This is a genomic window from Alloalcanivorax marinus (assembly GCF_016785095.1).
GTDB lineage: Bacteria > Pseudomonadota > Gammaproteobacteria > Pseudomonadales > Alcanivoracaceae > Alloalcanivorax > Alloalcanivorax marinus_A.
The window spans coordinates 342,454-398,915 of sequence record NZ_JAEKJB010000002.1; the positions used below are offsets into that span (position 1 = coordinate 342,454).

Consider the following 56,462-nt stretch of genomic DNA (forward strand, 5'->3'; position numbering starts at 1 on the left):
TCCCTGGTCGACACCCTGGCCCGCCAGGGCGACTCCACCGAGATCTTCCGCTATGCCGCCGGTGGCTTCCGGGATTTCACCCGCATCGCCGACTCCGATCCGGTGATGTGGCACGACATCTTCCGTGAGAACCGGGGCGCGGTGCTCGACGCCCTGGGGATGTTCCGCGATGGCATCGACCGCTTCCGGCGCGCCATCGAGGACAACGACAGCGATGCCCTGATGGGCATCATGACCCGGGCCAACAGCGCCCGGGCCCATTTCATGGCCATGAACGCGCGCACCTCCTACACTCAGGCGCGGCGTTCCGATGACGAGACAGGCATGACACAGCATTCCGACCCCACCTTCGTGGTGGCCCCGGGCGGCCGGCTTCACGGCCGGCTGCGGGTCCCGGGTGATAAATCCATGTCCCACCGCGCCATCATGCTGGCTTCCCTGGCGCGGGGCAGCACCGAGATCAGCGGCTTCCTGGAAGGCGAGGACGCCCTGGCCACCCTGCAGGCGTTCCGCGACATGGGAGTGGTGATCGAGGGCCCGCACAATGGCCGCGTGCTGGTGCACGGGGTCGGCCTGCATGGTCTCAAGGCCCCGGGCAAGCCGCTCTACATGGGCAACTCCGGTACTTCCATGCGCCTGCTCACCGGCCTGCTGGCGGGCCAGGCGTTCGACACCGAACTGACCGGTGACGCCTCCCTGTCGAAGCGGCCCATGGAACGGGTGGCCCGGCCATTGCGAGACATGGGCGCGGTGATCGAAACCGGGGAGGGCGGTCGGCCGCCGGTGCGCATCCGTGGCGGCGCCGCCCTGAAAGGCATCCATTACCACCTGCCGATGGCCTCCGCCCAGGTGAAATCGGCGGTGCTGCTGGCTGGTCTCTATGCCGAGGGCGAGACCTCGGTGACCGAGCCGGCGCCCACCCGGGACCACACCGAGCGCATGCTCAACGGCTTCGGCTACCCGGTGGCCCGGGACGGCGCCACCGCCTCCCTGAGCGGTGGTGGCGAGTTGCGCGGCGGCCAGTTGGACGTGCCGGCGGATATTTCCTCGGCGGCGTTCTTCCTGGTGGGCGCCAGCATCGCCGAGGGCGCCGAGGTGACCCTGCCGCATGTGGGCGTGAACCCCACCCGCACCGGCGTGATCGATATCCTGCGCCTGATGGGCGCGGACATTCGCCTGGAAAATCAACGGGATGCGGGCGGTGAGCCGGTGGCGGACCTGGTCGTGAAAAGCGCCCCGCTGAAGGGCATCGTGATCCCCGAGGAACTGGTGCCCCTGGCCATCGACGAGCTGCCGGCGGTGTTCATCGCCGCCGCCTGCGCCGAGGGCGAGACCGTGCTGCGTGGCGCCGAGGAGCTGCGCGTGAAGGAATCCGACCGCATCCAGGTGATGGCCGATGGCCTGGCCACCCTGGGCGTGGAACACGAAGTGTACGAGGACGGCATCCGCATCGTCGGTGGCGCCTATGGCGGCGGCGAGGTGGAATCCCACGGCGACCACCGCATCGCCATGAGTTTCGCCATGGCGGCGCTGCGCGCCTCGGCGCCGATCACCATTCACCATTGCGCCAACGTGGCCACCAGCTTCCCCGGCTTCGCCGAGCTGGCCCGGTCCGCCGGGCTGGCCCTGGACGTGCGCGCTCCTCAGGAGAGTCAATGATTCCAGTCATCACCATCGACGGCCCGGTATCCTCCGGCAAGGGCACCGTGGCGCGGCGGGTGGCCGCCCGCCTGGGCTGGCATCTGCTGGATTCCGGTGCCCTCTACCGGGTGCTGGGGCTGCACGCGGAGCGCCGTGGCGTGCCCCTGGACGACGAGATGCGCCTGATCGACCTGGCCGAACAGTTGCCGGTGGAGTTCCGGGAAGGCGAGGGCGATACCGCGGTGTTGCTGCAGGGCGAGGACGTCAGCCAACTGATTCGCGAGGAGCGGGTGGGCGAGCTGGCCAGCCAGGTGGCGGTGCTGCAGCCGGTGCGCGACGCTTTGTTCGCCCGCCAGCGGGCCTTCGCCCAGCGCCCGGGGCTGGTGGCCGACGGCCGTGACATGGGCACCGTGGTGTTTCGCGACGCCCCGCTCAAGGTGTTTCTCACCGCCAGCGCCGAGGAGCGCGCTCGGCGGCGCCACGCCCAGTTGAAGGAAAAGGGCTTTGGTGCTACCCTCGCCACCCTTATCGAGGACATCCGTACCCGGGACGAGCGCGATATGAAGCGCGCCGTGGCGCCGCTCAAGCCGGCCCCGGACGCGGTGGAAATCGATTCCACCGAGCTCAGTGTGGAGCAGGTGGTGGATCGTATTCTCGATGAAGCCGCTGCCCGGTCGCTGACCTGACGGCACCGGTGGTCCAGATTACCCCGTAGGAGCGGCTTCAGCCGCGATACCGTGCCCGCCGGCCGGTTTCGCGGCTGAAGCCGCTCCTACAATGGTGTTCTGATTTTATCAAAACAGGCTGCCCGGTTTCTGACAGTAAACCAGCTTGGAACCGCGGCCTTTTACGAATAACCCATGTCTGCTGGTTGGCATGTGTATCACGAGATTATCCATGACTGAATCTTTTGCCGAACTTTTCGAAGAAAGCCTCAAGGACCTGGACGTTGCCCGCGGCTCCATCATCAAAGGCACCGTGGTCTCCATCGACAGTGACTGGGTCACCGTCAACGCCGGTCTGAAGTCCGAGGGCATCATTTCCCGCAACGAGTTCATCAGCGAGAGCGGTGAACTGGAAATCGTCGAAGGCGACGAAGTGGAAGTGGCCGTCGACGCCATTGACGATGGCATGGGCTTCACCCGCCTGTCCCGCGAAAAAGCCAAGCGCGCCGAAGTATGGGCGGAGCTGGAAGTGGCATTCGACAAGGACGAAATCGTCAAAGGTCAGATCTCCGGCAAGGTCAAGGGTGGCTTTACCGTCGATATCGGCCCGATCCGCGCGTTCCTGCCCGGCTCCCTGGTGGACATCCGTCCGGTACGCGACGTTACCCACCTGGAAGGCAAGGACCTGGACTTCAAGGTCATCAAGCTGGATCCGAAGCGCAACAACGTGGTGGTTTCCCGCCGCGCAGTCATGGAAGCCGAACACTCCGCCGAGCGCGAAGCGCTGCTGGAGTCCCTGCAGGAAGGCATGGTGGTCAAGGGGATCGTCAAGAACCTCACCGACTACGGTGCGTTCGTGGATCTGGGCGGCATCGACGGCCTGCTGCACATCACCGACATGGCCTGGAAGCGCATCAAGCATCCCAGCGAAATCGTCGAAGTGGGCCAGGAAATCGAGATCAAGGTTCTCAAGTTCGACCGCGAGAAAATGCGCGTGTCCCTGGGCCTCAAGCAGCTGGGCGAGGATCCGTGGCACGACATCGTGCAGAAGTACCCGGAAGGCTCCAAGGTCCGTGCCCGCGTCACCAACCTGACCGATTACGGCTGCTTCGCCGAGATCGAGGAAGGCGTGGAAGGCCTGGTTCACGTGTCCGAGATGGACTGGACCAACAAGAACATCCATCCGTCCAAAGTGGTCGAGATCGGCGACGAAGTGGAAGTGATGATCCTCGATATCGACGAGGACCGCCGCCGTATTTCCCTGGGTATCAAGCAGTGCATGTCCAACCCGTGGGAATCCTTCGCCGAGAACTACCAGAAGGGCGACCGCATCAGCGGCAAGATCAAGTCCATCACCGACTTCGGCATCTTCATCGGCCTGGAAGGTGGTATCGACGGTCTGGTGCATCTGTCCGACATCTCCTGGGAAGAGCAGGGCGAGGAAGCCGTGCGCAACTTCAACAAGGGCGATGAACTGGAAACCGTGGTTCTGTCCATCGATGCCGAGCGGGAAAGAATTTCCCTTGGAATCAAGCAGTTGACAGACGATCCGTTTGCTCAGTATGTTGCTGCCAATGAGAAGGGCAGCATCGTGAAGGGCACGGTGACGGAAGTGGACGCCAAGGGCGCCACCGTGGAGCTGGCCGAGAACGTGGAAGGCACCCTGCGTGCCAGCGAGATCAGCCGCGACCGCGTCAGCGATGCGACCCAGGTTCTCAACGTGGGCGATGAAGTGGAAGCGCGTATCACCAACGTCGACCGCAAGAACCGGGCTATCAACCTGTCCGTGCGTGCCAAGGACCAGGCACAGGATCGTGAAGCCATGGACAACCTGCAGAATCAGGACGCCAATGCACCCAAGACCATTGGTGATCTGATCAAGCAGCAAATGGAAAACAGCAACGAGTCATAATGGCTCCTCCCGGGGGCCGGCCACTGGCCGGCCCCGCTGGGCAGGGAGCCCAGGGGAGTAGGTTGCAATGGCGTCAGCGTTAACCAAGTCGAAACTGATTGCCCGTATTGCCAAAAGAAATGAGCATCTGTCTCCCAGGGACGTGGAGCTGGCCGTTAAACACCTCATCGAAGTCATGGCCGATACCCTCTCCGAGGGAGGTCGTATAGAAGTTCGCGGCTTCGGCAGTTTTTCCCTTCATTTCCGTGCCCCGCGCCTGGGTCGCAACCCCAAGACCGGCGCCAGCGTGAACCTGCACGGGAAATACGTTCCGCATTTCAAGTCCGGCAAGGAATTGCGTGAACGGGTCAATGAATCCATGCTTGATCATCCCTCCGGTAGCGATCAGGACGACCGGGATCATCCCCGTGGTGAAGCGGCCAACGGCTGATCCATCCGGGCAGGACGAAGTGTGATGCGAAATCTCTACCGTATTTTTCTGATTCTGGTCTTGCTGGCGGTGTTCGGCCTGGCCTTTCTGTTCGTGACCGTGAATACCCAGCCCGTTACCCTGTCGCTGCCGGTTTCCGGCCTGCAATGGCAGGTGACCCTGGGCGCGCTGGTGGTGCTGTTGCTGGCCGCCGGTCTGCTGCTTGGGCTGGTGACCGGACTGGGCCTGCGGGGTATGCGTGGTCTGTTCGGGTCCCGTTCATGAGTGAACCGCTTTGGCTCATTCCGCTGTTCTTCTTCGCCATCGCCACCGGCTTCTACCTGGGGCGGCGGGAAGGTAAACGCCGCCAGCGCCGGCGTATGGAATCGCTTTCCCAGGAGTACGTGGCCGGCCTCAACTTCCTGCTCAACGAAGAGCCGGACAAGGCGGTGGAAGCCCTGCTCAACAGCCTGGAAGTATCCGACCAGACCCTGGAAACCCACCTCAGCATGGCGCGGCTGTTCCGCAAACGCGGTGAGTTCGACCGCGCCACCCTGATTCACTCCCACCTGTTGGAGCAGGGCGAACTGCCGCGCCCCACCCAGGAGCAGATCCAGCTGGAGCTGGCCGAGGACTATCTCGCCGGCGGTCTGTTCGACCGCGCCGAGGAGGTGCTGCTGGAGATGCTGGATCAGGATTGCGAAAAGCGCGAGCCGGTGGTGCGCCAGCTCACCCACCTCTACGAACAGGAGCGGGACTGGAGCAGCGCTATCTCCATGGGCGAGCAACTGGTCAAGAGCGACCCCAAGATCGCTCCGATCCTGGCCCATTACTGCTGCGAGGAAGCCGACGCGCAGATCGCCCGTGGCGAGTTCACCCCGGCGCGCCGCATGCTGCGCCGGGCCCTGGGCTTCGACAAGCAGTGCGTGCGCGCCAGCGTCGTTCAGGGGCGCCTGGAAATGCGCGAGGAGCAATGGAACGAGGCCATCGACGCGTTCAAGCGCATTTGGAAACAGGACCCGGATTTCTTCGACGAAGTGCTCGACGAGCTGCGCCAGTGCTACCAGCACCTGGAAAAGGAAGAGGATTTCATCAAGCTGCTCGCCGACATCAGCGCCGAACGGCCCTCCACCGCCCGGGTGCTGCTGCTGTCCGAGCAACTGCGTGAACGCTACGGCGACCGCGAGGCGGCGGATTTCATCGCCGACTACATGAAGGCCAACCCCTCGGTGCGCGGTCTGCACCGCATCATCGACATGAACCTGCAGGGTTCCGCCCAGGGCGAGGCCCGCGAGCACCTGGGCATGCTCAAGGAACTTACCGAGCGGCTCACCTCGGACAAAACCGTTTATCAATGCCGCCGCTGCGGCTTCCAGACCCCGCTGCTGCAATGGCGCTGCCCGAGCTGTCGCCGTTGGGGCACCATCAAACCCCGCTCCGAAGGAGGCAGCCAATCGTGACCGCCGACAGCCCCATCATCGTCGCCCTGGACTACGCCGAGCCCGAGGCCGCTCTGGCCATGGCCGACCGGCTGGACCCGGCCCGGGTCCGGGTCAAGGTGGGCAAGGAGCTGTTCACGCGGGGTGGCCCGGCGGTGGTGGAGGCGCTGCGTGAGCGCGGCTTTCAGGTGTTTCTGGACCTGAAATTCCACGATATTCCCAACACCGTGGCCGGCGCCATCCGCGCCGCCGCCGATCTCGGCGTGTGGATGGTCAATGTGCACGCCAGCGGCGGCGGGCGCATGCTGGACGCGGCCCGCGAGGCGCTGGCCGGCCTGGCCACGCCACCGCGTCTGATCGCGGTCACCGTGCTGACCAGCCAGACCGACGAAGACCTCAGGGAAATCGGCCTGACCGACAGCGCCGAGGCGCAGGTGCGCCGGCTGGCGACGCTGACCCGCGACCATGGCCTGGACGGCGTGGTGTGCTCGGCCCGGGAGGCCGCCATGCTGCGAGAGCTGTGCGGGCCGGACTTCGACCTGGTGACGCCGGGCATCCGCCCGGCGGGCAGCGCCGGCGACGATCAGCGCCGCGTGGTGACGCCCCGGGAAGCCCGGGACCTGGGCGTAAGCCACATGGTGATCGGTCGTCCCATCACCCGTGCGCAAAATCCTACGGCGGTGGTGGACGAGATCCTACACAGTCTTTCCTGAAACACGCGCAAAAACTCACAGCATTCGCTGACAGCCAGTCTCCGTCTTCTTTCCTACAGTGAAGTGGCTTTTACGCAAACCCACTTTTCAAGGAAATGGAAAAGGAAGAAAGGAGAATCATGATGCGATTTCTGATCAATGGATTGACCCTGCGCGGCGCCGCGCCCATGCGACGGCTGGCCTTCACCCTGATGCTGGGCATGCTGCTGGTGACCGGCGCGCCGTTGGCCCAGGCTGCTCCGGAGGCCCCCGCCGCCAGCGCCGGTGCCGCCGCCAGCGCGCCGGTGAACCTCAATACCGCCAGCGCCGAGGAGCTTCAGGCCCTGCGTGGCGTGGGCCCCAAGACCGCCGAGCTGATCGTGCGCTGGCGGGAGGAGGAGGGCCCGTTCCAGTCCGTGGAGCAGTTGCTGGCGATCAAGGGCATTGGCGAGAAGACCCTGGCGCGCCTGCGCGACCAGATCACGCTCTGATCGGCGACACCCCGCTTTAGCGCGGAAACGCCCTCCCTGCGAGCTCTCCGACGATTTCCGCGTGTCCGGCCTCCCTGCCCCGGGGTGGCCGGCTTTTTCGTTGGCGTGGGCCGGCACGCGGTGGAAGCGGCTTCAGCCGCGATCATTGGCTTAAGCCGGGCGTTGGGAAAGGGGGAACTCGCACAGGTCGGCGATGATGCATTCCCCGCATTTGGGTTTGCGCGCGGTGCAGGTGTAGCGACCGTGCAGGATCAACCAGTGGTGACAGTCGCGCTTGAACTCCTCGGGCACCACCCGCAGCAGGCGCTGTTCCACCTCCTGCACGTTCTTGCCCGGGGCGATGCGGGTGCGGTTGCTGACCCGGAAGATGTGGGTGTCCACGGCGATGGTGGGTTCGCCGAAGGCGGTGTTGAGCACTACGTTGGCGGTCTTGCGCCCGACCCCGGGCAGGGCCTCCAGGGCGGCCCGGGAGCGCGGCACCTGACCATCGTGCTGGTCCAGTAACTGGTCGCACAGCTTGATGATGTTCTCGGCCTTGGAATTGAACAGGCCGATGGTCTTGATGTACTCCTTGAGCCCGTCCACGCCCAGGGCGCGGATCGCCGCCGGGGTGTTGGCCACCGGGAACAGGCGCGCGGTGGCTTTGTTCACGCCCACGTCGGTGGCCTGGGCGGACAGCACCACCGCCACCAACAGTTCGAAGGCGGAGTCGTAGTGCAGCTCGGTGGTGGGTTCCGGACGCTGGTCGCGCAGCCGGCGGAAAATCTCGGTGCGTTTCTCGCGGTTCATAATGACGTTTGGCGCCTGGGGCGGGTCGGCGAAAACGCGCAGTATAACCGGGAAGGGCAGGGGCGGCGATGCCGCCCCGGGGGTGGGGCGTCGTTCAGTCGGTGATCACCTGGCCGTTTTCCACCGGCAGACGGTCGCCGGGTTCGTCGTCCATGCGCACGGTATGGGTCTGGCCGTCCAGGCGATAGGTGACGTTGTAGCCGTTTTTCTCGGTGCGGGTGTTCATCACCGTCTCGCAGCGCTCCTCGGTGGTGGTGTAGGTGTTGCCTTGCTGCATCCGCTCCTGGGTTTTGTTGCCGGCGTAGCCGCCGGCGATGGCGCCCGCCGCGGTGGCCGCGTCCTTGCCGCTGCCGCCGCCGAACTGATGGCCGATGACGCCGCCCACCACCGCGCCGATCACGCTGCCGGCGACCTGGTGCTCATCCTTGACCGGCTTCTGGCGCTGCACCGTGACCTGCTGGCAGCGTTGCTCCGGCTCCTGATAGCTCTTGGTGGCCGGTTCCACCTTGACCACTTCCGCGTAGCGATCAGCGTCACCGCTGATCGCCTGGTAACCGCCGTAGCCGACGCCGACCACCGCCAGGGTTCCGACCACGGCCAGTGCCACGGTTGCTGGTGTATTCATCGCAGCCTCCTTTTTTCTTCATGGCTTGGCGGATGTTTTAACCGAAACCGGGCGTGAAGGTTGTATAAGGTCGTTAAAAAAGGCGCGCGCCATCGCGGCTCAAGCGGAACGCGGTCGTGGTAGGAGCGACTTCAGTCGCGATAAGGCCGGCGACAAGCTCACCTACACCTTTCCGGTGGTGCGTACCCGGCGGCTGGCTTTAGGCGCCTCCGCTTGCCGGGCCTTGCGGGCTTCCTTGAGGCGGCGGTCGATGACGTTCTTGCCGGCGATGATCAGTCCCAGGCCCAGGAAGGCCCCGGGCGGCAGCACGGCAAGCAGGAAGCCGGGGTAGTCGGGCACCACCTCCAGGCGCCAGCCGGCGGCGGCGGGGCCGAACAGAAGCTGCATGTTGTCGAACAGGGTGCCCTGGCCGAGCACCTCGCGCAGGGCGCCCAGGATCACCAGGATCACCAGGAAGCCGGCGCCCATCATGAAGCCGTCCACCAGGCTGGGCAGCACCGGGTGCTTGCTGGCGAAGGCGTCGGCGCGGCCCAGCACGGTGCAGTTGGTGACGATCAGCGGGATGAAGATGCCGAGGATTTCGTAAAGCTCGAAGGTGAAGGCGCGCATCAGCATCTCGATGATGGTCACCAGGGCGGCGATGATCATCACGAAGGCGGGCAGCCGCACGGCGTCGGTGACGTAGCCGCGAATCATCGACACCGCGCCGTTGGAGCCCATCAGCACCACCAGGGTGGCCAGCCCCAGGCCCAGGGCATTGACCACGGTGCCGGTGACCGCCAGCAGCGGGCACAGACCGAGAATCTGCACGGTGGCGGGGTTGTTGGTCCACAGGCCGTCCCGGGTGATTTTCTTGTAGTCCACGTCAGCCATCACAGGTCTCCGTGTCGTGGGGCAGGGCGGGGGCGGCGAACAGCTCGTCGCGGTGGGTATGGAAATAGCGCAGCGCCCGGTGCACGGCGCCGACCACGGCGCGCGGCGTGATGGTGGCGCCGGTGAAGCTGTCGAAGTGGCCGCCGTCCTTTTTCACCGCCCAGCCGTCCTGGTCCGGATTGTCCAGGGAGGTGCCGTTGAACGACAGTATCCAGTCCGACTTGCGGCGTTCGATTTTGTCGCCCAGGCCCGGGGTTTCATTGTGCGGTGGTACCGCGCGCACGCCCAGGATGCGACCGTCCATGTCCACGCCGACGATCAGGTTGATGGCGCCGCCGTAGCCGTCCGGGGCGGTGGCTTCCAGCACCGCGCCGCTGGGGGCGCCGTCGCGGCGGGCCCGGTAGAGGCTCTTGTCGCCGCGCCCGAGCAGTGGGTCGCGGGCCGCCACCCGGTCGTCGAGCAGCACGTTGTCGTGGTGGTCGGCGGGCATCACCTGGGCCAGGGAGCCGATCAGCGCCTGCTGGCGGTTGCATTCCACCCGTGCCAGGGTGGCCTGGTTGGTGAGCGCCAGGGCGGCGGCGGTGCCGATGGCGAACAGCCCCAGGATCACGGCGTTGCGGGTCACGGCCTGGCGGATCATGAGCGGGCTCCCTTGTGCCCGTAGGCCCGTGGCCGGGTGTAGTAATCGATGAAGGGCGCCGCCAGGTTGAGCAGCAGCACCGCGAAGGCCACCGCGTCCGGGTAGCCGCCGAAGGTGCGGATTACCCAGATCAGCACGCCGATCAGCAGGGCTTGGACGAAGCGGCCCAGGCGGCTGGTGGCGGCGCTCACCGGGTCGGTGGCGATGAAGAAGGCACCTAGCATGGCGCCGCCGGAAAACAGGTGGAACAGGGGGCCGGCGAACCGCGCCGCGTCGATCTGGTGGGCGATCAGTGCCGGCACGCCGAGGCCGGCCAGGAACGCCACCGGAATGTGCCAGCCGATCACCCGGCGCGCCAGCAGATAGAGACCGCCGATCAGGAACGCCAGGTTCACCCATTGCCAGCCGCGACCGGCCAGCACGCCCTGGAGGATGCCGTGCTCCGCCAGGGCGCCGGCGTCGCCGGCCCAGGTGCGGAAGGTGTCCAGCGGGGTGGCGCCGCTGAAGGCGTCCGCCGGTGTCTGGCCGAGGAACAGGGCGAGGCTGTCCGCCAGGGTCGGCGCCTGGCCCGGGGCGATCCACTGGGTCATGGCCACCGGGAATGAAATCAGCAGCAGCACATAGCCGACCATGGCCGGGTTGAACGGGTTCATGCCGAGCCCGCCATAGAGCTGCTTGGCCACCACGATGGCGAAGGCCACGCCGATCAGCGTCAGCCACCAGGGTGCCGTGGGCGGCAGCGCCAGCCCCAGTAGCACGGCGGTAACCAGGGCGCTGCCGTCACGCAGATAGAAGCCCACCGGCTTGCCCCGGGCACGCAGGAACAGGGCCTCGGCGGCCAGCGCCACGGCGGCGGCCCAGAGTACGTTGAACAGCACTCCGGCGCCGAACTGCCAGACCAGCACCGCCAGACCGGGCAGGGTGGCCAGGATCACCCGGCGCATCACCGCGCCGGTGTCGGTGCGTTCCCGGGTGTGCGGGGAGGGGGCGTTGATCAGGCTCATTGGTCGTCCTCCACCAGCCCCTGTTCCTGCACCGCCTGTTTCAGGGCGCGACGGGCCACCTGGGCTTCTTCGTCCAGGGCGCGCAGTTCGCCGTCCAGGGTTTCCAGGGTGTCGGCGTCGGCGGTGTCGCGCAGCCGGGCCAGTTCGTCCGCTTTCTGGCGCAGCGCGGTTTCGGCGCGGGCCGCTTCCAGCTTGAGGGTCTTGAGGTCCTTGCCGGTGTGGGCGCGGATGTCCGCCTTGGCTTCCTCCACCAGGGCGTTGAGGGCGTCGCGGCAGTGGTCGGCCTTGGCCTTGAGCTTGTCCACCTTGGCGGCCAGGGCGTCCAGCCGCTCGCGGTCGTCGTCGCCGGCGTCGCGCTCGGTCCGCTCCAGAGCGGCGTGGGCTTCCTTGTACTGTTTGTGGGCCATGTTGTAGGCGGTCTTCAGGGCCTTGAGGCGTTTCTGGCGTTTGGCGGCGGCCTCCGGGTCCGCCTCCGGCGCCGAGGTGGTGGCGTCCCCGGTGGCCGGGGCGTTGTCCTGTGCCTTGCCAGTGGGCGCCAGTTTCACCACCGCGCCGGGGTTGGCCGCCTTGGCGTCGCGCAGCTCCGCCTTTAGGCGGTCCGCTTCCGCTTTGAGGGTGTCCGCCTTGGCGCGCAGATCGTGGGCGTTGTCGGTACCCTCAGCCTCGGCGGCCTTGGCCGCCTTCACCGCGGCCTTATAGGCACCGGAGGCCTCGCCCACGGCCTTCTTCAGGTCGGCCAGTAGATCCGTGGGCGCCGGTACCGGGGCGCCGGCAGCGGGGGCGCCGGCCTTGGCGTCGCGCAACTCCGCCTTGAGGCGGTCCGCCTCGGCCTTGAGCTGGTCGGCCCGGGCGCGCAGCTCGGCGGCGTTGTCCGTTTCCTGGGCCTCGGCGGTCTTGGCGGCTTTTACCGCCGCCTTGTAGGCGCTGGAGGCCTTGCCCACCGCTTTCTTGAGATCCGCCAGGCGGCGGTCGTCGCCGGCCGGGGCGGCGGCCTGCTTCTGGCGGTTGGCCTCCAGGCGCGCCCGGCGGCGGGCTTCCTTCTCTTCCCGTTCCTTCTCCAGGCGTGCCTGGCGGGCTTCGAAGCGCTCCCGGGCGCGGTCCGCCTTGAGCTGTTCGGCGGCCTGGTGGCGGATTTCGCCCTTGGCATAGCGGTAGTACTGCACCAGGGGGATGTGGCTGGGGCACACATAGGCGCAGGCGCCGCACTCGATGCAATCCATCAGGTCGTGCCGTTGGGCGCGCTCGAAGTCGTCGCTCTTGGCGTACCAGTACAGCTGCTGGGGCAGCAGGCTGGCCGGGCAGCTTTCCGCGCAGGCGCCGCAGCGGATGCAGGCCTGCTCCGGCGGTGGCTCGGGCAGCTCCTCCAGGGTGGCGGCGATCAGGCAGTTGCTGGTCTTGACCACCGGCACCGCCGGGTCGTGCAGGGTGAAGCCCATCATCGGGCCGCCCATCACCAGCCGGCCCAGGCGTTCGCCGTCCACGCCGGCGTGGCGCAGCAGGTCGCGCACCGGGGTGCCGAGCAGGGTCTCGTAGTTGCCGGGCCGGGCCACGGCGTCGCCGGTCACCGTTGTGACGCGGCGGATCAGCGGCTCGCCGTCGTGGACCGCCCGCTTGATCGCCCAGGCGGTGCCCACATTCTGGCACACCACGCCGCATTGGGCGGGGAGCGCGCCGCTGGGCACCTCCTTGCCGGTGAGCAGTTGGATCAGTTGTTTCTCGCCGCCGGAGGGGTACTTGGTGGGCACTACCCGCACTTCCATATCGGAGCCGGCGCAGGCGGCGCGCATGGCGGCGATGGCCTCGGGCTTGTTGTCCTCGATGCCGATCAGGGTGTGCTGGGGGTTGAGCAGGTACTGCAGCAGGCGGATGCCGCCGGCGATCTCATCGGCCCGTTCACGCATCAGGCGGTCATCGGCGGTGATGTAGGGTTCGCACTCCACCGCGTTGATGATCAGTTGCTCCACCCGCTGCTGGTCGCCCAGGGTCACTTTCACGGCGGTGGGAAAGCCGGCGCCGCCCAGGCCGGCCACGCCGGCCTCGCGCAGCAGCGCCACCAGGCCGTCCGGGCCCAGGGCCGCCGGGTCCGCCACCGGGCGGCGTTCGATCCAGCGGTCCTCGCCATCCGGTTCCATGACAATGCAGAGCGCGTCCATGCCGGAGGGGTGTTGGATCGGGCGCGGGCCGATTGCCACCACGGTGCCGGAGGTAGGGGCGTGCAGGGCGGCACTCACCGCGCCCACCGGCTCGGCGATTTTTTCGCCCTTGAGCACCCGGTCGCCTTCCGCCACGCAGGGTTTGGCCGGCGCGCCCAGGTGCATATTCAGCGGCAGCACCAGTTGCGCCGGCAGCGGGCCAGGCTGGATCGGGGTGCCGTTGGAACGGCCCTTGTGCTGTGGTGGGTGGACGCCGCCGGGGAAGTCGAATACCGGTGCGGGTGGGCGCGCTTTACCAAACAGACCGAACATCACAGGTTGACCACCTCGATACGCTCTTCCGGCCGCCGGCCGATGCCGGCGGGACGATCCCAGCTCCAGGTGGCCAGGGTGGTGGCCCGGGGCAGCATGTCGATGCAGTCCACCGGGCACGGCTCCACGCACAGGTCGCAGCCGGTGCATTCATCGGCGATCACGGTGTGCATCTGTTTGGCGGCGCCGACGATGGCGTCCACCGGGCAGGCCTGGATGCACTTGGTGCAGCCGATGCATTCGTCCTCGCGGATAAAGGCCACCCGATCCTCGCCGGCGTCCTCGGCGCCGTCGTCGTCCAGGGGCAGTACCTCGCGGCCGAGAAGGTCGGCGAGGGCCTCCACGGTGGTCTCGCCGCCCGGCGGGCAGCGGTTGTGCTCCTCGCCCTCGGCGATGGCCTCGGCGTAGGGGCGGCAGCCGGGGTGGCCGCACTGGCCGCACTGGGTCTGTGGCAGCAGGGCGTCGATCTGGTCGACGATCGGGTCGCCTTCCACCTTGAACTTTTCCGAGGCGAAGCCCAGGGCGGCGCCGAATACGGCGGCCAGGGCCAGCAGGGCGGCGATCGCGATCAGCACCGTGGTCATAACTTGATCAGCCCGGAAAAGCCCATGAACGCCAGGGACATAAGCCCGGCGGTGATCAGGCCGATGCTCGGGCCGCGAAATGCCTCGGGCACGTCGGCCACGGCGATGCGCTCGCGCAGGGCGGCGAACAGCACCAACACCAGGGAGAAGCCCAGGGCGGCGCCCAGCCCGTAGGTCAGCGAACTCATGAAGGTGGCGTCGGCCTGGCGCACGTTGAGCAGCGCCACGCCCAGCACCGCGCAGTTGGAGGTGATCAGCGGCAGGAACACGCCCAGCACCCGGTACAGCAGCGGGCTGGCTTTCTTGACGAACATCTCGGTGAACTGCACCGCCACCGCGATCACCAGGATAAAGCTGATGGTGCGCAGGTATTCCAGGTCGAAGGGCACCAGGATGTAGGCCCAGGTCAGGTAGGACAGCACCGAGGACAGGGTCAGCACGAAGGTGGTGGCCAGGGACATGCCCATGGCGGTTTCCACCTTGTTGGACACGCCCATGAAGGGGCACAGGCCCAGAAACTGGACCAGCACGAAATTGTTCACCAGCACCGCGCTGATCAGGATCAACAGGTATTCGGTCATGGGTGGCGTCGTTCTTGGGCTTCCGAGGGCGCGAGTTTAGCAAAATTTTCCGTTTCCGAGTGACCCCCGGGACACCGCGCCATGACTGGGGCGCACCGGTGAGTGGGTACTCCGGGAGCGGCCCGGGTCGGCAATTCGCGGGGAACGGGGGTGAAGAACCGTTGCCTGATCCGGTAGGGTGGTCCTCTCGCGGATCACGGATCCTGTAAAGACTGAATGGAGAACACTATGACGATCGTTAAGCGACTGAGCATCACGCTGCTGATGGCACTGGGTCTGGGGGGCATGGTCCACGCCCAGCAGGCGCCGTCCCAGGCGGATCGCGTTGATCAGCTCGACCAGATCGTGGGGCTGAGCGACGATCAGAAATCGGAGATGCGTGAATTCATGCAGGAGTCCGAGAGCAAGATCAACAGCAAGCGCATGGAAGCCCAGGAACTGCAGCAATCCCTGAGCGAACAGATCGGTCCCGGCTATGACGAAGGCGACATCCGTGATCAGGCGGAAGAGCTGGGCGACGTGACCGGCGACATCGCCGCCGAGACCGTGCTGCTCCAGGCCCGCATCCAGGACACCCTCACCGAGGAACAGCGTGCCACCCTGGAAGAGCGCGCCCGCCAGCAGCGTGAGCAGATGCGCCAGATGCAGCAGCAAATGCAGCAACAGCAGCAGGGCCAGCAAAAATAAACCCGACGCTGACACGCTGACCAAAGGAGCGGCCCCCGGGCCGCTTTTTTTATGGTCGCTTTTTATGCGCGCTTCAGACAGTCGGGGAGCCGGACTCTCCATCCGGGCCGCGTCTCGTCGTGGTCCCCCTTCCGGGAACGCCGCGAGTACGTCCCTGTAGGCTCTCGGTTTGACATCCTGTCAAACAGGGTCCCGGAAGGGGGACCACGACGAGGCGCTACGAGGTAGCGTCCCGCGTGGCTCCGTAGGTTGAATATCGCGGCAGGAGCTAGCGGACTTCCATGCCCGGTTCGGCGCCGCTGTCGGGAGACAGCAGGAAGATGTCGTCGCCGCCGGGGCCGGCGGCCAGCACCATGCCTTCGGAGAGACCGAACTTCATCTTGCGCGGCGCCAGGTTGGCGACCAGCACCACCATCTTGCCTTCCAGTTCCTCGGGCGCGTACTTGGCCTTGATGCCCGCGAACACATTGCGCTGGCCCAGCTCGCCCACGTCCAGGGTCAGTTGCAGCAGCTTATCGGCGCCTTCCACGTGTTGGGCCTGGACCACGCGGGCGGCGCGCAGCTTGACCTTGAGGAAGTCGTCGATGGTGATGGTGTCGTCCCCGGTGTCTTCTTCCTGGTTGGCGCCGTTGTCGGCCGGGGCCGCCGGGTTGGTGTCCCGGGAGTCCGCCAGCATGGCCTCGATGTGGCCCATGTCGACCCGCGCCATGAGTGGCTTGAACTTGTTGATCGGGTGCTCGAGCAGCAGCTTGTCGGCGTCCTGCCAGGTCAACGGCTCGATGTTGAGGAACGCCTCGGCCCGTTCCGCCAGGCCCGGCAGCACCGGCTTGAGGTAGAGCGCCAGCAGGCGGAATACGTTCAGAGCGGTGGTGCAGATTTCCAGCACCTCGCGGTCCTTGCCTTCTTCCTTGGCCAGGCTCCAGGGGGCCTTGTCGGCGATGTAGCCGTTGGCGTGGTCGGCCAGGGCCATGATCTCGCGCATCGCCTTGCCGAACTCGCGCTGCTCGTAGAAGGTCGCGATATGGGCGGCGGCTTGCTGCGCTTCCTGCACCAGCAGCGGGTTGTCCGGGTGGGCACTGAGGGTGCCGCCGAATTTCTTCACGAAGTTGCCGGTGCGGCTGGCGATGTTGACCACCTTGCCGACCAGGTCGGTGTTCACCCGCTGGGCGAAGTCTTCCAGGTTGAGGTCGAAGTCATCGACCCGGCTGTTGAGCTTGGCGGCGAAGTAATAACGCAGATATTCCGGGTCCAGATGGTCCAGGTAGGTGCGCGCCATGATGAAGGTGCCGCGTGACTTGGACATCTTGGCGCCGTTGACGGTGACGAAGCCGTGGCTGTAGATGGCGGTGGGTTTGCGCAGCCCGGCGCCTTCCAGCATGGCCGGCCAGAACAGGCCGTGGAAGTTGATGATGTCCTTGCCGATGAAGTGATACAGCTCGGCGCTGGAATCCGCTTTCCAGTATTCGTCGAAGTCCCAGCCTTCACGGTCGCACAGGTTCTTGAAGCTGGCCATGTAGCCGATCGGTGCGTCCAGCCAGACATAGAAGTACTTGCCCGGGTAGCCGGGAATCTCGAAACCGAAGTAGGGCGCTTCCCGGGAGATGTCCCAGGGCTGCAGGTCTTCCATCCATTCCTGCAGTTTGTTGGCGACCCCTTCCTGGAGCGAGCCGGAGCGGGTCCATTCGCGCAGCATGGGCTCGAACTGGGGCAGGTCGAAGAACAGCTGCGTGGTCTGTTTTTCCACCGGCGTGGCGCCGCTCACCGCGGAGTAGGGGGCGATCAGCTCCGACGGTGAATAGGTGGCGCCGCACACTTCGCAGTTGTCGCCGTACTGGTCCTCGGCGCCGCATTTCGGGCAGGTGCCGCGCACGAAGCGGTCGGACAGGAACATGCCCTTTTCCGGGTCGTAAAGCTGGGTGATCTCCTTTTCAATGATGTAGCCGGCGTCCTTGTTGCGCTGGAAGATCATCTCGGAGAACGCCCGGTTTTCCGGGCTGTGGGTGCTGTAGTAGTTGTCGAAACGGATCTGGAAATCGGCGAAGTCCCGTTCGTGGCTTGCCTTCACCTCGGCGATCTGCTGCTCCGGGCTGATGCCCTTTTCCTCCGCCTTGAGCATGATGGCGGTGCCGTGGGCGTCGTCGGCGCACACATAGGTGCATTGCTGTCCGCGCAGCTTCTGGAAGCGGACCCAGATGTCGGTCTGGATGTATTCCAGCAGGTGGCCCAGGTGAATCGGGCCGTTGGCGTAGGGCAGGGCGCTGGTGACCAGGATCTTGCGGGGTTGTTCGCTCATGGGGCCTTCAGTCTTCGACGGGAAATCAGGCCCGCTATGATACTGGCCCCGACGCGCGGTTGAAACTGCCAGGCCGGATCGTGGCTGAAGCCGCTCCTACCGAGTGTTGGGGCGGGTCAGCCGCCGCTCATGGCGCGGTTGCGCTGCAGCGCCTCCAGCACCTGGTTGCGCGATACCGGCTTGCTCAGGTAATCGTCCACGCCGGCGTCGCGGGCCTTTTGCACGTAGTCACCGGTGGCGTGGGCGGAAAGGGCGATGATCCAGCACGGGTCCACGTCCAGCCGGGTTTCCAGCAGGCGGATCTCGCGGGTGGCGGCGTAGCCGTCCAGCACCGGCATTTCGCAGTCCATGAAGATCACGTCCCAGTTGCCCGGGCTGGATTCCATGCGCCGTACCGCCTGGCCACCGTCGGTGAGCAGGGTGGCCTGGATGCCGATCGAGCGCAGGATGCTGTCGATCACCAGCTGGTTGACGGCGTTGTCCTCCACCACCATCACATTGAGCCGCGACAGGCTCGGGTGGCCACGGGGGGGAGGCGCCACCACCGGGTTGGTCGCTTCCTCGCGCTCGCGCAATTGGGTGCACAGGCTGTGCTTGAGGGCCCGGGACGACACCGGCGTTTCCACCAGCAGCAGGTCGCCGGGCAGCTCACCGGTGATCTCCGCGCCGGTGGCCTGCAGGATCAGCAGCGGTGGATTACCGAGCCGCTCGCGGATCACCTTGAGATCCTCGCGGCGGGCCAGGTTAGCTTCCGAGGCGAGCAGCAGGTCCGCCGACGCTTCCTCGGCGTCCAGGCCGGCCAGGGCCTGCTCGCAATCGGCGTATTCCTGCACCGTCAGGCCCCAGCGGGTCATCAGTTGCGACAGGCTCAGGGCCAGGGACGGATCGTTGTTGATCATCAGCACGCGGTGGCCGGTGAGGGCCTTCTCCGGTCGCGCCGGCTCCCGGGCCACGGTGGGCAGGGTTACCCAGAAGGTGGCGCCCCGGCCCAGCGAACTGGACACGCCGATCTCGCCGCCGAGCAGTTCGGTGAGCCGCTTGCAGATGGTCAGGCCCAGGCCGGCGCCCTGCTGGCGGTGGCGGCCGCCGCGGCTGGACTGGCCGAACACCTGGAACAGATTCTGTTGCTGGGCCTCGTCCAGGCCGATGCCGGTGTCCACCACCTCCAGCATGATCACGCAATGGCCCTGTTCGTCCGGTGGTTGGCGCACGCCCAGGTGCAGTGCCACCTGGCCCCGCTCGGTGAACTTGTAGGCGTTGCCAAGCAGGTTGGTGAGGATCTGCTTGACCCGGATCGGGTCGGTGCGGATGCGCCGGGGTACCCGGGAATCGATGTAGGTATACAGCGACACACCGCTTTGCGTGGCGCGCACCGCGAACAGCCGCACGCAGTCATCCAGCAACTGCTCCAGATCCACGTCCTGGTATTCCAGCTCCAGCTTGCCGGATTCGATGCGTGAGTAGTCGAGAATGTCGTTGATCACCGTGACCAGGGACTGGGTGGACTGGTGGATGGTGTCCACGTACTGGGCCTGCTGGCCGCTCAAATCGGTGCGCCGCAGCAGGTCGGTCATGCCGATGATGCCGTTCATCGGCGTGCGGATTTCGTGGCTCATGGTGGCCAGGAACTCGCTCTTGGCCTGGTTGCGGGCGCCGGCCTTGAAGGCGTCCATCTCGGCGATGGCCTTGTCGCGCACCGACAGCGCGTGGGCCTCCTTGAGCCGGTTGATACGGCGCGCCAGGGCCAGCGACAGCAGAATCACCTCCAGGAACACGCCGACTTGCAACAGGTTCTCGGTGAGGTCGGTGCGTGGCAGCACGCCGTACTTGTTTAGCGACATGGCCGCCGCGCCGACAATGAAGCACAGCCAGGCCAGGGTGAAGATACGCGCGTCCGGGTCGCCGGCGGCGCTGCGCAGCAACCCGGCCAGCAGGATGCTGAAGTCCATCGCCAGCACCGCCAGCACGGCCACCGGAATCAGCCACTGGCGGCTCACGAACGGCGCCGCCAGCAGCAGCACCACGCCGGTGGTCACCAGCCCCTTGAGCAGGCGCGCCAGTGGCGGCGCCCGGGCCGGCAGATCAAGGAAATGCAGGGTGAACAGCGACGGCAGGATCACCAGCACCGGCAACAGGTAGTGCAGCACGTACTGGCTGAGCAGCGCCGAACCGGGCCACAGGTACTTCTGCGCGTAGCCGTGCAGCACCGCCATGAACAGGGTGATGGCCAGGGACCAGAGCACGTACAGCAGATAGGCCCGTTCGCGGATCGAGAAGAACAGCGACAGGTTATAGAGGATCATCACCAGCATGCCGCCGAAGAACACGCCCTGGACCAGGGTGTGGCTGAGCAGCGACTGGTCGTAGGCGGACTTGCTCATCAGCCGCAGAGGCAGTTGAATGCTATGAGGCGACGATACCTTCATCAGCACGGTACGCTCGGCGCCGGGGGGCAGGTCCAGGGGAAACGCCGGCAGCGCTTCCGGTGCCGGGCGCACGTTGAAGGGGCGGTCCATGCCGCTGCGGTAGTCGGCCACCACCCGGTCGCCGTCGAGCACGTGCACGTCCAGCTCGCCGAGCATGGCATACTCCACCACCAGCCATTCCCGCAGCGGCTGGTCGGAGGCGTTGCGCACCGGCAGGCGGAACCAGCACTGGTCGGCGGTGAAGCCCAGGTTGGGCATGCCGGTGGCGCGCCGCCAGGGCCAGGCGTCCGGGTCGCTTTTCAGGGCTTCCAGAGCGGGGGACTGTTCCGGGGGCGAACAAAAATAACCGAGGGCCGCGTAAGGTCGCAGAGTGTCGGTCTGGCCGTCGATCACGGCGCTTTCCTGGCTCCACGCGGGGGCGGGAAGGAGCCCGATCAGGAGTGTCAGTACGGCGAACCGCAGAAGGTAAGAAACCGCGTCCTGCATCAAAATAAAGGGTATCCCGTCGTTGGCCTTTATGGATGCTAGCAGCGCGCATGCGGGGGCTCAATCAGCGATGGCCCGGGGAGGGAACCTTGACCACACCTGTCGCACCATTCGCGGTGGGGCCGATCGTCGGCACCGCCGGTCGCACCCATATCCGCATCCTCGGCGTGATGCCGTCCGCCGCCCTGCCGGCCGGCCGCAAAGCGCCCCATGGCCGCATCCGCTGGCGGGCGGTGGGCGAGCCGCACTGGCGCGGGCCCCGGCACTTCCGCATCAACGGTAATTTCGACAGCAGCGGCGTGGTGGTGCTGCGCGATCTTCGTCCCGGCACCCGCTATGAATACCAGGCCGGCTATGTGGACAAGGCGGACACCGTCGACACCCAGCTCGACTGGCACCGCCTGCCCCTCGGGCACTTTCGCACCGCGCCGGAGGACGACTGGGCGCCGGTGAGTTTCCTGTTCGGTTCCTGCTGCTATCGCTTCGTCGGCCTCGATCACGAGGTGGAGGACGATCGCGCCGACCGTATCTTCGACGTCATGGGCCGGCAGACCGCCGACCGGCATACCGACTTCGTCATGTACGCCGGCGACCAGGTCTACGCCGACGCCACCTGGAAGCTGGGCGCCGCCTCCTCCCAACAGCAATACTTCGACCTCTATCGGCAGAGCTTCGGCCAGCCCAATATCCGCCGGCTGATGGCCAATCACAACCACCATATGATCCTCGACGACCATGAGATCGAGAACAACTGGCCGGCGCGGGCCAACCCGGATCTGTGGACCAGCAAGTACCCGGCGGCCATGAAGGCCTACCAGATCTATCAGGCTTCCCATTCCCCGGCGGTGCCCCTGAACGCCGCGGGCAGCCGCCTGGACCGGGATCCGGAGCGGCTCTGGTATCGCTTCCGTTGGGGCTGTGCCGATTTCTTCCTGATGGATCTGCGCACCGAGCGCGCCCTGAGCCGCTGGCCCTGGCAGCGCGACATTATGTCCCGGGAGCAGGAGGAGGCGGTGCTGGCCTGGCTTAACGACAGCCCGGACCGGGTCAAATGCCTGGTCTCCTCGGTGCCGCTGTTTCCCGAACAGCGCTGGCCGTTTCGTGGCGAGGACAGTTGGGAGGGCTTCCGCGCCCAGCGCCAGCGGCTGCTGGACGGCATCCGCGCCAGTGGCGCGCGGCGGCTACTGGTGCTCAGCGGCGATGTACACGCGTCCCTGTACGCGCGCCTGGACGGCTTCGGCAAGGCGCCGCTGCACGCCTGGATCTGCTCCGGCCTGTTCTGGCCCACGGCGTTGATGGCGTTCCGCTGGTACCGGCCGATGATCCGCGATAACCACCGCCTGCGCGGCCTGTGGAAGCCGTCCCTGGGCAAGGTGCGGGTACCGGGGCCGGTGTACAGCCGTGACGCCTTCTCCCGGGTCAGCCTGGACGAGCGGGGCGCGCGGCTGGAGCTGTTCGACCGGGATGGCGACCTGGTCCCCGATGTCGGCGCGAACATACAGTGGGAATAGCTAATTTCCTACACGAATCAGAGCAAATGTCTGATCGATAACCGGCGTCGCCGCTCTTATAGTGGTTTTGCAAGGACGCGAAAGAACAAGGAAGTTCATTCGGCCCGGTACAGCCCCGCCCGCCCTCCCCAGGCGGGCGTTTCTTTTTGCGGCCCTGGTCCCCATAATGGCGCCCCCGCCAACCCCGGAGGACCCGCCATGGCCGACACCCGCGACACGGACATCCTCAAAGCCAAGCTCAACCAGGAAACCGCCCGCGCCCATTGGGCGGAATTGCAGCCGTTTTTTGCCCGGGGCCAGACCGTGGCCGTGGCCGGCGACCTGGACCTGATCGAGGTGGCGGTGGCGTTCGCCGAGGACCGGGCCGGGCAGCTCCAGCAGTGGCGTGCCCAGGGGCGCGTGGACGGCGTCCAGGACGAACAGGCGCGGGCCTGGTTCGAGGCCGGCCAGGAACTATGGACCGTGGTGGTGATGCCCTGGGTGCTGGTGCAGCCGGTGCGCCCGCACTGAGCACCGCCCCGACCAATCGCGACTGAAGTCGCTCCTACAGGGGAGCCCCCGTAGGAGCGACTTCAGTCGCGATCCCCACCGCTCCGGGTGGTAACACGTTGCAGTCCCGTCCGCCCTGGATATACTGTCCATAAGAACAGTATTCCGGAGCTTTCCCATGGCCACCAGCACGTCCAATCGTGGCACCCTGAACCGGCGCCCCGGCCGCTTCGCGGTGACTCACAGCGAGCATGACGAACCGGCGGCGGCGCGGCCCACCCGCTATCATCGGGAGATCGCCCGCTCGATTCTCACCCGCAACCAGAGCCCGGACCTGCATTTCGACACCAGCCTCAACCCCTACCGGGGCTGCGAGCACGGTTGCATCTACTGTTTCGCGCGTCCCAATCACGCCTATGTGGATCTATCCCCGGGGCAGGACTTCGAGAGCGAGATTTTCTGCAAGGACAACGCCGCCGAGGTGCTGCGCGATACCCTGCGCAAGCCCGGCTACCAGTGCCGTCCCCTGGTCATCGGCACCGCCACCGATCCCTACCAGCCGGTGGAGCGGGAGCGCCGCATCACCCGGGAGATCCTGCAGGTGCTCAGCGAATGCCGGCACCCGTTCAGCCTGATCACCAAGAGCGCCCTGGTGCTGCGCGACCTGGATCTGATCGGCCCCATGGCCCGGGAGGGGCGCGCCTCGGTGGCGGTGTCGGTGACCACCCTGGACAACCGCCTCAAGGGTCAGCTGGAGCCCCGCGCCAGCGGCGGCCGGGAGCGGCTGCGGGCGGTCCGTGAGCTGGCCCGTGCCGGGGTACCGGTGACGGTGCTGGTGGCGCCGCTGATTCCCTTCATCAACGACCATGAAATGGAGGACATCGTCGAGCAGGTGGCCGCCGCCGGCGCGCGCAGCGCCGGCTATGTGATCCTGCGTTTGCCCCACGAACTGGGCGGGCTCTGGGAGGAGTGGCTGGAAACCCACTATCCGGACCGGGCCGGCAAGGTGATGGCCACGGTGCGGGAGCTGCACGGCGGCGCCGTCTACGACAGCGCCTGGCATCATCGCCACCGGGGCCAGGGACCCTGGGCGCAATTGCTTTCGCGGCGTTTCCGCACCGCCTGCCAGCGCGCCGGTCTGGCGCCCCGGGAAGCCTTCACCCTGGACACCGGTGCTTTCCGGCCACCGGGGCTGGCCGGGCAACTGCATTTGTGGGACGGTTAGCGGCCCCGATTCACCACCCCCGGAGAGCCCCGATATGACCGATGTTTCCACGCCGCTGTGGAATCGACCCGAGGGCCCGATCCGGGCCACCCTGGTTCTGGCCCACGGCGCCGGCGCGCCCATGGACAGCCCTTTCATGGCGCGCATGGCGACGTTGCTGGCGGAGCGGGGCGTGGCGGTGGCGCGCTTTGAATTCGACTACATGGCACGGCGCCGGGAGGAAGGCGTGAAGGCGCCGCCGGACCGGGCGCCGAAACTGCTGGCTCGCTTCCGGGCGGTGCTGGAGGCGGTGGCGGCGGACACCAGCGGCTCGCTCTGGGTGGGAGGCAAGTCCATGGGCGGGCGCATGGCCACGCAATTGCTGGCGGCGCCGAGGGCGCCCGGGGACACGGTGGCGCCCGCCGGGGCGGTGGTGTTTGGCTATCCGTTCCATCCGCCGGGCAAGCCCGAGCGCACCCGGCTGGATCACTTCCCGGACCTGGCCGGGCCGGTGCTGATCTGCCAGGGGGAGCGGGACCCGTTCGGCAAGCGCGAGGAGGTGGCGGGCTATGCGCCGGCGGCGGCGGTGACCCTGCACTGGGTATTCGACGGCGACCACGACCTCAAGCCGCGCAAACGCAGCGGCGGCGACCATGACGCCAACCTGGCCGCCGCCGCCGACCGCGCCGCTGCCTTTATGAGCGGGCCGGCTTCTCGGTGACCCAGAGGTGGATGGTGCCTTCCACCACCGGGGTGCCATCGGCGCGCCGGGCGGTCACCGCCACCGGCACGTCCGGGCCGTTCTCCCAGGCACCGGCTTCCACCTCCGCCACGGCGCTGATGTCGCTGTCCGCCTTGGCGGTGTAGCGCACGTCCATGCCCTTGGGAATCCAGCGCAGGTGCTTGGGAATGGAGGCCTCCGCCATGGCGCCCATGGCCGCTTCCAGGGCGTTGCAGATGGCGATCACGTGCACGGTGCCGATGTGGTTCTGCACCGCCTTGCGTTTCTTGAAGGTGACCCGGCAGTAGTCGGGGCGCAGTTCCTCCACCAGGGGGCGCACGGTGCCAAAGTAGGGCGCCTGTCGGGCGAACAACCGCGAGAACAGGACCTTGCCCTTGGGCAGGCGGGCGGTGCGTTGATAGAGCTTGAGCAGGTAATTGTCGCTCATGGAAACCTCCCGATCGGAAAGCGCCCATTGTCGTCGCCGTTGGAACACGGGCAATGGCCGGCGAGGCACCCCGGGGCGGGCGCCGGGGACCATGTCGGGCCGTCTGGCGACGACCAGGCCGGGGCATGGCGGTGAGTTGGGTGTTAGGATACGGCGTTCTTCGAATAAGGAAGGTGATCCATGCAGACACCGGCTCGGTGGTGGCGCTCGCGGGGCTGGGGCGCCCGCGTCCTGGCGATCCTGGCGGCGCTGTACGTGCTCTACGCCCTGGTGGTGTTTTTCCTGTTGCCCGGCTGGGTCCGGGACCAGGCCCGCGAACGCCTGACCGGGCTGCTGGGCCGGGACGTGACCCTGGAGCGGGTGGCGCTCAACCCCTTTACTTTGTCGCTTACCGCCGAGGGTTTCTCGGTGGCGGACCCGGACACCGGAACCCTGGCCCGTTTCGACCGGCTCTACGTTAACGGCGAGCTGTGGGCCTCCCTGTTCCACTGGCGTCCCTGGGTCGGTGACCTGGACCTGGATGGTCTGCGCGTGCGCCTGCGTCGCGAGGCGGACGGCACCCTTAATCTGGATGACATCATCGCCCGCCTGAGCCAGGACGATCCGCAAGCCGACGACGAGCAAACGCCGGAGCAAGATCAGGAAACCGGCCCGCCGGCCTTCACCGTGAGCCACCTGAGCTTGAGCAACGGCGGCGTGGACCTGATCGACGCCGCCGGAGAAGAGCCGGTGACCCTGGCCCTGCCCATGGCCTTCACCATCGACGATCTGACCACCCGTGGGGTCGGCGAGGACGACAACCGCTATCAGTTGCGCGTGGAAGGCCCGGACGGCGGCACTCTGGACTGGGATGGCCGCTTCCATTTCGCGCCGTTCAGCGTCGATGGCCGGCTGCGCATGGACAAGGTTGATCTGGTCGCCTTTGGCCAACTGCTGGCCCCCCATTTCCGCTTCGCGGTACCCGCCGGGGTGCTCGGTCTGGGCGCGGATTACCGGTTCAGCGCCGAACTCGGCCAGGGCCTGACCGTGGACAACGGCGAACTGACCCTCGACGGCCTGCGCATCCGCCCCCGGGACGGCGACGAGGACAGCCTGGTGGTACCGGAACTGGCGGTCACCGGCGTCGCCCTGGACACCGCCGGGCGCACCCTCACCGTGCCCGAGGTGACGGTGCGCGAGCCCGCCGCCCGGGCGGTGCTCACCGACCAGGGCCTGGATCTGGCCACCCTGTTTCTGCCCGAGGACCCCAAGCAGGCGGAGCGCGCCAAGGAGGAGGTGCGCGAGCGCGCCGAGGATACCGCCGAGGAGTTACGCCAGGGCGAGGCGGACTGGCGCATCCGCCTGGACCGCTTCGCCGTGGAAGGCGCCGCCGCTGTGTTCCGCGACACCACCCTGGCCACGCCCCGGGAACTGACGCTCACCGACGGCGCCCTCACCGTGAGCGATTTCCGCCTCGACCAGGAAGGGGTGCGCTGGCAGTGGCAGGGCGATACCAAGGTGCTGGAGAGCGGCACCCTGAGCCATTCCGGAGAAGGCCGGCTGGCGCCCCTGGATCTGAAAGCGCGGCTCAAGGTCGAGGGGCTGCCCCTGGCCACCCTGTCCCCCTGGGTGCGGGCGGCGATGCCGATCACCGTGGATAAGGGCCGCGCCGGCGGCGATCTGAACCTGGCGGTGAGCGGCGACACGCCCACGGTGCGGCTCACCGGCCGGGCCAGCGTGGCGGACGGCGCCCTGTCCGAGAACGGCCGGCGGTTCCTGTCGGTGGCCAACCTGAGCGCCGACGGGCTGGACCTGAACACCGGCACCGAGCAAGTGGCTATCGATGGCCTGGCCGCGCGCGGCCTGAACTTCCTGCATGTGCTTGACGGCCAGGGCCGGAGCCTGGGCGAGCGCCTGGCCGGCGATGATGGTGGCGCCGAGGAGGGCGCCGCCTGGCGGGTACGGCTGGGCCGGGTGTCGGTGAAGGATTCACGGCTGGCGCACCAGGACCTGACTCTGTCGCCGGAATACCAGGTCACCGTGGAGCAGTGGCAGGGGCACATGGATGGCTTCGACAGCGCCGGCGGCCGCGCCGGGCTGGAGACCCGGGGCGAGGTCAATGGTACCGCCACCCTGACCCTGAAAGGCACCGTGGACGCCAACCCTGTGACCCTGGATCTGGATGGCAGCCTGAAGGGCTACGGCATGCAGACGCTGACTCCGTTCACCGCCCGCTACCTGGGCTTTGGCGTTGATCGTGGGCGCCTGGACGTGCAGTCCCGGGTGAGCCTCAAGGGCGAGCGCCTGGACAGCACCACCGAGGTGGCCGCCGATGACTTTTACCTGGGCGAGCGGGTAGCCAGCGATCAGGCCATGGACGTGCCGGTGAAGCTGGGGCTGTCGGTGTTGCGCGACGGTTCCGGCATGATCCGCTTGCCGGTGAGCCTGTCCGGGGATCTGTCGGACCCGGATTTCAGTGTCGGCGGCTTGGTGTTCCGGGTTCTCCGCAACGTGCTGGTGAAGGCGGCCACGGCGCCGTTTTCCATGCTCGCCGGTCTGGTCGGCGGCGGCGACGGTGATCTGGAATACGTGCCCTATGCCGCCGGCGAGGACCGGCCCGGGGCGCAAACGCGCCAGGCACTGGAGACCCTGGCCCGGATTCTTGAGCAACGCGGCAACCTGATCCTGGTGCTCACCGGCGAGACCAACGACGAGGACCGCCGGGCCCTTGGCGAGGCGGAGCTGGTGGACGAGATGGGCGGTGACTGGCGCGGCCTGGACACGGCGCTGACCGGGCAGGAGGGCCGTGAGCGTATCCTGGAAGCCTACCGGGACCGGCTTGACGCGGACCCGGCCGGGCTCGGCGACGATGACACCGAGCGCGCCCGCCAGGCCTGGCGGCGTCTGCTGGAGCAGGCCGCCGAGGCGGTGGACGGCGACGCCCTCGCCGACCTGGCGGCGACCCGGGCGGAGCGGGCGCGCCGCCTGCTCACCGGCGAGCTGGGCGTGGACGCGGAGCGCGTGCGCATGGCGCGGTCGCGCCCGGACGGTGACCGGGCCGGCGTGGCCCTGGGCGCCGAGGGCCTCTGATGGCGGTGATCTGGGAACGGCGCGAAAACGGCGTGCTTTATCAGGTGCGCCGCCAGGGCGCCTGCATGAGGTTGTTCGCCAACGGCGTCCAGCACTCCGAGTTCCACCCCAAGCGGCTGGTCACCGGCAGTGTCTGGGACCTGCTGTGGCTGCCGGCGTTGCTCGGCGACCCGTCGCGTCTGCGGCGGGTATTGATCCTGGGCCTGGGCGGCGGTTCCCTGGTGCCGCCGCTGCGCGCGCTGCTGGCGCCGGAGCGGCTGGTGGCGGTGGAACTGGACGCCCACCATCTGGCGGTGGCCCGGGAGGTGTTCTCGGTGGTTCAGCCCGGCGAGCGGACCGTGCTCGGCGACGCGGTGGCCTGGCTCAAGGCCTACGACGGCGAACCCTTCGATCTGATCATCGAGGACCTGTTCGCGCCGGACAACGAAGCGGTGAGCCGGGCGGTGCCGGCGGATCGGGACTGGCTGGCCATGCTGGAACGTCACGTCAGTGACCATGGCACCCTGGTGATGAACTTCGGTGATTACACCGAGTACCGCGTCAGCCACGCCGCCGACGCCGCCACCATGGCGCCCTGGGGCAGCCGTTTCCGGCTCTCCTGCGCGGATTGCCACAACGCGGTGATCGCCTTCACCCGGGAGCCGGCGCGCAGCGTTCATCTGCGCCGCCGGATACAGGACCACCCGGAGTTGGGCAAGGCCCTGCGCAAGGGCAGGCTGGATTATCACATCCGGCAGCTCGATTAGCGCCCATCGCGGTTATCGCGACTGAAGCGGAACGCCGCCCGGCCGCTCCTACAGCAATAGGAGCCGTAGGAGCGGCTTCAGCCGCGATGGGCGCGCAGCGGCGTTCAGCCGTACCGTTTTTCGCTAAGCGCCTGGATGCGGTCATCCAACGGCGGGTGGGAACGGAACAGGGCGGCCAGACCATGGCGCACGCCGCCGTTGATGCCGAACGCCACCAGGGAATCCGGCATCTGGTTGGGCACCTCGGATTCCGCCTTGAGGCGCTGCAGGGCGCCGATCATGTCGCGGCGGTCGGCGAGCTGGGCGCCGGCCACGTCGGCGCGGTATTCCCGGCGCCTGGAGAACCACATGACGATGGTGCTGGCGGCGATGCCGAAGATGATCTCGGCGATGAACACCACGATGTAATAGCCAAAGCCCAGGCCGCCATTGCCGTCGCGGCGCAGGAAGCTGTCCACCACCGAGCCCACCACCCGGGCGGCGAAGATCACGAAGGTGTTCACTACCCCCTGGATCAGGCTCAGGGTGACCATGTCGCCGTTGGCCACGTGACCGATCTCGTGGGCCAGCACGGCGCGTGCTTCTTCCGGGCGGAAGCGTTGCAGCAGGCCCTGGGACACCGCCACCAGGGCGTCGTTCTTGTTCCAGCCGGTGGCGAAGGCGTTGGATTGCTGGGCCGGGAACACGCCCACCTCGGGCATCTTGATGCCGGCCTTGTCGGACAGCTCGCGGACCGTGTCCAGCAGCCATTTCTCGGTGCTGTTGGACGGCTGCTTGATGGTCTGGACCCGCGCCGACCATTTCGCCATGGGTTTGGAAATCAGCAGCGACACGAACGAGCCGGCGAAGCCGAACACGGCGCTGAAGATCAGCAGATTTCCCAGATCCAGGCCGGTGCCGCTTTGCGCCAGGTAGGAATTCACGCCCAGCAGACTGAGAGTGATGCTGGCGACCACGATGACCGCCAGGTTGGTGAGCAAAAACAGCGCGATGCGCATCATGCCGAAGGTTCTCCCACAAATCGAACGAAGGTCTTCAAATTCAGCTTCTCAATGGGGGCGCGGCGGTTGTGTTCAAGCCCGGCGACGGCGATACTCGCCGCCTTTGAACCGTCCCTGATCCGCCCAATGACCCCACCGAATGTAGACCTATTGACGCCGTTTCTGGTTCCCCCGGACGACGCCCGGCACCGTCTTTTTCACGGCCGTGGCAAGACCGTGCCGGGCTGGGAAGGGCTGACCCTTGACCGGTTCGCCCCGATCCTGGTGGCCACCCTGTTCGACGATTATCCGGAGCCGCTGCGCGCCGCCCTGGAAGCGCGCCTGATCGAGGCGCTGCCGGCCCTCGGTTGCGACACCCTGGTATGCCAGCACCGCCATTGCCGCCCGGCGCAAACCCGGGTGGCGCACGGCGCGCTCCCCGCCACGCCCTGGGCGGAGGAGGCCGGCCTGCGCTATCGGCTGGATTTCGAACGCGGCCAGAATCTCGGTTTCTTCGCCGACATGGCCCCGGGCCGTGCCTGGCTGCACGAACGCGCCCGGGGCAAGCGGGTGCTGAATCTGTTCAGCTTCACCTGCGCCTTTTCCGTGGCGGCCCTGGCCGGCGGCGCCGAGCGGGTGGTCAACATCGATCTGTCGCGGCCGGCCCTGGCCCTGGGCCAGGCTAACCAGCAAGCCAACGGCTTCGGCGACGCCGAGGCGCACTACCTGCCGCACAATGTGTTCCGCAGCTGGAAGAAACTGCACAGCCTGGGCCGCTATGACCTGATCGTGGCGGACCCGCCCAGCGCCCAGAGAGGCAGCTTTCAGGTGGAGCGGGACTACGCCAAGGTGCTGCGGCGGCTGCCCAAGCTGCTGGCGCCGGAGGCGGAGTTGCTGATCTGCCTGAACGCGCCCTGGCTGGACAGGGAGTGGCTGGAGGCCCTGGTGGCGGACAACCTGCCCGGTGCCGCCCTGGAAGGCATGCTGCCCGGCGCCCCCGGCTTCGACGAAGCCGCCGAGCCGGCGCTCAAGGCGCTGGCCTACGGGTACCGGCGTAGCCGCTGAACTGCAAGCGGCAGGCCGTGCCCGCGTCCCGGATAGAAACCGCCCGCACCGATTTCCCGCCAAAGCGCGATGAACCTTATTTCTTGCGGATGCGGTCCAGGTATTCGGCGATGCGGCCGATGGAATCCTGCAGGTCGTCCAGGCGCGGCAGGAACACCACCCGGAAGTGGTCCGGGTTGGGCCAGTTGAAGGCGGTGCCCTGAACCACCAGCACTTTTTCCTGGCGCAGCAGGTCGAGCACGAACGCCTCGTCGTCCTGGAACGGGAACACCTTGGGGTCGAGCCTCGGGAACAGATACAGCGCCGACTTGGGTTTCACGCAGCTCACCCCGGGGATGCTGTCGAGCATCTCCCAGGCCATGTCGCGCTGGCGGCCCAGGCGGCCGGTGGGCAGCACCAGGTCACTGATGCTCTGGTAGCCGCCCAGGGCGGCCTGGATGGCGTGCTGGCTGGGCACGTTGGCGCACAGGCGCATGCTGGCCAGCATGTCCAGACCCTCGATGTAGCTCTCCGCCCGGTACTTGGCGCCGGAGATCACCATCCAGCCGGCGCGGAAGCCGGCGGCCCGGTAATTCTTGGACAGGCCGTTGAAGGTGATGCACAGCAGATCCTCGGCCATGGAGGCGATGGAGGTGTGCACCTCGCCGTCGTAGAGGATCTTGTCGTAGATTTCGTCGGCGAAGATGATCAGGTCGTGTTCCCGGGCGATCTTCACCATTTCCTGAAGCAGGGCGGGGTCGTAGTTGGCGCCGGTGGGATTGTTCGGGTTGATGATCACCAGCGCCTTGGTGCGGTCGGTGATCTTGGCGCGGATGTCGTCCAGGGCCGGCTGCCAGTCCTGCTGCTCGTCGCACAGGTAGTGCACCGGGTTGCCGCCGGACAGGCGCACGGCGGCGGTCCACAGCGGGTAGTCCGGCGCCGGCAGCAGCACCTCGTCGCCGTTGTTGAGCAGCGCCTGCATGGCCATCACGATCAGCTCGGACACGCCGTTGCCGATAATGATGTCGTCCACCGTCACGTCCGCGATGCCCTTGGTCTGGGTATACTGCATCACCGCCTTGCGGGCCGGGAACAGACCCTTGGAGTGGCAGTAGCCGGTGGAGTCGGGCAGGTTGTGAATCACGTCCTGCAGCAGTTCCTCCGGCGCCTCGAAACCGAACGGGGCCGGGTTGCCGATGTTGAGCTTGATTACCCGGTGGCCTTCATCCTCGAGCCGGTGTGCTTCGCGCAGCACCGGGCCACGAATGTCATAGCAGACATCGTGCAGTTTGTCGGATTTGCTGACCGTGGTTCGATTGCCGCTCATGAAACTCGTCCTGGTCCGGGTAAAGACCGGAATTCTACAATGGCGCGAAAATACTGTATATGAAGCGGTCATGAGAGGAAGCCGATGATTGAATTCAGGGACCTGATGGCGCTGGCGGTGAACCGCAAGGGCGGCGTCAAGCAGGTCGAGGCGCAGCTGCCGGCGGTGAAAACGCCGGCTCAGTTGCGCCAGCCCGACGATGCCTTCTATTTTTCCGCGCTGACCCGGCGTATTTTCCGCGCCGGTCTCAAGCACTCCCTGGTGGACGCCAAGTGGCCGGCCTTCGAGGAGGCGTTCTTCGGCTTCGATCCGGACAAGCTGGTGCTGATGCCCGACACCATGCTCGAACAGCGTATGCAGGACACCCGCCTGATCCGCCACTGGGGAAAGATGAAGGCGATCCGCCACAACGCCCAGTTGATCCTGGACCTGCGCCAGGAATACGGCTCCGTGGGTGCCTGGCTGGCGGACTGGCCCGGCGACGACACCGTGGGCATGTGGCAGTTGCTCAAGAAACGCGGCAAGCAGTTGGGGGGTAACTCCGGCGCCGCTTTCCTGCGCATGGTGGGCCGCGACACCTGGTACCCCACTGGCGACGTGGTGGCGGCGCTGAAAAGCCACAACATCATCGACAAACCGCCGGCCAGCCAGCGCGACCAGCGCGCCGCCCAGGCCGCGTTCAATCAATGGCAGGCGGAATCCGGCCGGCCCCAGGCGCACATCAGCAAGATTCTTGCCTTCACCGTGGGTTGAGCGGGCCGGGCACGGGTCTCGTTACAAACAAAACTTTTTGACAGGAAGTGCCCAGGGTAGGAACATAAATAAGAATTATTCACTTTAAAGCAGTGGAAACCGGTTTCATGACCCATCTCAATCGGCGCCCCCGGGGCGTCTTTTTGTTGTTGTCCCTGTTCGCGTTGTCCCTTTCCACCCTGACGGTCACGGCCCGGGCCGCGGATCAAACCGCCCTGGTGCAGTTGGTGGAATACGTGGGCGCCGATTACATCAACGCCGTGCAGGACGGGGAAATCGTCAGCGACGCGGAATACGCGGAGATGGACGAATTCACCGCGTTGCTCAGCGAGGGCATCGAAGGCCTGCCCGAGGCCGAGGGCAAGGACGTGCTGCTGGGCCAGGCCCGGGACCTGGAAGCGGCGGTGGACGAGAAAGCCCCGGAAGCGCGTATCCAGAGCCTGGCGCAGAAGATCCGCGGCTCCCTGGTGGACGTCTACGGCCTGCCGGTGGTGCCCAAGACGGCGCCGGACATGGCCGCCGCCGAGTCGCTTTACCAGACTCATTGCGCCGCCTGCCACGGCCCCGAGGGTCTCGGCGACGGCCCCGCCGGCGCGGCCCTGGAGCCGGCCCCCACGGATTTCCATGAGCGTGCCCGCTACATGGGGCGCTCGGTGCTGGGCCTGTACACCACCATCACCGGCGGCGTGGACGGCACCGGCATGGCCGCCTACCAGGATCAGCTCAGCGACGCCGAACGCTGGGCGCTGGCGTTCTACGTGGGCGGCAAGGCGGTGTCCGCCGAGGAAGCCGAGGCCGGCAAGCAGGCCCTGGCGGACAATCCGGAACTGAAAACCGACATGAGCCTGGATACGGTGATCGCCAAGGCGCCAGCGGATGCCCGCGATGCCTACGGCGATGACGCTCTGGCGGCAATGGGCTACCTGCGCAGCGAGCCGAATGTCCTGTTCAGCCAGAACCGGTTCGTGGAGATCAGCGCCGCCAAGCTGCGCGAGGCCGATGACGCCTATGCCGCCGGTGATCGGGCCGCCGCCCGCTCGGCGGCGCTGTCCGCTTACCTGGACGGTTTCGAGATGCTGGAATCGCAGATCGCCGCCCTCGACAGTGGCTTGATGCGCGACACCGAACGGAAGTTCATGGCGGTGCGGGAAGCGATCCAGGAAGGTGACTCCGCCGACGAGGTTAGCGCCCGCATCGCTGATGCCCTGGAAGGGCTCGGGCAGGCCGCCGATGCTCTGGGCGGCGACGGCCTGAATGCCGCCGCCACCTTCTCCGCCAGCTTCTTCATCCTGTTCCGCGAGGGGCTGGAAGCGCTGCTGATCGTGGCCGCGCTGCTGACCTTCACCCGCAAGGCCCGCGCCACCTCCGCTACCCGTCATATCCACTTCGGTTGGGTGGCGGCCATCATTGCCGGCATCGCCACCTGGTTCGCCGCCTCCACGGTGATCAACTTCACCGGCGCTTCCCGGGAGCTCACCGAAGGCGTCGCCGGTCTGGTGGCCGCGGTGATCCTGTTCTACGTGGGCTTCTGGATGCACAGCAATTCCAGCAGCCAGAAGTGGCTGGGCTATCTGAAGGGCAAGGTGGACACCGCCCTCGGCAGTGGCACCGTCTGGACCCTCACTTTCGTGGCGTTCATCTCCGTGTACCGGGAGATGTTCGAGACCATCCTGTTCTATCAGGCGCTCTGGACCCAGGTCACCGAGGCCACCCAGCCGTTCCTGCTGTACGGCATGGGCGCCGCGCTGCTGGGTCTCGCGGTGGTGTGCGTGCTGATCTTCCGGCTTGGCATGAAGCTGCCCCTGGGGCTGTTCTTCAAGGCCACCAGCCTGGTGCTGCTGGTACTGTCGGTGATTCTGCTCGGCAAAGGCATCGCCGCCCTGCAGGAAGCAGGCATGCTCAACTCCAACTATCTGCCGGGCTGGCCGACGCTGTCCTGGATCGGTTTCTTCCCGACCCTGCAGGGTGCTCTGGCCCAGGCGGTGGCCGTGGTGCTGGCGGTGCTGGCCTGGTGGCGCTCCGGACGCAGCGCCACCGCCTAGCGGCCCGCCGGGGCATCGCGGCTGAAGCGGAATGCCGCCCGGCTGCTCCCGCGCCTGCTATCGCGTAGGAGCTGCTTTAGCCGCGATCCGGCTCCGGCGCCGCGATAGCGCTTGTCATTAAGGCCGGGCGCGTTAGGCTGGGGCTCCCCGACTCGGATCGAGCCCCATGCCGCGCATCGCCGCCAACCTGTCCCTGCTGTTCACCGAACGTCCCTTTCTGGAGCGCTTCGCCGCCGCCGGCGCGGCGGGCTTCCAGGGGGTGGAATTCCTGTTCCCCTATGACTGGCCCATGGCCGCGGTGAAGGCCGCCCTGGACGACAACGGCCTGGAGCCGGTGCTGTTCAACCTGCCCGCCGGTGACTGGGGCGCCGGCGAGCGTGGCCTGGCCGGGCTGCCGGGCCGGGAGGCGGCGTTCCGCGATGGTCTGGAGCGGGCCCTGGATTACGCCGAGGCGCTGGACTGCCCGCGCCTGCATGCCATGGCGGGCATTCCCGGCGATGACATGGATCGTGCCCGCGCCCGGGACACCCTCATCGCCAACCTGGCCTTCGCCGCCGAGCGCTGCGCCGAACGGGGCCGGGTGCTGACCCTGGAACCCATCAACAGCCGTCTGGACATGCCCGGTTACCTGATCGACACCCCGGCCAGCGCGCTGGCGGTGATCCGCGCGGTGGACCGGCCTTCACTGCGCCTGCAGTACGATCTCTACCATGCCCGGGTGATGGGCGAGGACCTGTTCGCGTCCCTGGCCGCCTGCATGCCGTGGATTGAGCATGTGCAGTTCGCCGATTGCCCGGGGCGTCACCAGCCGGGCACCGGCACGCTGCCTCTGGCGGCGCTGCTGGCGCATCTGGATGCCCTCGGCTATGGCGGCTGGGCCAGTGCCGAATATCGCCCGAGCGGCGCCACCGAGGAGGGACTCGACTGGCTGGCGAACCTTCGCCAGGATTCGGAGTCCCTTTCTGTCAACGACAAAGGAGAGAGGCGTTAATGAGAAGCTGGGGCGGCAAGATCATCGTCGGCCTGCTGGGCATGCTGGTAGGCGGTCCCATCGGCCTGATCGTCGGTTTGCTGATCGGCCATTTTCTGGATCGCGCCGTGGAGCGGGTACGCGGCTTCAACCCGTTCCGACCCTACGCGCCGGGCGAGAAGCAGGCGCTGCAGGACGCGTTGTTCTCGGCGGTGTTCTCGATCATGGGCCACCTGGCCAAGGCGGATGGCCGGGTCAGTGAGCAGGAGATCGGCCAGGCCGAGGCGGTGATGACGCGCATGCGGCTGAACGCCGAGCAGCGGCGCCGGGCCCAGGAGGCATTCCGGCGCGGCAAGGCGGATGATTTCCCGCTGGATGGCACGGTGGCGGAGTTTCGCCAGCAGGTGCGTCACCGCCGCCATCTGGTGGTGGTGTTCCTGGAAATCCTGCTGCAGACCGCCCTCGCGGACGGCGACCTGCATGCCGAGGAAGAGCGCATCCTGTATCGGGTGGCCGCCGGGCTGGGCGTGCCGGAGGCGCAGTTCCGCCAGATTCTCAATATGATCCTGGCCCAGGCCCGTTTCGGCGGCGCCGGAGCCGGCGCCGGCGGTGGCGCGGCGGATGTGTCGCGGCCTTCGTTGAGCCAGGCCTACCAGGTGCTGGGCGTGGCCGAATCCGCCTCCGACCAGGAGATCAAGAAGGCCTACCGCAAGCTGATGAGCGAGAACCACCCGGACAAACTGGCCGCCCGGGGCGTGCCGGAGGAGATGATCCGCGTGGCCACGGAGAAGACCGCCGAGATCAGCAAGGCCTATGAGATGATCAAGGAATCCCGGGGTTTCCGCTGAGACGGAGACGGGTGACAAGCCGGCCCCGGCGATAGTAATTTGGACAATCGTGACACTGATCGCGCGGCGCCGCCCGGCGCCGCCCAGACGCGGAAGGAGTAGCCGCCATGCTCGGAGAGTCGCACAGCATTCACCACGAATTTCCCGAACACCACGAGCGCATCGACGCGCTGATGAAGGAGGAACAGGCGTTCCGTGACAAGGTGGAGGAGCACGACCGCCTGGACAAGACCATCCGTGGCCTGGAGCTGCGCGAAAACCCCATCGCCGACCGTGACCTGGAGGCCATGAAGGCCGAGCGCTTGCACCTCAAGGACCAGATTCTGCGCCGTCTTAACGGTGGCTAACCTTTAAAACCGGCTCGTCACCCCCACCTGGGAAGGCATTCATTCCGGCTCGGGAGGCCCGATGACTGCCTATTCCATTCTTGATCTCGCCCCGATCCTGCGTGGCGGCGACGCCGGCCAGGCGTTGCGCAACTCGCTGGATCTGGCCCGCCACGCGGAGCAGTGGGGCTACACCCGCTACTGGGTGGCGGAACACCACAACATGCCCGGCGTGGCCAGCGCCGCCACCAGCGTGGTGATCGGCCATATCGCCGCCGGCACCCAGCGCATCCGCGTGGGCTCGGGCGGCATCATGTTGCCCAACCACGCGCCCCTGGTGATCGCCGAACAGTTCGGCACCCTGGCGGCGCTGTTTCCGGGTCGCATCGACCTGGGCCTGGGCCGGGCGCCCGGCACCGACATGGAAACCGCCCGCGCCCTGCGCCGGGATCTGAACAGCAACGCCATGGAATTCCCCAACGACGTGGCGGAGCTGCAGGCCTACCTGGACGATCCGACCCCGGAACAGCGGGTACGGGCGGTGCCCGGCATGGGCAGCAAGGTGCCGTTGTGGCTGCTTGGCTCGAGCCTGTTCAGCGCCCGCCTGGCGGCGCAAATGGGCCTGCCGTTCGCGTTCGCCTCGCACTTCGCCCCGGAAGCCCTGGAAGAAGCGCTGCATGTCTACCGCACCCACTTCCAGCCCTCCGAACAGCTCGACAAACCCTACGCCGCCGCCGGTATCAGTGTGTTCGCCGCCGACAGTGACGAGGAGGGCGCCTTCCTGGCCACCTCCATGCAGCAGCAGTTCGTCAATCTGCGCCGGGGGCGGCCAGGACCGTTGCCGCCGCCGGTGGAAAACATGGACGAGGTATGGTCGCCGATGGAAGCCCACGGCGTGCGTCAGGCGATGAAATACGCCATGATCGGTGCCCCGGAAACGGTGGGCCGGCGGCTGCGCGAATTCCGCGACCACACCAACGTGGATGAGCTGATCATCACCGCCGGGATTTTCGACCATGAGAAACGGCTGCGCTCGTTCGATATCGCCGCGCGGCTCTGTCGGGACCTGTAAGCAAGGCGACGGGTCCCCAGGGGGGAACCGTCCTTGAATGTTCCACGCCGGCCCGGGCCGCCACTTTGGTGGCCCGGGCTTTGTCTGATGGTGTGGCTGGCGTGCTCGATCGGCGCGCCGGCGGCGGCGTCACCGGCCCGCCTGGGGCCGGATCTTCCCTATACCTGGGTGGCCGACCCCGGCGGCGAGGCCGGGCCGGACGATATGCTGCCAGCGCTGCGCGAGGGCGCCCCACGGCAGGGGATTTTCTCGCGCGGCTACACGCGCACGGTGTTCTGGGTACGGGTTGTCCTGCCGCCGGAACAGGCCGCCGACGGCGAACGCTGGCTGGAGCTCAAACCCAACTTCGTCGACGATATCCGCCTGTTCCTCCGCCCCCTGGGGAGCGATGGCCCGTGGCGCCAGCGCCGCGCCGGCGACACCTTCGACGGCCCCATCGGCGACATCGACCACCGTTTCCCGCTGTTCGTTCTGCCGCCGGACGAGCATGGCTACGAAATGCTGTTCCGTGTCGCCAGCAGCAGCGCCGTGATGCTGCAGATGAATGTCTGGCAACCCCGGGAATTCCTGCCCGCGGCGGCCCGCGCCACCACTTTCTGGAGCTTCTACTTCGGGCTCGCCACCCTGTCGGCGTTATTGGCGCTGGTATTGGCGGTGGTGTTGCGCACCCGCTTGCTGTGGTCGGTGACCGGGATGTCCGCCGCCTACGTGCTGGTGGCCTGTATCCAGGGCTACGTGGCCTGGCTGATCCCGGATATCGGGTGGCGCCTGCAGCATTACCTCACCGGCGTGCTCACCCTGTCGGCCTATGGGTTGTTGCTGTGGATGGCCTCGGAGGCGTTGCAGTTACGCCGACGGCTGCCGTGGGCCCATCGCATGCTGATGCTCGCCTGTGCGGTGACCGTGGTGTTGTTACTGAGTGTGCCGCTGGACTTCTATGGTGCCGCGATCCGTTTTCAGATGCTGGTTTATCTGAGCACCTGCGCGGTGTTCGTGACCGCCTGCCTGTACGTGTGGTGGCGGGACCGTTTCCGGTTGTCTTCGGTGCTGTTGGGCCTGAACCCGCTGATCTGCATCCTCGCCAGTTTGTTCGGTCTGTTCACCACCGTGGGCTGGATCGCCTTTCGTCAGGAGATCTATGTGGTCTGGCAGTACGCCCTGATCGTGAACATGCTGGTGGTCACCGGGCTGGCGGTATATCAGGTGCGCATCAAGCGTTACCGTGAGCGGGAACGCTTGCAGCTGGCCCGCGCCCTGGAACTGGAGCGCGAGGCGCGTTTCAATCAGCGCCAGTTCATGGGGCTGGTGGCCCATGAGTTTCGCACGCCGCTGGCGATCATCGCGGCGAGCCTTCAGAATCTGCGTTATCTGGGGGTCTCCGATCCGCGCCAGCTCAGCCGCTACGACAAGATCGACCGCGCCACCGACCGGTTGGTGCAACTGACCGACAACTGCCTGGCGGACGCGCGGCTGGACGCCGATGATCTGTGGCTCGACCGGCGCCGCCTGTGTTTGCTGGAGCTGGTCACCGAAGCGGCCTCCCTGGTGGGCGCGGCGGGCCACCGGTGGCGCTTGACCCTGGACGGGCAGCCGCCGCCGGCGGGGGAGCGCTGGACCGGAACCGCCTGGCTGGACCCGGCGATGATGCGCATCGCCCTGTCCAATGTGATCGATAACGCGGTGAAATATGGCAACGGCGGGCCGCGAGTCGATGTGAGCCGGCATGCCGACCACTGGAGCGTGGCGATCCGCGATCAGGGGTCGGGCATCGCCGAGGACCGGGTACCGGTGATCTTCGAGCGTTACCGCCGCGCCGCGCCGGCGGAGCACAATCACCGGCGTGGTGTCGGCCTGGGGCTGTATGTCAGCCGCCGCATCGCCCGCGCCCATGGTGGCGACCTGGTGCTCGCCGACAACGGCGATCACGGTTGCTGTTTTTTGTTCACCCTGCCATTGCCACCGGAGGAGGAGGCATCGCACTGATGGACGCGGCCTTTCCCAGACTCGCCATCGTCGAGGACAACGACGACCTGCGCGAGGAATTGCTGTTTTTTCTACGCCACAACGGCTACGCCGCCTGGGGCGCCGACAGCGCCGAGGCGTTCTGGAAGCATCTGCACCGCAACCCGGTGGACATCGTGCTGATCGACCTGGGCCTGCCCGGCGAGGACGGTTTCGGCGTGATTGAATATCTGCATGAACTGGGCGGATACGGGCTGGTGATCATCACCGCCAAGGGCGGACAGCAGGAAAAGCTGCGCGCGCTTAACCTGGGCGCCGATCTGTTCCTGGTCAAACCATTGAATTTTTCCGAATTGAACCGGGCATTGACCACCCTGGCCCAGCGTTTGCGCGGCGAGGCCGGCGGCGACCCGGCGCGGGTGCGGCATGGCGATGGCGCCGGCGGTTGGCGCCTGGATGCCGCCGCCGGCCGCCTGGCCGGCCCCGACGACCGTCAGCTCGCGCTGTCCCAGCAGGAAACCGAGTTGTTGAGGATTCTGCTGCGCGGCAGCCATCAGGTATTCAGCAAGGAAGCGCTGCACGATCTGATGTTCTCCCATGCGCCGCACCCGGATACACATCGTATCGATGTGATTCTCAGCCGCCTGCGTCGCAAGGCCCGAGAGGGCAATATCGATTTGCCGATCCGCTCCATTTTCGGCCGTGGCGTGGTGTTCACCGGGACCCCGCGCGACGGCTGAGAGGTTTGAGAGAAATGAGACTGACATCGCTTCGCCATCATCGGGATACTGGCGTCACGATGTTGGCGTGTGATTGCGCCGTCGATGTCGGTTGGGAGCGAGGACGTGTCTCAAGGGGGAATACCTCGCCAGGGGTGGTGGCGCTGATGGAAGGCGTCGCCGCCGGGGCCGGTGATATCGCGGGGGGCGGTATCACCGGCATTGGATTCTCGAACCACCGTGCCGCCCGGGTTCAGAGCGAATTGGCCGGGCGCCGCTGCGGCCTGCCGTTGGCCTTGTTCAAACACCAGCTTTGCCGGTCGCCGTCGATCGGCACGCCACCCACCCAGCGCCGGGGCGGATGGCTATCCAACCAGTTATTGTGGCCGCTGAGCACGGCATGGCCGTGGTGGGTGATGGACAACTCCCGTTCCGCCCAGGGCTGATCCGCGTCGCCGTGTTCCTCCAGCACCGGCGTCGGCCCGGACAACAGTGGCCGCAGCATCCAGTGGAACAGGGTGTCGCCGAGGTACGGCAGCGGCTCCCGTTCCAGCATCAGGTCGCGAAAGATCTCCCCGGCGGGCTTGGGGCCCCGTTCGGCCACCAGTTGCACGGTGAGCTGTTCACTCAGGCCCAGACCGGTTTCCTCGTCCGGCAATTCCAGCAGATGGCGGCGCAGGGCCCGCCCCAGCATGGGCAGCGCGGTGGTGTTGCGCTGGCTGAGCCGGTCCAGGGCGTCCGGGGTATCGGCGCTGATCGCCCGCCAGGCTCGCCGGCCCAGCACCAGCAGCGGCTCGTCCACGGCGCGCCGTTGTTGCCATAGCCAGCCCAGCACCTCCGGCGCCAGTTGGCCCAGGCCCACGAAGCGCGCCACGCCGGGTATCGCGTCGGTGGCCACCAGTTCCACCCGCACCCTCGGCCAGCGCCGGCCGAAGTGATCCAGGATGTAGGCCAGGATCAGCTGGTCGTAGCTGTCGTGCTCGAACCACAGCACCACCCGCTGGTTGCCGTCGGCGTCGTCCAGATCCTGGTATTCGCGCTGCTGGCGGGACAGGGTCCGTTCCGCGTCCAGGGTCAGTGCCTCGGCGAGAAAGTGGGCGCGGGCTTCGATGAAACGATCCCGGGGCAGGCGCCGCACCGGCCCGATGCAAAACGGATCGGCGAAGGTGAGGCAGCGGCCATGCAGGCCGCAGAGGGGCAGGGCGTCGCGCAGATCGTCCCCGCAGCGGATGTGCACCGTGGTCCGCTCGCCATCCAGTTCATCACCGGCGCGGCGGGCGGCGGCGTCCAGTTCACCGACATGCTGTTCGAAGGCGTTCCAGTCGGGGAAGCCCATTTCCCGGGACACCGTCTGCAGGGCGTCCCTCATCTCCAGGGGCGCCGCCTCCGGGGTGACCCGGTGCAGGGCCAGGCGGGCCAGGGAGCGGCTGTCGCCGCCGTGCGCCGCCTCGTACAGACGGCGGGCATCCGCCACCGGATCATCCAGATGGAAGCGGCCGTTGCTCAGCGAGGTGTCGTCCCGATCGACGGTGGCGGACGGCGTCATGATGGTCTCCGGTTCAATGCATGAATAACGGTTGACCATCGTGGCGCCCGGGTCAATGAACAAGCCGTGAGGAAACGGCCCCAGAGCGCTGATTTTATGGAGTTTTTACTCGCGGCCCTCGGGGGGCGCGATTTCCAGCAGCCGGTAACCGGCCGCTTCCAGAGCGCGCAGGCTGGCGTCTTCCTGCCAGCGGTATTCGTCCGGCAGGCTCAGGGGCATGCCCAGTTGCGGCCGGACCAGGCCGGCCGCCAGGTCCTCGGTGGGTTTGCGCGGGTAGGACACCGCGTACACATTGCACCGTCCGTCGGGGGCCTCCACCGTGACCGCCCAATACCGTCCATTCATCATGTTTGCTCTCCTTGCGCCCCGCGCGCCGGTTTCCTCACCGGACGCTCATGGGTGCAAGGTGCCATCGGTCCGGCCGCTTGTCTGTCATCCTTCGCTGATCGTTACGTAGGAAATGACGTACAGCAGAATCGCAAAAAGGCTTACAGCGCGCGCTCAAGGGCGCCGTAGCTGTCGATCACGCGTCGGTACTGGCTGGGCGCGGCGCCGATGTGTTGTTGAAAAAAGCGGGTGAAATGGCCCTGTTCGGAGAAACCCAGGTCCTCGGCAAGCTGGCCCAGGGTGCCGGTGCGTTCCGTTTCCAGCCAGGTGAAGGCACGCCGCATGCGGGTGTCGTTGAGCATCAGCATCGGAGACATGCCGGTATCGCGCCGGAACAGGGTGAAGAAGTGAGCCCGCGACAGGTTGGCGGCGCGGGCGGCGTTGGCCAGGCAGTCCGGGTCGTCCACGTGATTGCGCAGGTAATCGCAGGCGCGGCGGATACGGGTGTCCTGGAAGCCGAGCCGCGACGCGGCGCCCAGCCGGCGCAGTTGACGCCACTCGGAGTGGTCCTCGATCAGTTCGATCAGAAAATCGAACAGCAGCGATTCGATGCGTTCGCGGGGCACCAGCTCCGGCGAGTAGGCCTCGGCGATCAGATAGTCCGCCAGCCTTCGGTTCTTGCTGTTCAATTCGATGCCGCACTGGGTGAAAAAGCCCGGGTGGGCGCTCAGCGCCAGGGAATGCTGGATCTCCGCCAGCCAGGCGGGCTCGATGTAGAGCGCCAGGATCTGGGTGGGGCCGGCGCCGGGCTGGTGGTCGTAAAAATGTGGCTGCCAGGCGTTCACCAGCACCGCGTGACGGTCGGTGAGCGGTACCCGCCGTCCATTGACGTTGAAGAAGGTGTCCGCCCCCGCCGCCTTTACCAGTACGTGGCATTCATGGTGGGAGTGGGTCACCAGGGTATGGTCCATGTCGAGCAGGGCGACGCGCCCGAAGGACCCGTGAAAAACGCGCTGTGCAATGGACATCTCACTTCTCCTCAAAGGGCGTCGCGGCGCTTGCCGCGATAGACGCGCAGGATATCGGCCATTACCGCCAGAGCGATTTCCGCCGGCGTCTTGCTGCCCAGGTTCAAGCCGATGGGCATGTGGATGCGTTCGATCTGCTCCCGGGTCAGGCCTCCGATCCGGCGCAGCCGCTCGGCGCGCCGTTCCGAGGTACGTTGCGAGCCCATGGCGCCGATGTAGAACGCCGGAGTGCGTACCGCCTCCATCAGGGCCAGATCGTCGATGCGTGGATCGTGGGTAAGCGCCACCACCGCGGTGGTTTCGTGGCAGCCGCCGGCGGCGATGAATTCGGAGGGCATCACCGGGCGCACCGTGATGTCGTCGGTAAGCAGGCCCTGTTTGTCCTCGCGCGGGTCGCAGGCGATTACCTCGCAGCCCAGTTCCACGGCGAAGCCGGCGCACACTCGTGCCACCGGCGATACCCCGGCGAGCAGCAGGCGCAGCACCGGGCCAATGCGAATTTCCACCCGCTCGCCGAGCAGTCGCGCCGCCTCGCCGCCCTGATCCGGTGACAGATCCAGGGTGCCCCGGGTCAGATCGATGTGGCGCACCCGCCGGTGCTGGCCGAGCAGGGTGTAGCGCAGGGTGGTGAGGTGCTCGATCCAGTCCGGCGTGGCCGGACGCCGCTCCACCAGCACCAGCAGGCTGCCGCCGCAGGGCAGTTGCAGCCGTTGACGTTCATCCTCGCTTTGACCGTAACGCACCACCTGGGCCGGCGCCGGGAAATCGTTCCGTGCCAGGCCTTCGAGAAATTCCTCTTCCACGCAGCCCCCGGACAGCGAGCCCACATGGGCGCCGTCGGCGCGGGCCACCAGCATCGCCCCCGGCGAGCGCGGCGCCGATCCATAGGTGGACAGCACCGTGCACAGCCACACCGGATGGCCGTCGCCGGCCCAGGCCAGGGCCTGCTCGATCACCTGCAGATCAAGGGGCTGCATGGGTGACCCCGGTGTTTCCCGGGCCGTTGTCGGTGTCGCGCCAGCGGCGCACGATGCCCAGTTCGATGTCGAACAGATCCAGCACCCGGCCGAGACTGTGATCGACCATGTCGTCCAGGGTTTTCGGCAGGGCGTAGAAGGCCGGCACCGGCGGCGCGATCACCGCGCCCAGCTCGGCGAGTTCGGTCATGGTGCGCAGGTGATTCCGGTGCAGCGGCGTCTCGCGCACCATCAGCGCCAGCCGGCGCCGCTCCTTGAGAATCACGTCGGCGGCCCGGGTCAAAAGGGTGGAGGTGACGCCACTGGCGATCTCCGACATCGAGCGCATGGAGCAGGGCGCCACGATCATGCCCAGGGTTTTGTAGGAACCGCTGGCGATGGCGGCGCCGATGTCCTGGTTGGAATAGCACACCGAGGCCATCGGCTTGAGGTCCGACCAGGACAGACCGGTTTCGTGAGAGACGGTGATCAACGCCGACTTGCTGACCACCAGATGGGTCTCGATCGGCGTGTCGCGCAGCAGCTCCAGCAGGCGCACGCCGTAGATCGCCCCGGACGCTCCGGAGATGCCGATGATCAGACGTTGCGGGCGGGCTTCAGTCGAGTTCATGGTCGGTGGCGCCTTCCTTGTAGAAATGAATGGCATCGAGCCCGGTGGCCAGGGTCTTGCCGATGATGTCCACGAACAGGCGGGCCGCCGGCGACAGCGGGCGGCGGCTGTCGTGCACGCACACCATGCTGCGGTTGAGGCCGGGGCGCTCCAGCGGGTAGGCGCGCAGAGCGCCTTCCTCCAGGCCCTGGCGCAGCACCGTGGCGGGCAGGATGCTGACGTAGTCGCCTCGACGCAGAAAGCTCTCGATCACGGTGAGGTCGTCCAGTTCCAGATCCGGGCTTACCTCCAGCCCCAGCGCCGCCAGGGACTGGTCGATGACGATGCGCAGGCCATGCAGCCGCGAGGGCAGCACCAGCTTCAGTTCGCGCAGCGCCGCCAACGGTACCGGGGTCGGCACCCGCAGCCGGTTGGCGGCGCCGGTGGCGACCAGCAGTTCCTCGTCCACCAGGTCGATGCGGGTGAGGCGTTCCTGCTGGAAACTCTGGTTGATGACGGCGAAGTCCAGATCCCCGGAGAGCACCCGGTCGATCAGGTTCTGGCTGTAGCCGTAGCTGACCTGGAGCTCCACGTCCGGGTGGTGTTCGACGAAGTAGGCCAGGGTGCTGGCCAGGGCCTGGTTGGCCGCCGAGGCGATCAGGCCAGCGTGGATGCGTCCGCTGATCTCGCCGTTGCGGTGGATCAGGGTCTGCCGCGCCTCCAGGAGCTGGCCGAGCAGCGGCATGAACAGCCGGTAGGCCTGCTCACCGGTCTCGGTGGGGATCATGCCCTTGGAGGTGCGTTCGAACAGTGGCTGGCCGAGTTCCTCCTCCAGCTTGGAAATCTGCATCGACAGGGCCGGTTGAACAATGTTGAGCCGCTGGGCGGCCCGGGTCACCGACCCTTCCTCATACAGACAGGTGAAGTACTTTAGCTGGCGTAGCTCCATGGCGGCCTCGGCGCTTGGATTCAGACCGTTCCGACGTTTTGATAGACGTGCTTGAGCTCGGTGAAATCCATCAGTGCGTCGAAGCCGTGCAGCCGGCCGAGGCCGCTCTTGCGATAGCCACCGGTCTCCGCCTCGGCGAACAGCTTGTTATGGTCGTTGATCCATATTGTACCATCACGGAGTGCCCGGGCCACGCGAAGGGCGCGGGCACCGTCCCGCGTCCAGACACTGGCGGAGAGTCCGAACTCGGTGTGATTGGCGCGCGCCACCGCTTCCGCCTCATCCTCGAAGCTCTCCAACACCAGTAATGGCCCGAATATTTCCTCCTGGCAGAAAAACGCGCCGCTGTCGCGATGGTGAATCAGGCTGGGGGTCAGAAAGGCACCGTCCCGCAATGTGGGATCATCCGGTCGGCCGCCGGCCAGGATCACCTGGTCGCAGCTTTGCTGGGCCTGATCCATCCGGCCGGCCACCAGGTCCCGGGCCCGGTGGTCGATCAGCGGGCCGATGCGGCTGTTCGGGTCCAGGCCGTGGCCCAGGGGGAGGGCGGCCAGGGCCGCGCCAAGCGCCTTTTTCATCGCTTCCAGGCGGCTGGCGTGCACCAGCACCCGGCGGGCGGCGGTGCATTGCTGCCCGGAGATGATGGTGGCCGCCGCCGCCAGTTGAGGGGCGATGGCCTCCACGTCCGCGTCCTCGAACACCAGGCAGCAGGATTTGCCGCCCAGTTCCAGGGACAGTTTCTTCATGGTCGGCGCCGCGTCCTGCATGATGCGGGTGCCGGTGGCGGTGGAGCCGGTGAAGCTGAGCACGTCCACCCGGGGGCTGGCCACCAGATGGGCGGCGCCGGCGTGGCCGCTCTCGGTGAACAGATTGACCACGCCGGCGGGCAGGGCGTTCTGGGCCAGCAGCGGTTCCAGGATGGCGGCGTTGAACAGGGCCGTTTGCGCCGCCGGCTTGATCACCGTGGTGCAGCCGGCGGCCAGGGCCGGTGCCAGGGCGCGAATCAGCAGTACGCCGGGGGCGTTCCAGGGAATGATCAGGCCGGCCACTCCGGCGGGTTCGCGGAACAGGGTGGAGAATTCCCCGGGCGCCACTTCCATGGCCGCGCCGGGATTATGCCGGGCCAGGCCGGCGTAATAGAGAATCTCCGAGATGGCGCCGCCGATCTCGCCCTGGGACTGGGCCAGGGGCTTGCCATTCTCGCGGGTAAGCAGCTCGGCCAGTGCCTCCCGGCGCGGCTCCAGAGCGGCGGCCCAGGCCAGCAGTACCTGTTGGCGCAGGCGAGGATTCTGGGCCCAGCCTGGCTGTTCGAAGGCGTTCGCGGCGGCCTCCACCGCCGCCCGGGCCTGGGCTTCACCGCCTTCGGCGAACGCGCCCAGGCGCTCGCCGCTGGCCGGGTCCAGGCTGTCCACCCAGCCGTCGCCGTCGCGCCATTCGCCGTTGATGTAGTGTCGTGCCTGCATGTTGTTGTTCTCCTCTGACGGTGCAAAAAAACGGCCGCCACCCGTAGGCGGCGACCGGCACCGAGGTTAACGGGAGGGAATCAGTTGTTGTTGCCAGTCGTCGCCGGCGGCCCGGCTCACCGCGTCCAGATCCACGTCTTCCTCGCCGGGTACGCGGATGCGCTTGAAGCGCATGGGCGGTGCGTCCAGGGGCACGGTGGCGTCGAAGCCCATCTTCGAGCCGACGCCGTCGCGGGTGGAGGGGTCCAGCTTGGAGCCCTGGCTGTCGTGCACCAGCACCAGGTCGCGGTCGGCCTGGAAGCGGGTGGCCACCGCCCATTCCACTTCGTTGGGGTCGTGAATGTTCACGTCGGTGTCCACCACCACCACATGCTTGATGTCGTAGTGACCGCCGAGGGCGCCGAGAATCACGTTCTTGCCTTCGCCCTCGGAACGCTTGTCGATCTGTACATAGAGGTGATAACGGCATACGCCGCCACGGGCCAGATGCACGTCGCGCACCGACGGGAAGCTGCGCTGCAAATGCGCCAGCATGGTCGCCTCGCGGGGAATGCCACCCAGCAGCAGATGCTCCAGGCCGCCGCCGACAATGGTATGGAACATGGGCGCTTCACGGTGGGTGATGGCGTCAACCTCGATCACGTGACGCTCGGCGCGCTCGCCATAGTACTGCGGGAATTCACCGAACGGGCCTTCCTCCTCCCGGGCGTTGGCCAGCAGTCGTCCCTCGATAACGATCTCGGCGTCGGCGGGCACGCGGATGCGGTTGGTGACGCATTGCGCCACCTTAAGCGGTTCGCCATGCAGCGCCCCGGCGATTTCCAGTTCGTCATGGTCCAGTGGCACGATCGCCTGGGACGCCATCAGGGTGAGGGGGTCGTTGCCCACCACCACCGCCACTTCCAGATCCTCACCGGCGCTCTCCGTCTCCTGGAAATAGGCCAGAGTGTGGCGCGGCAGCAGCAGAGCGCCGAGCCGGTTGGCGCTGCTCACCTGCAGCCGGTGGATGGACACGTTCTGCACGCCGGTGCGCGGGTTGCGGCTGATCAACAAACCGGCGGTGATGTAGGCGCCGCTGTCGTGCTCGTTGTGGGTGGGGATCGGTAACAGGCGGTTCAGATCCACGTCCCGGTGCACCACCTGCTGGCAGACCGGCGTGCTCACCTCCCGCCAGGGAATCGGGTTGAGGCTGGCCTCCTGGAAGCGCGCCAGCACTTCGGAGGGCGCCACGCCCATGGCCTCCGCCATCCAGTCGCGGTGCGACAGCAGCCCGGAGATCACCGGGATGTCGTGGCCGCCGGGGCGGGGAAACAGGGAAGCACTGCGACCGTCGAGCCGGTTGGCGATGGCCGCCACTTGAAAGCGCAGGTCCGTGCCCGGCTCGATCACGCTGAGCCGCCGGCTCTGCTGCAGATGGTCCAGCCAGCCGCGCAGGCTGGCGCCCACGGGCGGCGTGGTGGTGTCGACGGTGTTGGAAGGCATGGAGGGCATGTCGGCGTCCCTTTGTCGGTTTTTGTTTGAACGCCATGCTATAAGCCGGACCGATGCCTTCCTATTAAGCATTTCTGATGCGCTTCATCAGCGCGCGAGATACGTCCACGGTGCCATCCTGTGTCCCGTAATGTGGGATGAAACCCCGGGGCCGATCCATAATGTTCGGTGATTGGACGGATCATTATAAGTTAATGGGCGGCTTTCAGGGCGCTGTGATAGCGTCCTTTCAGATCAGGAAATAACTAAAAACAAATACTTGCAGAAAAAAAGGTAGTGCGATGAATACAACAACCCTTTGCTTTCGAGCCTTGATCTGTGTGGCCGTCCTGGCATTTAGCACGGTAGTCGGCGCCAAGGAATTGAAACTCGGATTGATCGTGCCCGGCGACCACGCCTGGAGTCAGGCCGCCCGGGAGATGGGCAAGGAACTGGAGCAGCGCACCGACGGCCGTTACAGCGTCACCTTGTTCCCCGCCGGCCAGCTCGGCAGCGAAGCGCAAATGCTGCAACAGATGCAGACCGGCGCGCTGGATATGTCGTTCATGACCGTGGCCCAGGTGGTCAACCGGGTACCGGAATTCGGCGCTCTGTTCGCGCCCTATCTGGTGGAAAACGAAAAGCAGGCGGATCAGCTACTCAAAGGACCCGCCGCCCAGGGGCTGCTGGAAAAGCTGCCGGTCAAAACCGGCACCGTGGGCCTGGGCTATGGCGTGGCCGGCATGCGCATGATGCTCAACGCCTTCCCCTCCGATAACGTGGCCGCCCTGGATGGTCGCAAGATTCGCATCACGCCGTTTCCGCCGGTGCAGGATTTCTACCGCTTGCTGGGCGCGGTCTCCACGCCCATGCCACTCACCGATGTGTACGATGCCCTGGCCAACGGCCAGGTGGACGGCGTCGACGCGGACCTGGAACTGGTCTGGAAACTGCGTCTCTACGAACGCGCCAAAACGCTGCTGCTCAGCGGTCATATGATGTTCCCGGTGGTGGGCTTGGTATCCGGCCGCACCTGGGCCGGCATGAGCGAGGAAGACCGTGATGTTCTCCGCGAACTGACCCGCAAGCACCTGGGCGGGCTGGCCGCTTACTACATGGCGTTCGGCGAGAAAACCCGCGCCGACATCGAAAGCGAAGGCGTCAAGGTGGTGGAAGCCGGTCCCGACTACTTCGGCGACAAACTGGATCAGTGGGAAGAGATCTGGACCAAGAAGGCCCCGGTCCTGTCCGAGCTTCGCAAGGAAGCCGGGCAACTCTGAGCCCGCCCGGGCCGTCGCCCCGGCGGCCCGGTTTCCGAAAGAATCACCGTCAGGAAACCCCCGTTATGATTCAGGCGTTAAGCAACGGGTTCGCCCGTGTGGAACGTGGCGCGGTCCGTCTTCTTGTGGTCGCCCTGCCAATCATGATTCTGGTGAACGTGTTCGGCCGCTTCTTCAAGGCACCGATTTTCTGGCTCGATGAGCTGGCCGTGCTGATGATGGTGTGGCTGGCCATGCTGGGTCTGAGCATCACGCTGAAGAGCCGCGATGCGGTGGCGGTGACGCTGCTCACCGGCGCGGTGCCGCCCACCGCCCGCAAGGTGCTGCAGCTGACCTCCGACGTGGTGGTGCTGGGGTTCTGCGTGGCGCTGATCGTGCTGTGCTACCGCTGGTTCAACCCGCTGCTGTTGATCCACAGCGATTTCAATATCGAGACCTTCGCGGCGGACAGTTTCAACTACATCTATCAGGAGCCCACCGAAACCCTGGGCGTGCCCAAGTTCTGGTTCTGGCTGATCCTGCCGGTGGTGTCGGTGACCAGCAGCGTGCACGCCCTGGCCAACCTGCTGTGCACCTGCCGGACCCCGCGCTCGGAGTTCGTCGATCCTCCCGAAGCACACCCGGTGGCGGAGTAACTCCATGGTAGCCGTTATTTTTCTCGTTCTGCTTTTTATCGGCGTGCCCATCGCGCTGGTGCTGGCGGTCAGTGCCATGGCCTACATCGTCAGCAGTGACAACGCGGTGCTGTTTCTGTCCTACCCGCAGCAGTTTTTCGGCGGGCTCAGTCAGTACGGCCTGCTGGCCATTCCGCTGTTCATGCTGGTCGGCGAACTGATGAACGAAGGCGGGCTGACCCGCCGATTGGTGGCCTTCGCCTCGGTCTTTCTCGGTTCCATCCGCGGCGGGCTCGCCTATATCAATATCCTGGCGAACATGATGTTGGCGTCCATCGTCGGCTCCGCCAACGCCCAGGTGGCGGTGATGTCCCAGGTGATGGTGCCGGAAATGCACCGCAAGGGGTACGACCGCAGTTTCGCCACCGCCACCACCGCCGCCGGCGCCTTGCTGGCGCCGGTGATTCCGCCGTCCATGCTGTTCGTGATCTTCGGCGTGCTGGCGCAGATCTCGATCGGCGATCTGTTTATCGCCGGCATCGTCCCCGGTCTGCTGATGGCGGTGGGCTTCATTCTGGTCATCGCCGTGCTCGGCTTTATTCATGAGTACCCGAAGAACGAGCGGCTGACCTTGCGCCAGGCGCTGCGCAACGTGGTGGCGAGCATTCCGTCGCTGAGCGTGCCGGTGGTGATGATCGGCAGCATTGTCGGCGGCCTGGCCACCCCCACCGAGGCGGCCGCCGTGGGCGCCGCCATGGCGGTACTGGTGGGCCGCTTCGCCCACGGCGAGATGAAGACCGACCGCATGGGCGACATGCTGTTGCGAGTGGCCATCAACAGCGGCGTGGTGCTGGCTCTGGTGGCGGCGGCGGCGGTGTTCGGCTGGGTGATCATCTACGAACAGCTGCCCCAACGGCTGGGCGAGCTGATGCAAAGCATGACCTCCGACCCGTTCGTTTATTTGCTTTTATTGATGGGCCTGTTGCTGATGGTCGGCATGGTGCTGGACGGCATCGCCGCCCTGATCCTGCTGGTGCCCATCGTGCTGCCGGTGGCGCAGTCCGTGTACGGCATCAATCCCTATCACCTGGGCGTGCTGATGTGCATCAACCTGACCCTGGGGCTGCTGACGCCGCCGGTGGGCGCGGCCCTCTACGTGGCTTCCCGGGTCACCGGTTGCAAACCGGGTGACATCATCAAGGCGCTGTTGCCGTTCCTGCTGGTGACGGTGCTGGTGCTGCTGCTGATCACCTGGATGCCCGATCTGGTGACCGCCTTCCTATAAGGAGAACTGTTATGAATCGTATGAAAGACAAGGTCGTCATCGTCACCGGTGGCGCTCAGGGTATCGGCGCCACCTACGCCCGGGCACTGGCGGCGGAGGGCGCCGACGTGGCCATCGCCGACGTGCTCGACGGCAGTGCCGTGGCCGCCGAGATCGAGGCCGGCGGGCAACGGGCCCTGTACATCAAGACCGACGTCACCGACCAGGCCCAGGCCCGGGCCATGGCGGAAACCGTCAAGGAACGGTTCGGTCGCATCGACGTGCTGGTCAACAACGCCGCCATCTATGCTTCCCTGCAAATGCGGCCCTTCGACGAGATCGACCTGGACGAATGGGACAAGGTGATGGCGGTGAACGTGCGCGGTCCCTTTGTCTGTGCCCGCGCGGTGGCGCCGATCATGAAGGCGCGGAATTACGGTCGCATCATCAATATTTCTTCCGGCACGCCGTTCAAGGGCACCCCGGGGCTGCTGCATTACGTCACCTCCAAAGGCGCCATTCTGACCCTGACCCGCGGCCTGGCCCGGGAGCTGGGTGAGTTCGGCATCGCCGTCAATACGCTGGCCCCCGGGCTGGTGCTCAGCGAGGGCGTGATCGCCAACGAAGCCATGCGCGACACGCTCACCGCGCCGGTACTGGCCAGCCGAGCCCTCAAGCGCGACCAGATGCCCGAGGATCTGATCGGGCCGCTGCTGTTTCTCGCCTCCGACGACAGCGCCTTCATGACCGGCGAGACCGTGGTGGTGGACGGGGGCTCGGTGATGCACTGATCCCCGCCGGGGCCACCCGGCACCCCCACGCCTCCGCCATCAATAAGTATTCCAACAAACCACGATTGGAGCGGACCATGAAACCGAGTAGAGAAGAGGTCATTGTCGAGAAGTCCCACGCTTTCCGTGAGCAGTACCGGGCGGCCACGCCCGCCTGGTACCGGGGCGAAATGCACCTGGCGTTCACCCTGGTCTTTACCTTCGGGGTGATTCTGTTTTGCGCCACGCGCCTGCACGATACCACCTGGCCGGAATGGCTGTTGGTGGTGGTGCCCATGCTGCTGTTCGGCAACTGGGCGGAATGGGCCGGGCACCGCTACCTGCTGCACAGCCCGCGCAGCCTGTTGAAATCCGCCTACAAACGCCACGTGGCCACCCACCACCAGTTCTTTTCCCACCGGACCCTGGATTATCACGGCCAGCGGGACTGGCGGGCGCTGCTGTTTCCCCCGTTCGCGCCGGTGCTGTTCGTCGGCGCCGCCGTGCCACCGGCGCTGTTGCTCGGCGTGCTGTGGTCCGCCAACGCGGGGTACATCGCGGTGCTGACCATGGCCGCGTACTTTCTTATGTACGAAGGCCTGCACACCGCTTCCCACCTGGAACATCCGATTCTGGATCGCCTGCCACTGGTGAACACGGTGCGGCGCATGCATGTGCTGCACCACAATCCGGACTTCATGCACACCCAGAACTTCAACCTGACGTTTCCACTCTGCGATGCGTTGTTCGGCACCAGCGACCTGAACAAGGGCGTGATCGGCACGCTCTTCAACGGCATGTCCGATGACGCCCGCAAACCGGAGATTCAGGAAAAGCTGGATGCGCAGAAGAAGCCCCGACCGGAGCGGGGCGCACCGGCGGGGGAGTGATCCCGGCGCAAGTGGCGGATCGCGGCTGAAGCCGCTCCTACGGTGGGTGCATGCACCGTAGGAGCGGCTTTAGCCGCGATCACCACCGGCTCAGGGTTTAAGAATCGACGGATCGATGGGCAGCTCGATCAGAAACGGCCGGTCCGCCTCCAGGGCCCGTTCAAACACCGCCGGAAAATCCTCGCTGTCTTCCACGCGCTCCGCCTCGGCACCGAAGGAGCGTGCCAGGGTGACCAGATCCGGGTTGACCAGATCGGTGCCGTAGCGCCGGCCCGGATACTGCCTTTCCTGGTGCATGCGGATGGACCCATAGGAGCCGTTGTTGACCACGATGACGATGACGTTGGCGCCGTATTGCACGGCGGTGGCCAGTTCCTGACAGGTCATCAGAAAACAGCCGTCGCCGGCGAAACACACCGCCGGCCGTTGCCGGTCGGCGAGCTTGGCGGCGATCGCCGCCGGCAGGCCGTAGCCCATGGAGCCGGAGGTGGGCGCCAGGGCGCTGCCCAGGGCGCGGAACGGATAGAAGCGATGCACCCAGAGGGTGTAGTTGCCGGCGCCGTTGCTGACCACCGCCTCCGGCGGCAGCCGTTGGCCGAGCCATTGCACTACCCGGGCCAGTTGCATGGGGCCGGGGGATTCGGTGGGCGTTGCCCAGTCCCGGTACACCTGACCGGCCCGTTCCAGCCAGGCGCGGCGTTTGTCGTCCAGCGGCCGGTCGGCGCGCAGGGCGACGGTTTCGGCGAAGCCGCGCACGCCGGCGCAGATCGCCAGATCGGTGTGATAAACACGTCCCAGCTCTTCCGGCTGCGGGTGCACATGGATCAGTTGCTGGTGGGGGCGGGGCACCTCCAGCAGTTGATAGTGGCGGGTGGTGATGTCGCCGAGCCGGGTGCCCACCGCCAGGATCAGATCCGCGTCCTCGATCAGCGCCGCCAGGGCCGGGTTCATGCCCAGCCCGGCGTCACCTGCGTATAGGGAGTCGCTGTTGTCGAAGCGGTCCTGGCGCCGGAAGCCGGTGACCACCGGCACGCCGTGGGCCTCCGCGAAGCGGCGCAGTTTGTCGTGGCTTTCGCTGTCCCAGCCGGAGCCGCCGAACACCGCCAGCGGGCGACGCGCCGCCGCCAACCGGCGCTCCAGGGCGCGCACGTCGCGCACCGCCGGATAGCTCTGGGTCGGGGTGACGGCGGCGGCGTCCACCACAGCCACCGATTCATAGAGCAGGTCCTCGGCCAGGCCGATCACCACCGGCCCCTGTCGGCCGGAACGGGCGGTGGCGAAGGCGCGGCCCAGATACTCCGGCAGCCGCTCACTGTGCTGCAGGTCGACGGCCCACTTCGCCACCGAACCGAACAGCGCCTGCACGTCCACTTCCTGCCAGGCCTCGCGCTCCTGGAAGCCGCTCGGCACCTGGCCGACGAACACCAGCAGCGGCGTCGAGTCCTGGGACGCCACGTGCAGGCCGGCCAGGGCGTTGGCGCTGCCCGGCCCGCGGGTCACGAAGCACACTCCGGGCCGGCCGGTGAGCTTGGCATGGGCCTCGGCCATCATGGTGGCGCCGCCTTCCTGACGGCACACCACCAGTTCGATGTCCGGGGCATCATGGAGGGCGTCGAGGACCGGCAGAAAACTTTCCCCCGGCACCGTGAACACCCGGTCCACGCCGTTGCGGCGCAACAGGTCGACGATCACCTGGCCGCCGGTGCGGCCTTGCGCGCTGGCGGTGGTCATTGTGCTTGCGCCGCTTCCTGGTAGTACTTTTGGGCGCCCGGGTGCAACGGTACCGCCAGGTTTTCATCGGCGGCGGAACCGTCCACGGTCCAGCCGGACATGGAACCGAACGAGCGCTGTACACTCTCGCGGCCTTCCATGATCGCCTTGGTGATCTGGTAGGCCTCTTCTTCCGGCATGTCCGCGTTGGCGTAGATGGAGGTGCTGAAACCCACGCCCTTGACCGGCTCGCTCTGACCCTCGAACAGGTCCGCCGGCATGGTGGCCGGGCTGAAGCCGTATTTTTCCAGGTAGGCGATGGCGTCGTCGCTAAGGCTCAGGAAGCGCTGTCCGGGGGTGATCGACAGCTGTGAGGTGTTGGGGTGGCCGGCGGTGGTGATGCCGATGATCATGTCCAGTTTACCGTCGCCGAACTGGTCCTGAAGAATGCTCAGGCTGGAGCGGCTGACGCTGCCGCCGAAGGATTCGATGTCCTGGTAGCTGAGGTCGTTGGCGGCCAGAATCAGCCGCGCGATGTACTCATTGAGGCTGCCCTGGGGGCCGGTGCCGATGCGCACCGCCAGCTTGTTTTTCTTGATGTCGGCGAGGCTTGTTATGTCGCTGTTCTTCTGCACGGTGACGCGCTGGTAGT

General features: G+C 66.6%; 52 protein-coding genes (2 of these 52 only partly in view). 29 read left to right on the plus strand and 23 right to left on the minus strand.

All coding sequences use genetic code 11. The features are described 5' to 3' along the window. From JF515_RS03295 to JF515_RS03330, 8 genes are all read left to right on the plus strand, one after another. Window positions 1-1,659: the 3' portion of a bifunctional prephenate dehydrogenase/3-phosphoshikimate 1-carboxyvinyltransferase gene (locus tag JF515_RS03295; protein WP_203100983.1), read on the plus strand. It extends 600 nt beyond the left edge of the window; only the last 1,659 of its 2,259 coding nucleotides appear in the window; its start codon lies beyond the left edge, outside the window; its stop codon occupies window positions 1,657-1,659. Next, window positions 1,656-2,327 carry a (d)CMP kinase gene (cmk, locus tag JF515_RS03300; RefSeq protein ID WP_203100985.1) on the plus strand — a complete coding sequence of 224 codons (672 nt, stop codon included), beginning with the start codon at window positions 1,656-1,658 and terminating at the stop codon, window positions 2,325-2,327. The genes JF515_RS03295 and cmk overlap by 4 nt, the downstream gene beginning before the upstream one ends. Before the next feature lie 211 nt (window positions 2,328-2,538). Next, window positions 2,539-4,218: a 30S ribosomal protein S1 gene (gene rpsA, locus JF515_RS03305; RefSeq protein ID WP_203100986.1), complete on the plus strand. Its 1,680-nt coding sequence runs from the start codon at window positions 2,539-2,541 to the stop codon at window positions 4,216-4,218. Between the two features lie 67 nt (window positions 4,219-4,285). Continuing rightward, window positions 4,286-4,648 (plus strand): integration host factor subunit beta, encoded by a 363-nt coding sequence (gene ihfB, locus JF515_RS03310; protein ID WP_203100987.1) that lies wholly within the window; start codon window positions 4,286-4,288, stop codon window positions 4,646-4,648. Window positions 4,649-4,672: 24 nt separating this feature from the next. Continuing rightward, window positions 4,673-4,912, plus strand: coding sequence for a DUF1049 domain-containing protein (locus JF515_RS03315; protein ID WP_203100988.1), 240 nt, complete (start codon window positions 4,673-4,675; stop codon window positions 4,910-4,912). Then, complete coding sequence (gene lapB / locus JF515_RS03320) at window positions 4,909-6,087, plus strand: lipopolysaccharide assembly protein LapB (protein ID WP_203100990.1); 1,179 nt, start codon at window positions 4,909-4,911, stop codon at window positions 6,085-6,087. Before JF515_RS03315 ends, lapB begins: the two co-directional genes overlap by 4 nt. Then, on the plus strand, window positions 6,084-6,779 hold the full coding sequence (pyrF, locus tag JF515_RS03325) for an orotidine-5'-phosphate decarboxylase (protein ID WP_203100992.1): 696 nt from the start codon (window positions 6,084-6,086) through the stop codon (window positions 6,777-6,779). Before lapB ends, pyrF begins: the two co-directional genes overlap by 4 nt. 119 nt (window positions 6,780-6,898) lie before the next feature. Next, window positions 6,899-7,249, plus strand: a complete 351-nt coding sequence (locus JF515_RS03330; protein WP_238400813.1) for a ComEA family DNA-binding protein — start codon at window positions 6,899-6,901, stop codon at window positions 7,247-7,249. Between the two features lie 150 nt (window positions 7,250-7,399). Here JF515_RS03330 and nth read toward each other — a convergent pair whose 3' ends face one another. The 8 genes from nth to rsxA form a co-directional block, all read right to left on the minus strand. Further along, window positions 7,400-8,038, minus strand: coding sequence for an endonuclease III (gene nth / locus JF515_RS03335; protein WP_203100994.1), 639 nt, complete (start codon window positions 8,036-8,038; stop codon window positions 7,400-7,402). 94 nt (window positions 8,039-8,132) lie between these two features. Next, window positions 8,133-8,663 (minus strand): glycine zipper 2TM domain-containing protein, encoded by a 531-nt coding sequence (locus JF515_RS03340; RefSeq protein ID WP_203100996.1) that lies wholly within the window; start codon window positions 8,661-8,663, stop codon window positions 8,133-8,135. Between the two features lie 162 nt (window positions 8,664-8,825). Beyond that, complete coding sequence (locus tag JF515_RS03345; RefSeq protein ID WP_203100998.1) at window positions 8,826-9,536, minus strand: electron transport complex subunit E; 711 nt, start codon at window positions 9,534-9,536, stop codon at window positions 8,826-8,828. Further along, window positions 9,529-10,176 carry an electron transport complex subunit RsxG gene (gene rsxG, locus JF515_RS03350; RefSeq protein WP_203101000.1) on the minus strand — a complete coding sequence of 216 codons (648 nt, stop codon included), beginning with the start codon at window positions 10,174-10,176 and terminating at the stop codon, window positions 9,529-9,531. Before rsxG ends, JF515_RS03345 begins: the two co-directional genes overlap by 8 nt. Continuing rightward, window positions 10,173-11,180 carry an electron transport complex subunit RsxD gene (gene rsxD / locus JF515_RS03355; protein WP_203101002.1) on the minus strand — a complete coding sequence of 336 codons (1,008 nt, stop codon included), beginning with the start codon at window positions 11,178-11,180 and terminating at the stop codon, window positions 10,173-10,175. The genes rsxG and rsxD overlap by 4 nt, the downstream gene beginning before the upstream one ends. After that, window positions 11,177-13,645 carry an electron transport complex subunit RsxC gene (rsxC, locus tag JF515_RS03360; protein ID WP_203101004.1) on the minus strand — a complete coding sequence of 823 codons (2,469 nt, stop codon included), beginning with the start codon at window positions 13,643-13,645 and terminating at the stop codon, window positions 11,177-11,179. The genes rsxD and rsxC overlap by 4 nt, the downstream gene beginning before the upstream one ends. Further along, entirely contained in the window at window positions 13,645-14,229 is a 585-nt protein-coding gene (gene rsxB / locus JF515_RS03365) for an electron transport complex subunit RsxB (RefSeq protein WP_203101006.1), read from the minus strand. The genes rsxC and rsxB overlap by 1 nt, the downstream gene beginning before the upstream one ends. After that, the gene (rsxA, locus tag JF515_RS03370) at window positions 14,226-14,810 is read right to left on the minus strand and encodes an electron transport complex subunit RsxA (RefSeq protein WP_194863958.1); all 585 of its coding nucleotides are present in this window, start codon (window positions 14,808-14,810) and stop codon (window positions 14,226-14,228) included. The genes rsxB and rsxA overlap by 4 nt, the downstream gene beginning before the upstream one ends. Window positions 14,811-15,038: 228 nt before the next feature. Here rsxA and JF515_RS03375 point away from each other — a divergent pair, with 228 nt between their 5' ends. Next, window positions 15,039-15,497, plus strand: a complete 459-nt coding sequence (locus JF515_RS03375; RefSeq protein WP_238400814.1) for a Spy/CpxP family protein refolding chaperone — start codon at window positions 15,039-15,041, stop codon at window positions 15,495-15,497. Between the two features lie 268 nt (window positions 15,498-15,765). Here JF515_RS03375 and metG read toward each other — a convergent pair whose 3' ends face one another. After that, complete coding sequence (metG, locus tag JF515_RS03380; protein ID WP_203101009.1) at window positions 15,766-17,790, minus strand: methionine--tRNA ligase; 2,025 nt, start codon at window positions 17,788-17,790, stop codon at window positions 15,766-15,768. A 116-nt stretch (window positions 17,791-17,906) separates the two neighbouring features. Next, window positions 17,907-20,609, minus strand: a complete 2,703-nt coding sequence (locus JF515_RS03385) for a hybrid sensor histidine kinase/response regulator (RefSeq protein ID WP_338015163.1) — start codon at window positions 20,607-20,609, stop codon at window positions 17,907-17,909. Between the two features lie 182 nt (window positions 20,610-20,791). Between JF515_RS03385 and JF515_RS03390 the strand changes: the two genes are divergently transcribed. The 4 genes from JF515_RS03390 to JF515_RS03405 all read left to right on the plus strand — a co-directional run bounded on the left by JF515_RS03390 (window position 20,792) and on the right by JF515_RS03405 (window position 24,627). Continuing rightward, entirely contained in the window at window positions 20,792-22,213 is a 1,422-nt protein-coding gene (locus JF515_RS03390; RefSeq protein ID WP_238400816.1) for an alkaline phosphatase D family protein, read from the plus strand. A gap of 198 nt (window positions 22,214-22,411) precedes the next feature. Next, on the plus strand, window positions 22,412-22,723 hold the full coding sequence (locus tag JF515_RS03395) for a DUF2288 domain-containing protein (protein WP_203101015.1): 312 nt from the start codon (window positions 22,412-22,414) through the stop codon (window positions 22,721-22,723). 157 nt (window positions 22,724-22,880) lie between these two features. Then, window positions 22,881-23,927 (plus strand): PA0069 family radical SAM protein, encoded by a 1,047-nt coding sequence (locus JF515_RS03400; protein ID WP_203101017.1) that lies wholly within the window; start codon window positions 22,881-22,883, stop codon window positions 23,925-23,927. A gap of 34 nt (window positions 23,928-23,961) precedes the next feature. Beyond that, window positions 23,962-24,627: an alpha/beta family hydrolase gene (locus JF515_RS03405; RefSeq protein ID WP_203101020.1), complete on the plus strand. Its 666-nt coding sequence runs from the start codon at window positions 23,962-23,964 to the stop codon at window positions 24,625-24,627. Here the strand turns inward: JF515_RS03405 and JF515_RS03410 are convergent. Then, the gene (locus JF515_RS03410; protein ID WP_203101022.1) at window positions 24,602-25,075 is read right to left on the minus strand and encodes a hotdog fold domain-containing protein; all 474 of its coding nucleotides are present in this window, start codon (window positions 25,073-25,075) and stop codon (window positions 24,602-24,604) included. The genes JF515_RS03405 and JF515_RS03410 overlap by 26 nt on opposite strands. A gap of 180 nt (window positions 25,076-25,255) precedes the next feature. Between JF515_RS03410 and JF515_RS19575 the strand changes: the two genes are divergently transcribed. Both JF515_RS19575 and JF515_RS03420 read left to right on the plus strand, forming a co-directional pair. Then, complete coding sequence (locus tag JF515_RS19575) at window positions 25,256-28,144, plus strand: DUF748 domain-containing protein (RefSeq protein ID WP_203101024.1); 2,889 nt, start codon at window positions 25,256-25,258, stop codon at window positions 28,142-28,144. Next, window positions 28,144-28,890 (plus strand): hypothetical protein, encoded by a 747-nt coding sequence (locus JF515_RS03420; protein ID WP_203101026.1) that lies wholly within the window; start codon window positions 28,144-28,146, stop codon window positions 28,888-28,890. The genes JF515_RS19575 and JF515_RS03420 overlap by 1 nt, the downstream gene beginning before the upstream one ends. A 104-nt stretch (window positions 28,891-28,994) precedes the next feature. Here JF515_RS03420 and htpX read toward each other — a convergent pair whose 3' ends face one another. Next, on the minus strand, window positions 28,995-29,891 hold the full coding sequence (gene htpX / locus JF515_RS03425) for a protease HtpX (RefSeq protein ID WP_203101028.1): 897 nt from the start codon (window positions 29,889-29,891) through the stop codon (window positions 28,995-28,997). Between the two features lie 150 nt (window positions 29,892-30,041). Between htpX and JF515_RS03430 the strand changes: the two genes are divergently transcribed. Beyond that, entirely contained in the window at window positions 30,042-30,935 is an 894-nt protein-coding gene (locus JF515_RS03430; protein WP_238400817.1) for a class I SAM-dependent methyltransferase, read from the plus strand. A gap of 76 nt (window positions 30,936-31,011) precedes the next feature. Here the strand turns inward: JF515_RS03430 and JF515_RS03435 are convergent, their stop codons facing one another. Beyond that, window positions 31,012-32,241: a pyridoxal phosphate-dependent aminotransferase gene (locus tag JF515_RS03435; protein WP_203101030.1), complete on the minus strand. Its 1,230-nt coding sequence runs from the start codon at window positions 32,239-32,241 to the stop codon at window positions 31,012-31,014. Window positions 32,242-32,325: 84 nt separating this feature from the next. Here JF515_RS03435 and JF515_RS03440 point away from each other — a divergent pair, with 84 nt between their 5' ends. The 8 genes from JF515_RS03440 to JF515_RS03475 all read left to right on the plus strand — a co-directional run bounded on the left by JF515_RS03440 (window position 32,326) and on the right by JF515_RS03475 (window position 40,954). Next, a complete protein-coding gene (locus tag JF515_RS03440) occupies window positions 32,326-32,994 on the plus strand; it encodes a DNA-3-methyladenine glycosylase I (RefSeq protein ID WP_203101031.1) in 669 nt (222 codons plus the stop codon). Window positions 32,995-33,101: 107 nt separating this feature from the next. After that, window positions 33,102-35,036 carry a cytochrome c/FTR1 family iron permease gene (locus JF515_RS03445; protein WP_203101032.1) on the plus strand — a complete coding sequence of 645 codons (1,935 nt, stop codon included), beginning with the start codon at window positions 33,102-33,104 and terminating at the stop codon, window positions 35,034-35,036. A 166-nt stretch (window positions 35,037-35,202) separates the two neighbouring features. Continuing rightward, on the plus strand, window positions 35,203-36,027 hold the full coding sequence (locus tag JF515_RS03450; protein WP_203101033.1) for a hydroxypyruvate isomerase family protein: 825 nt from the start codon (window positions 35,203-35,205) through the stop codon (window positions 36,025-36,027). Next, the gene (gene djlA, locus JF515_RS03455; RefSeq protein WP_203101036.1) at window positions 36,027-36,854 is read left to right on the plus strand and encodes a co-chaperone DjlA; all 828 of its coding nucleotides are present in this window, start codon (window positions 36,027-36,029) and stop codon (window positions 36,852-36,854) included. The genes JF515_RS03450 and djlA overlap by 1 nt, the downstream gene beginning before the upstream one ends. Window positions 36,855-36,961: 107 nt before the next feature. Further along, window positions 36,962-37,201 carry a YdcH family protein gene (locus tag JF515_RS03460; protein WP_203101038.1) on the plus strand — a complete coding sequence of 80 codons (240 nt, stop codon included), beginning with the start codon at window positions 36,962-36,964 and terminating at the stop codon, window positions 37,199-37,201. A gap of 61 nt (window positions 37,202-37,262) precedes the next feature. After that, complete coding sequence (locus JF515_RS03465; protein ID WP_203101040.1) at window positions 37,263-38,252, plus strand: LLM class flavin-dependent oxidoreductase; 990 nt, start codon at window positions 37,263-37,265, stop codon at window positions 38,250-38,252. Between the two features lie 87 nt (window positions 38,253-38,339). After that, window positions 38,340-40,235, plus strand: coding sequence for a sensor histidine kinase (locus tag JF515_RS03470; RefSeq protein WP_203101041.1), 1,896 nt, complete (start codon window positions 38,340-38,342; stop codon window positions 40,233-40,235). Further along, window positions 40,235-40,954, plus strand: a complete 720-nt coding sequence (locus tag JF515_RS03475) for a response regulator transcription factor (RefSeq protein ID WP_203101043.1) — start codon at window positions 40,235-40,237, stop codon at window positions 40,952-40,954. Before JF515_RS03470 ends, JF515_RS03475 begins: the two co-directional genes overlap by 1 nt. Window positions 40,955-41,186: 232 nt before the next feature. On the opposite strand, the gene JF515_RS03480 is transcribed toward JF515_RS03475, so the two are convergent. From JF515_RS03480 to JF515_RS03515, 8 genes are all read right to left on the minus strand, one after another. After that, a complete protein-coding gene (locus JF515_RS03480) occupies window positions 41,187-42,479 on the minus strand; it encodes a DUF1835 domain-containing protein (RefSeq protein ID WP_203101044.1) in 1,293 nt (430 codons plus the stop codon). A gap of 105 nt (window positions 42,480-42,584) precedes the next feature. Then, entirely contained in the window at window positions 42,585-42,827 is a 243-nt protein-coding gene (locus JF515_RS03485; RefSeq protein ID WP_203101045.1) for a hypothetical protein, read from the minus strand. A 140-nt stretch (window positions 42,828-42,967) separates the two neighbouring features. Beyond that, complete coding sequence (locus tag JF515_RS03490; RefSeq protein WP_203101048.1) at window positions 42,968-43,834, minus strand: helix-turn-helix transcriptional regulator; 867 nt, start codon at window positions 43,832-43,834, stop codon at window positions 42,968-42,970. 11 nt (window positions 43,835-43,845) lie between these two features. Beyond that, window positions 43,846-44,811, minus strand: coding sequence for an XdhC family protein (locus JF515_RS03495; protein WP_203101050.1), 966 nt, complete (start codon window positions 44,809-44,811; stop codon window positions 43,846-43,848). Next, window positions 44,798-45,421, minus strand: a complete 624-nt coding sequence (locus JF515_RS03500) for a UbiX family flavin prenyltransferase (RefSeq protein ID WP_203101052.1) — start codon at window positions 45,419-45,421, stop codon at window positions 44,798-44,800. The genes JF515_RS03495 and JF515_RS03500 overlap by 14 nt, the downstream gene beginning before the upstream one ends. Further along, on the minus strand, window positions 45,408-46,349 hold the full coding sequence (locus JF515_RS03505; protein WP_203101053.1) for a LysR family transcriptional regulator: 942 nt from the start codon (window positions 46,347-46,349) through the stop codon (window positions 45,408-45,410). Before JF515_RS03505 ends, JF515_RS03500 begins: the two co-directional genes overlap by 14 nt. Before the next feature lie 20 nt (window positions 46,350-46,369). Continuing rightward, on the minus strand, window positions 46,370-47,812 hold the full coding sequence (locus JF515_RS03510) for an aldehyde dehydrogenase family protein (protein WP_203101054.1): 1,443 nt from the start codon (window positions 47,810-47,812) through the stop codon (window positions 46,370-46,372). Window positions 47,813-47,878: 66 nt separating this feature from the next. Continuing rightward, window positions 47,879-49,303 carry a UbiD family decarboxylase gene (locus JF515_RS03515; protein WP_203101055.1) on the minus strand — a complete coding sequence of 475 codons (1,425 nt, stop codon included), beginning with the start codon at window positions 49,301-49,303 and terminating at the stop codon, window positions 47,879-47,881. A 362-nt stretch (window positions 49,304-49,665) separates the two neighbouring features. Between JF515_RS03515 and JF515_RS03520 the strand changes: the two genes are divergently transcribed. From JF515_RS03520 to JF515_RS03540, 5 genes are all read left to right on the plus strand, one after another. Next, a complete protein-coding gene (locus tag JF515_RS03520; protein ID WP_238400818.1) occupies window positions 49,666-50,562 on the plus strand; it encodes a TRAP transporter substrate-binding protein in 897 nt (298 codons plus the stop codon). Between the two features lie 65 nt (window positions 50,563-50,627). Beyond that, window positions 50,628-51,197 (plus strand): TRAP transporter small permease, encoded by a 570-nt coding sequence (locus JF515_RS03525; RefSeq protein ID WP_203101057.1) that lies wholly within the window; start codon window positions 50,628-50,630, stop codon window positions 51,195-51,197. A gap of 4 nt (window positions 51,198-51,201) precedes the next feature. Beyond that, a complete protein-coding gene (locus JF515_RS03530; RefSeq protein ID WP_203101058.1) occupies window positions 51,202-52,461 on the plus strand; it encodes a TRAP transporter large permease in 1,260 nt (419 codons plus the stop codon). Between the two features lie 11 nt (window positions 52,462-52,472). Next, a complete protein-coding gene (locus tag JF515_RS03535) occupies window positions 52,473-53,231 on the plus strand; it encodes an SDR family NAD(P)-dependent oxidoreductase (protein WP_203101060.1) in 759 nt (252 codons plus the stop codon). Window positions 53,232-53,308: 77 nt separating this feature from the next. Further along, complete coding sequence (locus JF515_RS03540) at window positions 53,309-54,100, plus strand: sterol desaturase family protein (protein ID WP_203101062.1); 792 nt, start codon at window positions 53,309-53,311, stop codon at window positions 54,098-54,100. Window positions 54,101-54,190: 90 nt separating this feature from the next. On the opposite strand, the gene JF515_RS03545 is transcribed toward JF515_RS03540, so the two are convergent. Both JF515_RS03545 and JF515_RS03550 read right to left on the minus strand, forming a co-directional pair. Further along, the gene (locus JF515_RS03545; protein WP_203101064.1) at window positions 54,191-55,831 is read right to left on the minus strand and encodes a thiamine pyrophosphate-binding protein; all 1,641 of its coding nucleotides are present in this window, start codon (window positions 55,829-55,831) and stop codon (window positions 54,191-54,193) included. Further along, window positions 55,828-56,462: the 3' portion of a TAXI family TRAP transporter solute-binding subunit gene (locus tag JF515_RS03550; protein ID WP_203101066.1), read on the minus strand. Its footprint extends 361 nt past the window's final position; the window shows 635 of its 996 coding nt (coding positions 362-996); the start codon falls outside the window, past its right edge; its stop codon occupies window positions 55,828-55,830. The genes JF515_RS03545 and JF515_RS03550 overlap by 4 nt, the downstream gene beginning before the upstream one ends.

Excerpts from the sequence above, each read along its gene's own strand:
- cmk (WP_203100985.1), top strand. The coding sequence starts at position 1,656 with ATGATTCCAGTCATCACCATCGACGGCCCGGTATCCTCCGGCAAGGGC.
- rpsA (WP_203100986.1), top strand. The coding sequence starts at position 2,539 with ATGACTGAATCTTTTGCCGAACTTTTCGAAGAAAGCCTCAAGGACCTG.
- ihfB (WP_203100987.1), top strand. The coding sequence starts at position 4,286 with ATGGCGTCAGCGTTAACCAAGTCGAAACTGATTGCCCGTATTGCCAAA.
- JF515_RS03315 (WP_203100988.1), top strand. The coding sequence starts at position 4,673 with ATGCGAAATCTCTACCGTATTTTTCTGATTCTGGTCTTGCTGGCGGTG.
- lapB (WP_203100990.1), top strand. The coding sequence starts at position 4,909 with ATGAGTGAACCGCTTTGGCTCATTCCGCTGTTCTTCTTCGCCATCGCC.
- JF515_RS03330 (WP_238400813.1), top strand. The coding sequence starts at position 6,899 with ATGATGCGATTTCTGATCAATGGATTGACCCTGCGCGGCGCCGCGCCC.
- nth (WP_203100994.1), bottom strand. The coding sequence starts at position 8,038 with ATGAACCGCGAGAAACGCACCGAGATTTTCCGCCGGCTGCGCGACCAG.
- JF515_RS03340 (WP_203100996.1), bottom strand. The coding sequence starts at position 8,663 with ATGAATACACCAGCAACCGTGGCACTGGCCGTGGTCGGAACCCTGGCG.
- JF515_RS03345 (WP_203100998.1), bottom strand. The coding sequence starts at position 9,536 with ATGGCTGACGTGGACTACAAGAAAATCACCCGGGACGGCCTGTGGACC.
- rsxG (WP_203101000.1), bottom strand. The coding sequence starts at position 10,176 with ATGATCCGCCAGGCCGTGACCCGCAACGCCGTGATCCTGGGGCTGTTC.
- rsxD (WP_203101002.1), bottom strand. The coding sequence starts at position 11,180 with ATGAGCCTGATCAACGCCCCCTCCCCGCACACCCGGGAACGCACCGAC.
- rsxC (WP_203101004.1), bottom strand. The coding sequence starts at position 13,645 with ATGTTCGGTCTGTTTGGTAAAGCGCGCCCACCCGCACCGGTATTCGAC.
- rsxB (WP_203101006.1), bottom strand. The coding sequence starts at position 14,229 with ATGACCACGGTGCTGATCGCGATCGCCGCCCTGCTGGCCCTGGCCGCC.
- rsxA (WP_194863958.1), bottom strand. The coding sequence starts at position 14,810 with ATGACCGAATACCTGTTGATCCTGATCAGCGCGGTGCTGGTGAACAAT.
- JF515_RS03375 (WP_238400814.1), top strand. The coding sequence starts at position 15,039 with ATGACGATCGTTAAGCGACTGAGCATCACGCTGCTGATGGCACTGGGT.
- metG (WP_203101009.1), bottom strand. The coding sequence starts at position 17,790 with ATGAGCGAACAACCCCGCAAGATCCTGGTCACCAGCGCCCTGCCCTAC.
- JF515_RS03395 (WP_203101015.1), top strand. The coding sequence starts at position 22,412 with ATGGCCGACACCCGCGACACGGACATCCTCAAAGCCAAGCTCAACCAG.
- JF515_RS03400 (WP_203101017.1), top strand. The coding sequence starts at position 22,881 with ATGGCCACCAGCACGTCCAATCGTGGCACCCTGAACCGGCGCCCCGGC.
- JF515_RS03405 (WP_203101020.1), top strand. The coding sequence starts at position 23,962 with ATGACCGATGTTTCCACGCCGCTGTGGAATCGACCCGAGGGCCCGATC.
- JF515_RS03410 (WP_203101022.1), bottom strand. The coding sequence starts at position 25,075 with ATGAGCGACAATTACCTGCTCAAGCTCTATCAACGCACCGCCCGCCTG.
- JF515_RS19575 (WP_203101024.1), top strand. The coding sequence starts at position 25,256 with ATGCAGACACCGGCTCGGTGGTGGCGCTCGCGGGGCTGGGGCGCCCGC.
- JF515_RS03420 (WP_203101026.1), top strand. The coding sequence starts at position 28,144 with ATGGCGGTGATCTGGGAACGGCGCGAAAACGGCGTGCTTTATCAGGTG.
- htpX (WP_203101028.1), bottom strand. The coding sequence starts at position 29,891 with ATGATGCGCATCGCGCTGTTTTTGCTCACCAACCTGGCGGTCATCGTG.
- JF515_RS03435 (WP_203101030.1), bottom strand. The coding sequence starts at position 32,241 with ATGAGCGGCAATCGAACCACGGTCAGCAAATCCGACAAACTGCACGAT.
- JF515_RS03440 (WP_203101031.1), top strand. The coding sequence starts at position 32,326 with ATGATTGAATTCAGGGACCTGATGGCGCTGGCGGTGAACCGCAAGGGC.
- JF515_RS03445 (WP_203101032.1), top strand. The coding sequence starts at position 33,102 with ATGACCCATCTCAATCGGCGCCCCCGGGGCGTCTTTTTGTTGTTGTCC.
- JF515_RS03450 (WP_203101033.1), top strand. The coding sequence starts at position 35,203 with ATGCCGCGCATCGCCGCCAACCTGTCCCTGCTGTTCACCGAACGTCCC.
- djlA (WP_203101036.1), top strand. The coding sequence starts at position 36,027 with ATGAGAAGCTGGGGCGGCAAGATCATCGTCGGCCTGCTGGGCATGCTG.
- JF515_RS03460 (WP_203101038.1), top strand. The coding sequence starts at position 36,962 with ATGCTCGGAGAGTCGCACAGCATTCACCACGAATTTCCCGAACACCAC.
- JF515_RS03465 (WP_203101040.1), top strand. The coding sequence starts at position 37,263 with ATGACTGCCTATTCCATTCTTGATCTCGCCCCGATCCTGCGTGGCGGC.
- JF515_RS03470 (WP_203101041.1), top strand. The coding sequence starts at position 38,340 with ATGGTGTGGCTGGCGTGCTCGATCGGCGCGCCGGCGGCGGCGTCACCG.
- JF515_RS03475 (WP_203101043.1), top strand. The coding sequence starts at position 40,235 with ATGGACGCGGCCTTTCCCAGACTCGCCATCGTCGAGGACAACGACGAC.
- JF515_RS03480 (WP_203101044.1), bottom strand. The coding sequence starts at position 42,479 with ATGACGCCGTCCGCCACCGTCGATCGGGACGACACCTCGCTGAGCAAC.
- JF515_RS03485 (WP_203101045.1), bottom strand. The coding sequence starts at position 42,827 with ATGATGAATGGACGGTATTGGGCGGTCACGGTGGAGGCCCCCGACGGA.
- JF515_RS03490 (WP_203101048.1), bottom strand. The coding sequence starts at position 43,834 with ATGTCCATTGCACAGCGCGTTTTTCACGGGTCCTTCGGGCGCGTCGCC.
- JF515_RS03495 (WP_203101050.1), bottom strand. The coding sequence starts at position 44,811 with ATGCAGCCCCTTGATCTGCAGGTGATCGAGCAGGCCCTGGCCTGGGCC.
- JF515_RS03500 (WP_203101052.1), bottom strand. The coding sequence starts at position 45,421 with ATGAACTCGACTGAAGCCCGCCCGCAACGTCTGATCATCGGCATCTCC.
- JF515_RS03505 (WP_203101053.1), bottom strand. The coding sequence starts at position 46,349 with ATGGAGCTACGCCAGCTAAAGTACTTCACCTGTCTGTATGAGGAAGGG.
- JF515_RS03510 (WP_203101054.1), bottom strand. The coding sequence starts at position 47,812 with ATGCAGGCACGACACTACATCAACGGCGAATGGCGCGACGGCGACGGC.
- JF515_RS03515 (WP_203101055.1), bottom strand. The coding sequence starts at position 49,303 with ATGCCCTCCATGCCTTCCAACACCGTCGACACCACCACGCCGCCCGTG.
- JF515_RS03525 (WP_203101057.1), top strand. The coding sequence starts at position 50,628 with ATGATTCAGGCGTTAAGCAACGGGTTCGCCCGTGTGGAACGTGGCGCG.
- JF515_RS03530 (WP_203101058.1), top strand. The coding sequence starts at position 51,202 with ATGGTAGCCGTTATTTTTCTCGTTCTGCTTTTTATCGGCGTGCCCATC.
- JF515_RS03535 (WP_203101060.1), top strand. The coding sequence starts at position 52,473 with ATGAATCGTATGAAAGACAAGGTCGTCATCGTCACCGGTGGCGCTCAG.
- JF515_RS03540 (WP_203101062.1), top strand. The coding sequence starts at position 53,309 with ATGAAACCGAGTAGAGAAGAGGTCATTGTCGAGAAGTCCCACGCTTTC.
- JF515_RS03545 (WP_203101064.1), bottom strand. The coding sequence starts at position 55,831 with ATGACCACCGCCAGCGCGCAAGGCCGCACCGGCGGCCAGGTGATCGTC.